At 51.0% G+C, this 57,671-nt stretch carries 55 protein-coding genes, 1 other RNA gene and 1 pseudogene (1 of these 57 running past the window's edge); 44 read left to right on the top strand and 13 right to left on the bottom strand.

Features of this window, described 5'->3' with window-relative positions:
- The 3 genes from ATY27_RS05845 to ATY27_RS05835 all read right to left on the bottom strand — a co-directional run.
- On the bottom strand, positions 1-129 hold the 5' end (the start) of the coding sequence (locus ATY27_RS05845; RefSeq protein WP_244151277.1) for a 5-formyltetrahydrofolate cyclo-ligase. 513 nt of this gene lie to the left of the window's left edge; only the first 129 of its 642 coding nucleotides appear in the window; its start codon is at positions 127-129; the stop codon falls past the left edge of the window.
- Position 130: 1 nt separating this feature from the next.
- Positions 131-313, bottom strand: a non-coding RNA gene (gene ssrS / locus ATY27_RS05840) — 6S RNA.
- Between the two features lie 36 nt (positions 314-349).
- A complete protein-coding gene (locus ATY27_RS05835; protein ID WP_208930743.1) occupies positions 350-607 on the bottom strand; it encodes a cell division protein ZapA in 258 nt (85 codons plus the stop codon).
- A 138-nt stretch (positions 608-745) separates the two neighbouring features.
- On the opposite strand from ATY27_RS05835, the gene ATY27_RS05830 reads away from it, so the two are divergent.
- From ATY27_RS05830 to gcvP, 7 genes are all read left to right on the top strand, one after another.
- Positions 746-1,327, top strand: coding sequence for a UPF0149 family protein (locus ATY27_RS05830; protein WP_208930744.1), 582 nt, complete (start codon positions 746-748; stop codon positions 1,325-1,327).
- A gap of 68 nt (positions 1,328-1,395) precedes the next feature.
- The gene (pepP, locus tag ATY27_RS05825) at positions 1,396-2,730 is read left to right on the top strand and encodes a Xaa-Pro aminopeptidase (RefSeq protein WP_244151278.1); all 1,335 of its coding nucleotides are present in this window, start codon (positions 1,396-1,398) and stop codon (positions 2,728-2,730) included.
- Positions 2,731-2,788: 58 nt separating this feature from the next.
- Positions 2,789-4,135 (top strand): 2-octaprenyl-6-methoxyphenyl hydroxylase, encoded by a 1,347-nt coding sequence (gene ubiH, locus ATY27_RS05820; RefSeq protein ID WP_244151279.1) that lies wholly within the window; start codon positions 2,789-2,791, stop codon positions 4,133-4,135.
- Complete coding sequence (locus ATY27_RS05815) at positions 4,129-5,373, top strand: FAD-dependent monooxygenase (RefSeq protein WP_208930745.1); 1,245 nt, start codon at positions 4,129-4,131, stop codon at positions 5,371-5,373. Before ubiH ends, ATY27_RS05815 begins: the two co-directional genes overlap by 7 nt.
- Positions 5,374-5,591: 218 nt before the next feature.
- Positions 5,592-6,671: a glycine cleavage system aminomethyltransferase GcvT gene (gene gcvT / locus ATY27_RS05810; protein WP_208930746.1), complete on the top strand. Its 1,080-nt coding sequence runs from the start codon at positions 5,592-5,594 to the stop codon at positions 6,669-6,671.
- Positions 6,672-6,742: 71 nt separating this feature from the next.
- Positions 6,743-7,132, top strand: a complete 390-nt coding sequence (gcvH, locus tag ATY27_RS05805; RefSeq protein WP_208930747.1) for a glycine cleavage system protein GcvH — start codon at positions 6,743-6,745, stop codon at positions 7,130-7,132.
- 171 nt (positions 7,133-7,303) lie between these two features.
- Positions 7,304-10,192, top strand: a complete 2,889-nt coding sequence (gene gcvP / locus ATY27_RS05800) for an aminomethyl-transferring glycine dehydrogenase (RefSeq protein ID WP_208930748.1) — start codon at positions 7,304-7,306, stop codon at positions 10,190-10,192.
- 210 nt (positions 10,193-10,402) lie between these two features.
- Here gcvP and ATY27_RS05795 read toward each other — a convergent pair whose 3' ends face one another.
- From ATY27_RS05795 to ATY27_RS05780, 4 genes are all read right to left on the bottom strand, one after another.
- Complete coding sequence (locus ATY27_RS05795) at positions 10,403-12,136, bottom strand: ATP-binding protein (RefSeq protein ID WP_208930749.1); 1,734 nt, start codon at positions 12,134-12,136, stop codon at positions 10,403-10,405.
- 9 nt (positions 12,137-12,145) lie between these two features.
- On the bottom strand, positions 12,146-13,159 hold the full coding sequence (locus ATY27_RS05790; protein WP_208930750.1) for an SIR2 family protein: 1,014 nt from the start codon (positions 13,157-13,159) through the stop codon (positions 12,146-12,148).
- Positions 13,160-13,282: 123 nt separating this feature from the next.
- A complete protein-coding gene (locus ATY27_RS05785; protein ID WP_208930751.1) occupies positions 13,283-13,750 on the bottom strand; it encodes a hypothetical protein in 468 nt (155 codons plus the stop codon).
- Between the two features lie 72 nt (positions 13,751-13,822).
- Positions 13,823-18,565 (bottom strand): DUF3320 domain-containing protein, encoded by a 4,743-nt coding sequence (locus ATY27_RS05780; protein WP_208930752.1) that lies wholly within the window; start codon positions 18,563-18,565, stop codon positions 13,823-13,825.
- Between the two features lie 305 nt (positions 18,566-18,870).
- On the opposite strand from ATY27_RS05780, the gene ATY27_RS05775 reads away from it, so the two are divergent.
- On the top strand, positions 18,871-19,719 hold the full coding sequence (locus tag ATY27_RS05775) for a transporter substrate-binding domain-containing protein (protein WP_208930753.1): 849 nt from the start codon (positions 18,871-18,873) through the stop codon (positions 19,717-19,719).
- Positions 19,720-19,860: 141 nt separating this feature from the next.
- Here ATY27_RS05775 and ATY27_RS05770 read toward each other — a convergent pair whose 3' ends face one another.
- Genes ATY27_RS05770 through ATY27_RS05755 form a run of 4 tightly spaced genes read right to left on the bottom strand, consistent with a single transcriptional unit; the run spans position 19,861 to position 22,998 of the window.
- The gene (locus ATY27_RS05770; protein WP_208930754.1) at positions 19,861-21,081 is read right to left on the bottom strand and encodes a HAMP domain-containing sensor histidine kinase; all 1,221 of its coding nucleotides are present in this window, start codon (positions 21,079-21,081) and stop codon (positions 19,861-19,863) included.
- On the bottom strand, positions 21,078-21,812 hold the full coding sequence (locus tag ATY27_RS05765) for a response regulator transcription factor (RefSeq protein ID WP_208930755.1): 735 nt from the start codon (positions 21,810-21,812) through the stop codon (positions 21,078-21,080). The genes ATY27_RS05770 and ATY27_RS05765 overlap by 4 nt, the downstream gene beginning before the upstream one ends.
- On the bottom strand, positions 21,812-22,171 hold the full coding sequence (locus tag ATY27_RS05760; protein WP_208930756.1) for a DUF3019 domain-containing protein: 360 nt from the start codon (positions 22,169-22,171) through the stop codon (positions 21,812-21,814). Before ATY27_RS05760 ends, ATY27_RS05765 begins: the two co-directional genes overlap by 1 nt.
- 38 nt (positions 22,172-22,209) lie before the next feature.
- On the bottom strand, positions 22,210-22,998 hold the full coding sequence (locus tag ATY27_RS05755; RefSeq protein WP_208930757.1) for a MipA/OmpV family protein: 789 nt from the start codon (positions 22,996-22,998) through the stop codon (positions 22,210-22,212).
- A 261-nt stretch (positions 22,999-23,259) separates the two neighbouring features.
- On the opposite strand from ATY27_RS05755, the gene ATY27_RS05750 reads away from it, so the two are divergent.
- The 19 genes from ATY27_RS05750 (at position 23,260) to ATY27_RS05660 (ending at position 40,615) form a co-directional block, all read left to right on the top strand.
- Positions 23,260-28,524 carry a S8 family serine peptidase gene (locus tag ATY27_RS05750; RefSeq protein ID WP_208930758.1) on the top strand — a complete coding sequence of 1,755 codons (5,265 nt, stop codon included), beginning with the start codon at positions 23,260-23,262 and terminating at the stop codon, positions 28,522-28,524.
- A gap of 51 nt (positions 28,525-28,575) precedes the next feature.
- A complete protein-coding gene (locus ATY27_RS05745) occupies positions 28,576-28,953 on the top strand; it encodes a hypothetical protein (RefSeq protein ID WP_208930759.1) in 378 nt (125 codons plus the stop codon).
- 56 nt (positions 28,954-29,009) lie between these two features.
- A complete protein-coding gene (locus tag ATY27_RS05740) occupies positions 29,010-29,462 on the top strand; it encodes an antitoxin Xre/MbcA/ParS toxin-binding domain-containing protein (protein ID WP_208930760.1) in 453 nt (150 codons plus the stop codon).
- Entirely contained in the window at positions 29,462-29,938 is a 477-nt protein-coding gene (locus tag ATY27_RS05735; protein WP_208930761.1) for an RES family NAD+ phosphorylase, read from the top strand. The genes ATY27_RS05740 and ATY27_RS05735 overlap by 1 nt, the downstream gene beginning before the upstream one ends.
- A gap of 658 nt (positions 29,939-30,596) precedes the next feature.
- Positions 30,597-31,034 carry a hypothetical protein gene (locus tag ATY27_RS05730; RefSeq protein ID WP_208930762.1) on the top strand — a complete coding sequence of 146 codons (438 nt, stop codon included), beginning with the start codon at positions 30,597-30,599 and terminating at the stop codon, positions 31,032-31,034.
- A gap of 62 nt (positions 31,035-31,096) precedes the next feature.
- A complete protein-coding gene (locus tag ATY27_RS05725) occupies positions 31,097-31,402 on the top strand; it encodes a hypothetical protein (RefSeq protein WP_208930763.1) in 306 nt (101 codons plus the stop codon).
- Between the two features lie 96 nt (positions 31,403-31,498).
- Positions 31,499-31,786 (top strand): hypothetical protein, encoded by a 288-nt coding sequence (locus ATY27_RS05720; protein WP_208930764.1) that lies wholly within the window; start codon positions 31,499-31,501, stop codon positions 31,784-31,786.
- A gap of 610 nt (positions 31,787-32,396) precedes the next feature.
- On the top strand, positions 32,397-32,645 hold the full coding sequence (locus tag ATY27_RS05715) for a hypothetical protein (RefSeq protein WP_208930766.1): 249 nt from the start codon (positions 32,397-32,399) through the stop codon (positions 32,643-32,645).
- Positions 32,638-33,048, top strand: coding sequence for a hypothetical protein (locus ATY27_RS05710; RefSeq protein ID WP_208930767.1), 411 nt, complete (start codon positions 32,638-32,640; stop codon positions 33,046-33,048). Before ATY27_RS05715 ends, ATY27_RS05710 begins: the two co-directional genes overlap by 8 nt.
- 199 nt (positions 33,049-33,247) lie before the next feature.
- Positions 33,248-33,703 (top strand): hypothetical protein, encoded by a 456-nt coding sequence (locus tag ATY27_RS05705; protein ID WP_208930768.1) that lies wholly within the window; start codon positions 33,248-33,250, stop codon positions 33,701-33,703.
- A gap of 70 nt (positions 33,704-33,773) precedes the next feature.
- A complete protein-coding gene (locus tag ATY27_RS05700) occupies positions 33,774-34,412 on the top strand; it encodes an ASCH domain-containing protein (RefSeq protein WP_208930769.1) in 639 nt (212 codons plus the stop codon).
- Between the two features lie 65 nt (positions 34,413-34,477).
- Positions 34,478-34,939 (top strand): hypothetical protein, encoded by a 462-nt coding sequence (locus ATY27_RS05695; protein WP_208930770.1) that lies wholly within the window; start codon positions 34,478-34,480, stop codon positions 34,937-34,939.
- Positions 34,940-35,217: 278 nt separating this feature from the next.
- Positions 35,218-35,715, top strand: a complete 498-nt coding sequence (locus ATY27_RS05690; RefSeq protein WP_208930771.1) for a GNAT family N-acetyltransferase — start codon at positions 35,218-35,220, stop codon at positions 35,713-35,715.
- 132 nt (positions 35,716-35,847) lie between these two features.
- Entirely contained in the window at positions 35,848-36,237 is a 390-nt protein-coding gene (locus ATY27_RS05685) for a DUF1801 domain-containing protein (RefSeq protein ID WP_208930772.1), read from the top strand.
- A gap of 115 nt (positions 36,238-36,352) precedes the next feature.
- The gene (locus ATY27_RS05680) at positions 36,353-36,619 is read left to right on the top strand and encodes a hypothetical protein (protein WP_208930773.1); all 267 of its coding nucleotides are present in this window, start codon (positions 36,353-36,355) and stop codon (positions 36,617-36,619) included.
- 240 nt (positions 36,620-36,859) lie between these two features.
- Complete coding sequence (locus ATY27_RS05675; RefSeq protein WP_208930774.1) at positions 36,860-37,384, top strand: hypothetical protein; 525 nt, start codon at positions 36,860-36,862, stop codon at positions 37,382-37,384.
- Positions 37,385-37,503: 119 nt separating this feature from the next.
- Positions 37,504-38,649, top strand: a complete 1,146-nt coding sequence (locus tag ATY27_RS05670) for an alpha/beta hydrolase-fold protein (RefSeq protein WP_208930775.1) — start codon at positions 37,504-37,506, stop codon at positions 38,647-38,649.
- Positions 38,650-38,765: 116 nt separating this feature from the next.
- Positions 38,766-39,935 (top strand): serine hydrolase domain-containing protein, encoded by a 1,170-nt coding sequence (locus tag ATY27_RS05665; protein WP_208930776.1) that lies wholly within the window; start codon positions 38,766-38,768, stop codon positions 39,933-39,935.
- 140 nt (positions 39,936-40,075) lie between these two features.
- The gene (locus tag ATY27_RS05660) at positions 40,076-40,615 is read left to right on the top strand and encodes a GNAT family protein (protein ID WP_208930777.1); all 540 of its coding nucleotides are present in this window, start codon (positions 40,076-40,078) and stop codon (positions 40,613-40,615) included.
- Positions 40,616-40,702: 87 nt separating this feature from the next.
- Here ATY27_RS05660 and ATY27_RS05655 read toward each other — a convergent pair whose 3' ends face one another.
- Positions 40,703-41,035, bottom strand: coding sequence for a nuclear transport factor 2 family protein (locus ATY27_RS05655; protein WP_208930778.1), 333 nt, complete (start codon positions 41,033-41,035; stop codon positions 40,703-40,705).
- Positions 41,036-41,128: 93 nt separating this feature from the next.
- Between ATY27_RS05655 and ATY27_RS05650 the strand changes: the two genes are divergently transcribed.
- The 17 genes from ATY27_RS05650 (at position 41,129) to ATY27_RS05570 (ending at position 57,407) form a co-directional block, all read left to right on the top strand.
- Entirely contained in the window at positions 41,129-41,470 is a 342-nt protein-coding gene (locus ATY27_RS05650) for a helix-turn-helix domain-containing protein (protein ID WP_208930779.1), read from the top strand.
- A gap of 148 nt (positions 41,471-41,618) precedes the next feature.
- Positions 41,619-43,058 carry a S41 family peptidase gene (locus tag ATY27_RS05645; RefSeq protein ID WP_208930780.1) on the top strand — a complete coding sequence of 480 codons (1,440 nt, stop codon included), beginning with the start codon at positions 41,619-41,621 and terminating at the stop codon, positions 43,056-43,058.
- A 27-nt stretch (positions 43,059-43,085) separates the two neighbouring features.
- Positions 43,086-43,778 carry a response regulator transcription factor gene (locus tag ATY27_RS05640; protein WP_244151280.1) on the top strand — a complete coding sequence of 231 codons (693 nt, stop codon included), beginning with the start codon at positions 43,086-43,088 and terminating at the stop codon, positions 43,776-43,778.
- Positions 43,765-45,063: a HAMP domain-containing histidine kinase gene (locus ATY27_RS05635; protein WP_208930782.1), complete on the top strand. Its 1,299-nt coding sequence runs from the start codon at positions 43,765-43,767 to the stop codon at positions 45,061-45,063. The genes ATY27_RS05640 and ATY27_RS05635 overlap by 14 nt, the downstream gene beginning before the upstream one ends.
- A gap of 127 nt (positions 45,064-45,190) precedes the next feature.
- Positions 45,191-46,360: a type 1 glutamine amidotransferase domain-containing protein gene (locus ATY27_RS05630; protein WP_208930783.1), complete on the top strand. Its 1,170-nt coding sequence runs from the start codon at positions 45,191-45,193 to the stop codon at positions 46,358-46,360.
- A gap of 125 nt (positions 46,361-46,485) precedes the next feature.
- Entirely contained in the window at positions 46,486-46,761 is a 276-nt protein-coding gene (locus ATY27_RS05625) for a hypothetical protein (protein WP_208930784.1), read from the top strand.
- A gap of 91 nt (positions 46,762-46,852) precedes the next feature.
- Positions 46,853-47,155: a YciI family protein gene (locus ATY27_RS05620; RefSeq protein WP_208930785.1), complete on the top strand. Its 303-nt coding sequence runs from the start codon at positions 46,853-46,855 to the stop codon at positions 47,153-47,155.
- A gap of 152 nt (positions 47,156-47,307) precedes the next feature.
- The gene (locus ATY27_RS05615) at positions 47,308-47,637 is read left to right on the top strand and encodes a hypothetical protein (protein WP_208930786.1); all 330 of its coding nucleotides are present in this window, start codon (positions 47,308-47,310) and stop codon (positions 47,635-47,637) included.
- Positions 47,638-47,759: 122 nt separating this feature from the next.
- Positions 47,760-48,776, top strand: a complete 1,017-nt coding sequence (locus tag ATY27_RS05610) for a hypothetical protein (protein ID WP_208930787.1) — start codon at positions 47,760-47,762, stop codon at positions 48,774-48,776.
- Positions 48,777-48,954: 178 nt separating this feature from the next.
- A complete protein-coding gene (locus ATY27_RS05605) occupies positions 48,955-50,466 on the top strand; it encodes a M20/M25/M40 family metallo-hydrolase (RefSeq protein ID WP_208930788.1) in 1,512 nt (503 codons plus the stop codon).
- A 110-nt stretch (positions 50,467-50,576) separates the two neighbouring features.
- Positions 50,577-51,020, top strand: coding sequence for a hypothetical protein (locus ATY27_RS05600; protein ID WP_208930789.1), 444 nt, complete (start codon positions 50,577-50,579; stop codon positions 51,018-51,020).
- 28 nt (positions 51,021-51,048) lie between these two features.
- Complete coding sequence (locus ATY27_RS05595) at positions 51,049-51,516, top strand: GFA family protein (protein ID WP_244151281.1); 468 nt, start codon at positions 51,049-51,051, stop codon at positions 51,514-51,516.
- A gap of 88 nt (positions 51,517-51,604) precedes the next feature.
- Entirely contained in the window at positions 51,605-52,681 is a 1,077-nt protein-coding gene (locus ATY27_RS05590) for a DUF5694 domain-containing protein (protein WP_208930790.1), read from the top strand.
- 281 nt (positions 52,682-52,962) lie between these two features.
- Positions 52,963-55,149, top strand: a complete 2,187-nt coding sequence (gene katG, locus ATY27_RS05585; protein WP_208930791.1) for a catalase/peroxidase HPI — start codon at positions 52,963-52,965, stop codon at positions 55,147-55,149.
- Between the two features lie 250 nt (positions 55,150-55,399).
- Positions 55,400-55,555, top strand: a complete 156-nt coding sequence (locus tag ATY27_RS05580) for a hypothetical protein (RefSeq protein ID WP_208930792.1) — start codon at positions 55,400-55,402, stop codon at positions 55,553-55,555.
- A gap of 35 nt (positions 55,556-55,590) precedes the next feature.
- Positions 55,591-57,078: an RHS repeat-associated core domain-containing protein gene (locus tag ATY27_RS05575; RefSeq protein WP_208930793.1), complete on the top strand. Its 1,488-nt coding sequence runs from the start codon at positions 55,591-55,593 to the stop codon at positions 57,076-57,078.
- Positions 57,075-57,407, top strand: a complete 333-nt coding sequence (locus ATY27_RS05570; RefSeq protein ID WP_208930794.1) for a hypothetical protein — start codon at positions 57,075-57,077, stop codon at positions 57,405-57,407. The genes ATY27_RS05575 and ATY27_RS05570 overlap by 4 nt, the downstream gene beginning before the upstream one ends.
- A 50-nt stretch (positions 57,408-57,457) precedes the next feature.
- Here ATY27_RS05570 and ATY27_RS05565 read toward each other — a convergent pair.
- Positions 57,458-57,671: pseudogene (locus ATY27_RS05565) on the bottom strand (IS4 family transposase); the annotation flags it as partial.

The raw sequence follows: 57,671 nt of genomic DNA, 5'->3' as shown, positions 1-57,671 counted from the left end.
TTGTTGCTGCACGGGGGAAAGGGCTTGGCGGGCCTGACGTACTTGCCGGCGGATCGCGGTGCGAAGAGCTTGGCGCGGTGCCAGTTTGTCATTATCCGCATCAATAAAATCGGGATTAACAGCGGGCAAAGTGTTCTCCGAATTGCCGTGACCGGCGTAAGCCCTTGAACCAGAGGTTCAAGGCGGGAAACTAATCAGCACCGCAGGCTTCCCGATACGGGCCGGGCTTGCACAATAGCGCTGGAGAAGAAACCCTGATGTAAAGAATTATCGGCTCAGGGACATCAGCCAGTCACAAACAACTCAGAGAACGGCTGAAGTATACCACCGGAATCCAGCGAAATAAGCCTTATTCGTCGCTCTTTTTCGCTTCCAGCAACTCATTGCACAAATTTAACGCAATCATCAGCAACACGTCTTCGGCGCCATGCACACCCGGTTGATACTTGGTATTGCTGACCCGGCTTTCCAGTTCGCTGAGGGCCGCCTGCAGTTTTTCTTCCTGACCGGCCGGGCAGGAAATTTTCATATGCCGGCCTAATACAGCGATGGTCAGTTGTTTTGGTTTGTTCGGATTGGCTGCTGGTTTTTGCGCTTTTGGATACATAAATTGTCTGCTTTTATTGAAACTACAGTGGCAATTGCCGCTGTCTGGTTAATAGGTTCGGGGTGGTGCGCCCTTGGCGCTCAGGAAGCCCGGTGTTAGCATAGTGGCATTCAGCTTCACCTACAGGGTGCTCTACCGATGCCTGCACATCCTTTAATGAATTACGACCTTTGGACCAGCACTTTAGATCAAAATGCACTGATGGCCTCGGCAGCTGAGCTGCACGGTCTGGTTGCCGGAATGTTAAGTGCCGGCGTCCCCGCAGATGCGAATCAGATTCTACCAGTTTTACACGACTTCTTAAACGACGGGCAAGCGGTCAATGCAGCTTTAAAAAGCCAGATCAGTGAACTGATCACGGAAACAGCGCGGCAACTGGCCGACGAAGAACTGGGCTTCAGTCCTTTGCTGCCGGGCGACGATGATGCACTGCCCGAGCGGCTGGAAGCCTTAGTCGAATGGTCACAGGCGTTTTTGGTCGGTTTTGCCATTCAGCAAACTGATTTATCCATTGTCGCCGAAGAAGTGCGCGACGCTGTTGAACAGTTAACCGAAGTGACGCGTATTGATATCTACACGCCGGACGATACCAGCGAAGCTGACAACGAAGAGTCGTATTTCCTGGTGCTGGAGCACGTGCGCATCATGGTGCTGACCTGCTTCAGTGAAGTCGGCCAAAAGTTTGCCGCCGCCGAAGTGTCCAGCCAGACATTGCACTGACAGGCAGTAAACTCCGCCTGTGCTGAAACTGTGATCCAAGCCCGTTTAGAATGGAATAAGAGGCCTTGATGACGCCCGAACAAGTTACTGCTGTGATCCCTGTTGCTGTATATGCCAAGCGCCGCGCCGCGTTGCTGGCAACTTTAACCCCGGGATCGGTGCTGGTGCACTGCGCAGCGCCGGAAGTGATCCGCAGCCGCGACACCGATTATCCGTACCGTCAGGACAGTGACCTGCTGTATCTGACCGGTTTTCCTGAGCCGGAAGCCTGGCTGATTTTAAGCAAAGACAGCGACGGCAGTTGCCATGAGTTGTTGTTATGCCGGCCAAAAGACGAGCTGGCCGAAGTCTGGCAAGGCCGGCGCTTTGGCCCGGCAGCGGCCGCGTTGCAGTTTGGTTTACCAGCGTTATGCCATGACGTATTGGAGCAGGAGCTGCTGCAGGCGCTCAATGGCAAACAGACGCTGGTATTTGCGCAGGGCGCTTATCCTCAGCTTGACAACAAACTTTTCCAGACGCTTAGCACGCTGCGTACTTATCCCAAACGCGGATACAGCGCGCCGGTGCATATCCAGGACTTGCGTCCACTGACGGCAGAACTGCGGCTATTTAAAGACGAACACGAAATAACGCTGATGCATCAGGCCGGCCGCATCAGCGCCGGTGCACATAAACGTGCGATGCAAATTGCGTCACCCGGTGTGTTTGAATACCAGCTCGAAGCCGAAATTCGCCATTATTGCGCCATGCACGGTGCGCGGCAGCAAGCCTACAACACTATTGTCGGCGGCGGCGAAAACGGCTGTATCCTGCATTACACCGATAACAACGATGCCCTCAAAGACGGCGATTTAGTGCTGATTGACGCCGGCGGCGAACTCTTTGGTTATGCCGCCGATATCACCCGCACTTTTCCGGTCAATGGCAAATTCAGCCCCGATCAGGCCGCTTTGTATCAGGTGGTGCTGGACGCGCAATATGCCGCTTGTGCTGCGGTAAAACCTGGCAACAGCAGCCGTGATACGGTGGCGGCGGCTATTGCCGAACTAACGCGTGGCTTACGTGATCTAGGCATTTTGCATGGCGATCTGCCGACCTTGATCGCCGAACAAACCTGTAAAAAGTATTTTATTCATGGCCTTGGCCATTGGCTTGGCCTTGATGTACACGATGTCGGCGCTTATAAAGTCGGCGAGATTGAACGGCCGTTTGAGCCTGGCATGGTGCTGACGATTGAGCCTGGCCTGTATATTCCGTCCGGTTCGGATTGCGACCCACGCTGGTGGGGTATGGCGGTACGAATTGAAGATGATTTGTTGGTGATCAAAGATGGCCACCTGAATCTGACCGATACTGCGCCCAAAGAAATTGCTGACATTGAAGCTTTGATGGCACGCCGTTGATTGTTTTACGACAGTTGTTGTTAGCGGCATTTGTAGCAGCCCAAGCACAGGAGCAGATGTGAGTTCAGCCCAAAGCACGGCAAAGAACAGTGACAAGCCATTTGACCTGGTGATCGCCGGCGGCGGCATGACCGGCGCCATGCTGGCGCTGCAAATCACCCGCCAGTTGCCACACCTTCGCATTGCTATCATTGAGCAACAAAGTGTTGAACAGCAAGGCGGTGAACAACACACCACCAGCTTCGATAGCCGTAGCATTGCGCTCTCTGCCGGCAGTGTGGCGCTATTAGCCCGCTGGGGCCTGTGGCCTGAGTTAAAACCGCATGCCTGTGCCATCGAGCATATTCAGGTGTCGGACCGCGGCCATTTTGGCAAAAGCCGGTTAACCGCGACCGAGTTTGGCCGCAGCGCTTTAGGTTATGTCATTGAAATTGAATGGATTGGCCGGCTGTTATATCAACAGTTACAGCAAGTACCGGCGAGCCAGCTGACCTGGTTCAGGCCGGATCAAATCAGCGCTATCCGCACCGAGCGCGACTTGCGGCATTTGCAGCTAAAAAGTGGTACTGAGCTTTCGTGTCGCTTATTAGTGCTGTGCGAAGGCGGTGATTCGCCAAGCCGCGCGCTTGCCGGCATCGATGGCGTGCAACATGATTATCAGCAAAGCGCGCTGATTGCGAATGTAGCAGTCGCTGCGCCGCATCAGGGCAAAGCTTTTGAACGTTTTACCATTGATGGCCCGCTGGCGTTATTGCCATTAACCCAGCAGCGTTATTCGCTGGTTTGGACTTGCCAGCCAGAGCAGGCCGTTGCGCTGAAGGCACTGCCGGATGCGGAGTTTATTGCTGCGTTACAGCAGGCGCTTGGTTACAGCGCCGGAGTTTTTAGCGGCGTCGGCAACCGCGTGTTATATCCGCTGAAGTTAAAAACTGCAGCCAAAGCGGCCGACCACCGGCTGGTACTCTGTGGCAACAGCCTGCACAACTTACATCCCATTGCCGGACAAGGTTTTAATCTGGCGCTGCGGGATTTAGATGCGCTGTTGCAGCTGCTGGCTATTCACAGCCCGGACGCTGGATCTTATGGGCTGACCCGGCAATATCAGCTGCTGCGAAGCGCCGATATGGCGCAGGTGGTGGGTTTTACCGACAGCCTGGTGCGATTATTTTCTAACGACAGCAAACTGCTGGCGCTCGGCCGAAGCCTGGGTCTTACTGTGCTGAACCAGTGCAGCGTGCTGAAACAGCCGTTCGCAGCGCTGACGATGGGGCTATCACCGCTCGCCAGCCAACAGCAACAAATCGCGTTGTACCAGCAAACAGCCTCTCAAGTGACAACTCAAACAGCCACTCATGCGGCCACTTATGAAGCAAAAGGCGCCGCCACCGGACATTCATCATGTTAGATACCGATATTCTGATCACCGGCGCCGGCAGTGCTGGTCTGACTTTGGCGTTATTGCTGGCGAAAAATAGCCCGGATTTGCAAATCACCGTGCTCGAACAAGGGCCGGCACCGCAAGCCGGTGCGGCCAGCTTAAACCGCGTCAGTGCACTCAATCTGGCCTCCATGCGCGTGCTGGACAGCCTTGGCGTCTGGCAATTGTTAAACGCCAAACCGGCTTATCAGCAGATGCAGGTGTGGGAGGCGGATAGTTTTGCCCGCATCGAATTTGCCACCAGTGATTTAGGCGCGCTTGATGCGCAAAACGGTAGCTCTTCACCCGCGCTCGGTTGGATTGTCGATAACGAAGAACTGCGTTGTTGTTTATATCAACGTGCCCAACAGTATCCGAATATCCAATGGAAGTTTGATGCCCGCATCCAGCAAATCAGTGCCAGCGAGCGACAGAATCTGCTGACGCTGGCTGACGGCAGCGCCTATATCAGCAAATTGCTGGTCGGGGCGGACGGTGCGAACTCGATGGTGCGCGAGCAGTTAAAAATGCCGTTGGCGTTCTGGGATTACGATCATCATGGTTTAGTCGCTGTGGTGCGCACCAGCGAGCCGCATCAGGCGACTGCCCGCCAGGTGTTTTTGCCGACCGGGCCATTGGCGTTATTGCCACTGGCCGATCCTCACTTAGTTTCAATCGTCTGGAGTGTGGCGCCGGAGCGTGCGGCAGAGCTGATAACTCTGCCTGCCGAACAATTTAATCAGGCGCTGACGGCGGCCAGTCAGTCGGTGCTGGGCGTGCTTGCTGTACAAAGTGAGCGGCGCAGTTATCCACTGAAAATGCGTTATGCCAGCCAATGGGTGAAGCATAACGCCGTGCTGGTGGCAGATGCGGCGCACACCATACATCCGCTGGCCGGGCAGGGCATGAACCTCGGGCTGATGGATGTTTGTGCATTAGCAGAACTAATAGTACAAAATATCTCCACTGGTCGAACCTGTAACGAGCAACGCATGCTGCGGCAGTACGAACGCTGGCGAAAAGCCGAGGCGCAACAGATGATTGCGTTGATGGAAGCCTTCAAACGCGGCTTTATGTTGCAGCATCCGCTGGCCAAGCTGGTACGAGCTGTTGGCATGGCGGCCACTAATCAGCTGGCGCCGGTGAAGCGGCAGCTGCTGGCGGCAGCGCTCGGCAATCATGGCGATTTGCCAGCTGTGGCGCGGCCTGGCGTCATCTCTTTGTAATGTTGTTCGGCTAAAGCGGTCATAGCGCCTGTTTTCGGATTATTAAATCTAATCGAAAAGGGGCTATTTGACGTGGAGTCCATCGGTTATAATCCGGGCCATCTTTTGGTGGCCAGTCGGTTATAACGGCATCCGCCCGACCTACTGTGTCACTTTCTGCCCTTACAGGTTTAATACCTAGACAGCCGGCTATGTACCGGCACCAGAGGAAAGTACTGATGGCTCAACAAACTGTGTTATACGCAAAACATCTGGAAGCTGGCGCAAAAGTGGTTGATTTCCACGGCTGGGACATGCCACTGCACTACGGTTCACAGATTGAAGAGCACCACGCTGTGCGCCAAGACGCCGGCATGTTCGACGTGTCACACATGACCATCGTTGACCTCAAAGGCTCTCGTACCCGCGAATTCCTGCGTTTCTTATTGGCCAATGACGTGGCCAAACTCACAGTCCCTGGCAAAGCCTTATACAGCGGCATGCTGAATGAAGCTGGTGGCGTCATCGACGATTTGATCGTCTATTTCCTGACTGAAGATTTCTTCCGCTTAGTGGTGAACTCCGCCACCCGCGAAAAAGACTTAGCCTGGATCAACGCACAAGCCAAAGCCTTTGACGTCAGCGTCACTGAGCGTCCTGAATTTGCGATGATCGCGGTACAAGGCCCGAACGCCAAAGCCAAAGTCGCTACTATCCTCTCCGCTGAACAACAAGCTGCTGTAGCTGGCATGAAACCATTCTTTGGTGTGCAAGCCGGTGATTTGTTTATCGCCACCACTGGTTACACCGGTGAAGACGGTTACGAAATTTCTGTCCCAGAAGCCCAAGCGGCTGATTTCTGGCAACAACTGTTAGATGCGGGCGTTAAACCTGCCGGTTTAGGCGCACGCGACACACTGCGTTTAGAAGCAGGCATGAACCTGTATGGCCAGGATATGGACGAAACCGTATCGCCACTGGCCGCCAACATGGGCTGGACTATCGCCTGGGAACCAAGCGATCGTAACTTCATCGGCCGCGCGGCGCTCGAGCAGCAAAAAGCAGCGGGTACTGACAAGCTGGTTGGTCTGGTGATGGAACAAAAAGGTGTGTTACGCCACGGCCAGCGCGTCGTCGTAGAAGGTGGCGAAGGTGAAATTACTTCAGGGACTTTCTCGCCAACCTTAGGTTATTCTATTGCGATGGCCCGTGTACCGGCTTCGACCGGCGACAGCGCTGAAGTGGACATCCGTGGTAAATTAGTACCGGTTAAAGTCGTCAAGCCGTCTTTTGTCCGCATGGGCAAAAAAGTCGTCTAAACTGGCTTTTGCAGAATTTTTTATACAAACACTCAATAAAAAACGTCGAGTTAGGTCCGAGGAATAAATAAATGAGCAATATCCCTACCGAATTAAAGTATGCATCTTCTCACGAGTGGCTGCGCAGTGAAGGCAACGGTGTGTACACCGTAGGTATTACTGAGCACGCTCAGGACCTGCTGGGTGACATGGTATTTGTTGAGCTGCCAGAAGTGGGTGACTCTGTCGCTCAGGGCGACGACGTTGCAGTGGCTGAATCTGTGAAAGCTGCCTCTGACATCTACGCACCAATCGCCGGTGAGATCCTCGAAGTGAATGAAGCACTGACCGATTCACCAGAGCTGGTTAACAGCGCGCCATACACTGACGGCTGGATGTTCAAAATCAAAGCGTCCGACGAGAGCGAAGTTGCTGGTCTGTTAGACGCCGCTGGTTACAAAAACGCCATCGACGAAGAATAAGCAAGGCTAAGAGCCAGCGCCGCAAAGCCCCGTTTTACGGGGCTTTGATTTAGCGGCGGGCACAGCCTTGTCGCCAGCTTGCTGGCCAAAACTGAATTTCGGCAACCGGTGGCCCAATCGCCGCCGGCAGCGTACAAACAGCTTTTAAGTTCACTATCAGGAATCTCAGGCATGACCACTTCAGTCAAAACCCTGTCGCAACTTGCGAATCATCAAGAATTTATCGCCCGCCACATTGGTCCGGACGCTGAGCAGACCCAGGCCATGCTGGCCGAATTAGGTGTCAGCAGCGTTGAAGAGCTGATCGCTCAGACAGTGCCGGCCGGTATCCGTCTGACCACGCCACTGGCGACAGGCGAAGCAGTTAACGAAGTGGAAGCGCTGTCCTACTTAAAAGCAGTCGCCAGCAAAAACAAAATCTTCAAATCATACATCGGTATGGGTTACCACCCAACGCACACGCCAAACGTGATCCTGCGTAACGTGTTAGAAAACCCGGGCTGGTACACCGCGTACACGCCATACCAGCCAGAAATTGCCCAGGGCCGTTTAGAAGCACTGCTGAATTTCCAGCAGGTTTCATTAGATTTAACCGGCATGGAACTGGCTTCAGCGTCACTGCTGGACGAGGCCACAGCTGCCGCCGAAGCGATGGCACTGGCTAAACGCGTCACCAAAAACAAATCCAACACTTACTTCATCGCCGATGACGTGCATCCGCAAACGATTGACGTGGTACGCACCCGTGCCGAGATGTTTGGTTTTGACACCATCGTAGGCAAAGCCGCTGACGCCGTGAACCACGATGTATTCGGCGCATTAATCCAATACCCGTCAACGACTGGTGAAGTGCGTAACGACGCGCAGTTAATCGCTGATTTAAAAGCGAAAAAAGCCGTAGTTGCGGTCGCAACTGACCCAATGGCGCTGCTGCTGTTAAAAGCACCGGGCGAATTGGGCGCAGACGTCGTATTAGGCTCTGCCCAGCGTTTTGGTGTGCCAATGGCCTTCGGTGGCCCACACTCAGCATTCTTCGCTACGCGCGACGATTACAAACGTTCTATGCCAGGCCGCATCATCGGTGTGTCAAAAGACCGCCGTGGCAATCAGGCGCTGCGCATGGCAATGCAAACGCGGGAACAACATATCCGCCGTGAAAAAGCCAACTCGAACATCTGTACTGCACAGGTGTTACTGGCCAACATGGCGTCGTTCTACTGTGTGTACCACGGCCCGCAAGGCCTTAAAAACATCGCTGAGCGCATTCACCGCTCTGCCGACGTGTTCGCTGCCGGCTTAATCGCCAAAGGCGTTGCACTGAAACACAACACCTGGTTCGACACTGTGACGTTCAGCCTGGCTAACCGTGCTGAAGTCATCGCGCGCGCAGAAGCCGCTGGCGTGAACTTCCGGACTGATCTGGCTGACTCTTTAGGCGTCAGTTTCAGCGAAGCCACCACTGCTGCTGATATCGCTGAACTCTTTGACATCGTATTCGGCACAGGCCACGGCCTGGACGTTGCAGCGCTTGACGCCGCTATCGTTGCTAAAGGCTCTGACTCAATTCCGGCTGATTTAGTACGTACTTCCAAGTACTTAACGCACCCGGTCTTTAACCAGTATCACAGCGAAACTGAGATGCTGCGTTATATCAAAAAGCTGGAAAACAAAGACTTAGCACTGAACCACTCGATGATTTCTTTAGGTTCGTGCACGATGAAGTTAAACGCCACCGCCGAGATGATCCCGGTGACCTGGCCAGAATTTGGCGCACTGCACCCGTTCGTGCCAAAAAATCAGGCGGAAGGTTATTACCAGATGATTGGCGAACTGGCCGACTGGCTGGTGAACATCACCGGTTACGACCAAATGTCGATGCAGCCGAACTCAGGCGCACAAGGCGAATACGCCGGTATGATTGCCATTCGCAAATACCACGAAAGCCGTGGCGAAGGTCACCGCAACATCTGTTTAATTCCGGTCTCTGCGCACGGCACCAACCCGGCAACTGCGGCAATGGCGAGCTTCGAAGTAGTACTGGTGGACTGTGACAAGTCAGGCAACATCGACATGGCCGATTTAAAAGCCAAAGCTGAAGCTGTGTCTGACCGTTTAGCGGCCATCATGGTGACTTACCCGTCGACACACGGTGTATTTGAAGAATCTATCCGCGAGCTGTGTGACATCATCCACGCCCATGGCGGCCAGGTCTACATGGACGGCGCCAACATGAACGCGCAGGTCGGTGTGACAGCGCCAGGCTTTATCGGTGCTGACGTATCGCACTTAAACCTGCACAAAACCTTCTGTATTCCACACGGCGGTGGCGGCCCGGGCATGGGTCCAATCGGTGTGAAGAAACAGCTGGCCCCGTTCCTGCCAAACCACGCGGTGGTGAAAATCGAAGACACCGGCGCCAACAACGGCGCAGTATCGGCCGCGCCATTTGGCAGCGCCGGCATTCTGCCAATCAGCTGGATGTACATCAAAATGATGGGCGGCGAGGGCTTACGTCAGGCAACTGAATACGCCATCCTGAACGCCAACTACATGGCGGCCAAACTCGACCCGATGTTCCCGGTACTGTACAAAGGCACCAACGGCCGCGTCGCGCACGAATGTATTATCGACATGCGTCCGCTGAAAGAAGCCACTGGCGTCACCGAAATGGACATCGCCAAACGCCTGATGGACTACGGCTTCCACGCACCGACGATGTCATTCCCGGTGGCTGGCACGCTGATGATTGAACCAACTGAATCAGAATCCAAAGTGGAACTGGACAAGTTTATCGAAGCCATGACTTCTATCCGCGCAGAAATTGCCAAAGTAGAAGCCGGCGAATGGACAGCAGACAACAGCCCGCTGCACTTCGCGCCGCACACTATGGCCGACATTTTCGACGCCAACTGGGACCGCGCCTACGACCGTCAATACGCAGCGTTCCCAACGCAGTACGTTGCCGACAACAAGTTCTGGCCAACAGTAACACGCATCGATGACGTCTACGGCGACCGGAATCTGATGTGTGCATGCCCAAGCCCGGAAGATTACCGGTAATAAAATTTTTGGGTTGTCAGCGTGTAATTAAGTTTGTGACTCACCGAAACACATAACCAAAAGGGCCGAAAGGCCCTTTTGTTTTAAATTCTTACTTCACAAGATATTTGGAGTGGTCTGGCGTAAAAGAATATTCGAGTTGTGCTAACGTGTTTTATGCATGCTAAGAAACGATTAATCGGACGAAAATTTGGTTAGTACTTACTTCCACTATTGAATATTCTGCTTACGCCAGTTATCAACAGCAATTGACAAGCGCTTACCTTTGACTGGTTTCTGCCATTCATCCCAGAAATTGACGGTCCCACTATTTGGCTTGTTTCTAGGTTCATCGATCCTAATTCTACTTGGCAGCAAACTCGCATCCCCAACTACTAACGCCTCGCCTGTATCAAGGGTCGGCAGGATGTCACTGAAACCGCCAAGACTATCGGGGAGAAGTCTCTTGATAACGCCCTGATCTTCAGCATTGGTCAGCCTCATGGACACGAAGTTGCTGCATTGGCTAAGCATCGTTTTATTAACCTCGGAAGGACGTTGGCTTATCACCACAAGGCTGACACCATACTTGCGTCCTTCTTTGGCAATGCGTTCGAAAATATCAAGGGAGATATCGTCAGCGGACTCCGCCATGTTTCGCTGGGGCATGTAAAGATGAGCCTCATCACACAGAAGTGCTATCGGATGGCGTAGTTCTGATGGTGTCCACTGCTGGATTGAGAATGTAACCCGCGCGACAAGGGAAACGATCAGCGGAAGAACGTCTGAAGGTACTTCGGAAAAATTGATGATCTTAATCCCTGCTTTGCCATTCTCCCCTGAGCAACCGAGCACTGCCGTGGTGAATTTTTCAAGCCAGGTAAAATCCAGAACATCTCCGCCGCCACTGAACATGAAACCAAGACGTCTATCAGAGATTTTGTTCTCAAGGCGTGAAATCATTCGTGCTAACTTTCCGAAGAAGTCTCCCTGCTTTTCTTTACCGGCCGATGCGCCTGGCACCATCTCCACGTTGATCTCGTTCAGCCTGCCCATCAGAACTTCCAGATCGAATGGAACCGGGCTATCTACTGTGAAGTGCTTCAGAATGTCCTCTTGGCCGTCGTCATCTAAGTACTTTCTTTTGGCCTGGTTGATCTCACGGGACATGATCATTGCCTGGTTAGGCGCATTCTGATCACTTCGGTCAACAAACATTGAGACGAGCGCTTCATACGAAAGCAGCCAATACGGCAGGTAAAGCACGCCCTCGTCAATGGTGCGTTTTGCCTCCACATCTGCAGGTCCGGCTACCTTGAAGTGCTGAATACTCTTTCCCACCAATGGTGAGTATTCACCATGAAGGTCAAAAACAATGGCGTTAGCCGTAGAGAGCCCTGCCATCTGTTCAATAATCTTGGCTGTCGTCCAGGACTTACCTGACCCTGTGCTGCCGCCGATGAAAGCGTGGCGCTGGAAAAATTTGTTACCGTTAAGATAGGCAATAGCGTGTTCGTCAAGTGTGTATTTGCCCAGTGTTAGGGCATTGCCATCTGCTGAGACGCTAGAGAGCGTACGCATAAATCCGGTAAGGTTTTCGCCCTCTAGCGAAAAGCAATTTGCGTCAATTTCTGGAACACTTTCCAGAGTGCGGCGAAATACATTTTCTCTATCTCCATCACGATCCAGCATCGTGCCGATCAGTGCGATTTTGCACAGATTCAGTTCTGATGTCCGCTCGCTGATGCCATCATTGACTACGTCCTCGATACCACGCTTACGTGTCACCTGGGTTATGAGCCCGATGAGATGCTGTCCAGGTCTACTGCTTTGGAGCACGGCCAGATGGTTGACTTGTAATCTTTTGAGTTGGTCTATATTTTCTACGTCCACGATAACGTTTGTCGTATCGACGGAAGCAACCTTTCCAAGGGCATCTTCATCCCTAAAATTGAAAATCGGCATATCTTCTTCCTACATGATAAGTGACAGGTAACCCTCAAGACTCCACAAGTTTCTTTCAACGGTCACTGAAGTCTTATCCAATGAGGAGTAAACGATTGACTGGTCGTCGCTGGCTCCCCGCTCTATTGCAAGGCAATTTTTCGCTTTACCGTCCTTGATTAGGTTTCTGGCAGCGTCTGAAAGGCCATAGGTAATAATCGTTATTGGGATATTCTGCCGCTGACATCTCGCCATGAGTTTTGGCTGTATGTGCTCGTCATTGAAACCGTAGCCAATACACAGGTATGAGTTCGCCATAGTAATCGCTTGGTCGGCATTGTTGATAATTGATCGGTATGGTTCTAAATGCGTCGTTTGGTATTTCTGAGTGCCGGGAGTTACTATCTCCGGCTTGTAGTTGACAGGGATTCCTTGAATATTTGATAGCGCTACAATGTCGTCGAGCGGCGATTTAAACCAGTCCAGCGAACCGTGCACCTTCCAGATATTGACTCTGCGGGCAGAGTTTATCTCATTCGGTGCAGCCAGTTGTCGGAAAAATCCGTGTGTGAAGCCCGTGTAATGATGAATTCGCGCCTGATCGCAGGCGTATTCAGCGAGTCGATCGTAATTCGTAGTAACAATATTTAATCTGGTAAGGCTGCTTTCAAACATGTGGCTCAGTAGCCGGCTTAGTGGAAACATAGCCTGATTCTGCAGGCTTTTATGGTAAATGTTGATATCTTCAGTGTTGAGGAGTGACCAGGTAGTACTAATAATTCTGGAGGTTAGCAGTTCTGTTACAGCTACCTGATGTAGCGCAGATTCTAGGTCAACTCCTGCAGTCAGTTTGTCACAGAAATTCTGCCAAACGGTTACCTCACCAGTGGATAATCCGGAAATATTGATATTTTCAGTCAGATACTTTGCGAGCGCAGCCATGCCGGACATTCCATGGGCGGCCGATGCGCCACTGCCTAAGATTATAAGGGGAGCCTTGTTGTAGTAGTCCTGAGCTTGTTTTTTGTAGTTCACATCAGACATGTCAATTGCACCATTATATTTCTCTGAATCATTTTTGTGAGCTCTGATGAACAGACACTTTTTTCTAAACGTATAATTTTCAGAAACCAAGGAATGTACTTTCTGAATATCAGTGTGAACAAATTAAGTCGTTTTTTCTATCTTTCTCGTGATGCGATGATCATTGCTTACCTTTTTTGAAAGATCTTTCAATCTTTTGATTGGGAACGATAGCAAATTTTTACCAAAACCCTTTCGGTGGATGTATTCCTCAGCAATAACGTATCCTGGGCCATTAAAAATTTCTTCGTATTGACCGTTTTCATAAATTTTGATGCCAATGTAGTAGTCGGATATTTTTCTAAATGTAAGTGAATCTTTGAAAGTGGCCTTTATTTGAACTTTCTTCCCGCAAGGAGTTTCACCGTCATAGTCTTTTGTTAGTCCTTCATAAAGTTTTATGTTGTAGTCACGTTGAACGATAGCTTCTCCGATATCTCCTACAAGCCTTCCATCGATTGTGAATTCCTTGCTTGGTAGAGCTTCTTTTAATAGCGCTATCCCAGTAAAAATATTCTTTAGGGCATCTTCTATTACTTTATGTGTAGGCATCACTCTGTACTCTGGTTTATAAAGACAAATTGCAATTAGAAATTAGATAGCAGCGTTATCAATCATAATTGTTCAAGCAATTTTCAACCGCTCATTCTCACAAACCAAAACTCCCTTATCACACTGAACTTGCGCCAACTGACTCATCCGTTCCACGGCAGGTGCTGTTGCACGCTGAAAGCCGAGCAGGCCCAAGGCAGCTGAAGCGGCGTCGCTGATGCTGATGGCGTGGGCGTCTTGTACTGTCAGTAATAAGGCGTTGGTTAGTTCTGCGTCGCAGACGTTTTCCAGTTTGCGGGTATTGGCGTCGGCGCTGTTCCAGTTGCGCAGTTTTACTGTGTTGCGGCCTTGGGGCCATAGCACTTCGTCTTGGTCCTGGCGGATCAAATCTCTGTTTGCGGCGCTCTCAATTGCCTGGTCTACGGTTCGGCGGATTTTGGCACCAACCCGAGTGAGGCCGGCGGCGTTGGCAAGGCGTGTGGCCACTAATGAGGCATAGATTGGGTATTCGGTTTCGACAATCCGCTCTACGGCATGCACCAGTACGCTCAGTGGAATGGCGCTGAAGTCATCTACCTGCGGGATATTGAGTTTAGATACATCGGTCTTTTTATAAGGCGTGGTACAGGCGGCAAATTCTTCGGGTTCCGCTTCGACCCGCAAAATAGGTGCAGCTTGTGCAGCTGCCGTACTCAGCGTTATTTTTGTTTTATGTTCAGTGTCGGCAGTCTGCGCTTGCAGCCGGCTGTCGTGCTGGGCAATGGCCTGTTCGATTAATGTGTTTAACCGCTGCAGTTCTGCTTCCGGGTCGCGGTACCAGTCGGTGGACCAGAGGCGGGCGAATGTCCAGCCTAATCCTTCCAGCACGGACTGACGCAGGCGTTCACGATCCCGTGCTGATGCGGCACTGTAATAACCGGCGCCATCGTATTCGAGCGCCAGCACAAATTTATCCGGCTCAGCCGGGTGACACACGGCAAGGTCGATGTAATAACCCTGACTCCCCACGCGGGTAGCCACCTGATAGCCCAGCCGCTGGATTGCCTGATGGAGCAGGGCACCAAAGGCAAAGTTTTGTTCCTGCTGTTCGTGGTGAGTTTTATCGAGTTTGCCCGAGGCAGCAAACTGCAAAAAGATTTGCAGCGCCCGCACGCCAAAAGGACTGTCAGTCTCGACTTTGAGCTCTTCACCTTTAAAATTGGCAAATACTTCCATGGCCAGCCGGGCGCGTGATATCAGCACGTTTAAGCGCCGTTCGCCGCCAGGTTTATTCAGCAAACCAAAGTTCTGGCTTAACTGGCCATTGTTGGTTTTGCCATAACAAATACTAATCAGAATAACGTCGCGTTCGTCGCCCTGAACGTTCTCCAGGTTCTTCACAAAGAACTCGTCGCCGCCGGCGTGCCGGGCAAAGAAGTCATCCGTTTCCGGGTGCAACCGGCGCTGTTTTTCCAGCTCCAGTAATATGGCGTCCCGCTGCGACAAGCTGAACGCCACCACACCCAATGACAAATGCGGTTTACTCAGCGCATGTTCCAGCACTGCGGTCACCACGGCTTTCACTTCGCCGGCATTGGTCCGGCTGCCGCCTTTGTCATAGTGGGTTTCGGGCAAATAGTGAAACTGTAAGCCGGTCGCGTCCGGGTGAAAGCCTGGGCTTGGAAAAGCGACCAACTTGTTTTGGTAGAACTGATCGTTGGATACGGCAATCAGCGAATCATGCCGCGAGCGATAGTGCCAGCGCAGCATTTTTGACGCAGCGCCACGCGCTTCCATCAGCGCCAGAATACTTTCCATTTCGGCCGTGGCACTGTTTTCCAGCTCTTCTTCTTCCAGCTCAACCGCTTTACCAAACAAACTGTTTGGCGGCATTTGTTTGCTGTCGCCAACCACAATCACCTGCCGGCCGCGCAGCATGGCACCTAACGCATCCGGGGCAGGGATTTGGCTGGCTTCGTCAAATATCACCAGGTCAAAGTCCAGGGCACCTTGTTTCAGATAAGTGGCAATCGACATCGGGCTCATCATAAAAATCGGTTTGATCTGCTGTATCACATTGCCGGCCTCTGCCAGCAGTTTACGGATGGGGATATGACGCTTTTTCTTCCCCAGCTCACGCAGCACCAGCTCCATTTCACCGATGGCGGTTTTTCTCGGCAAACGCTCATACAGTCGACTGACCAGCAACTCTTGTGCGTAGAACAAACTGGCACCATCAATCCGTTTAAAGTCTTGCAAAGACTGCTGGTGTTTATTGCGATCAAAACGTTTGATGGGCTCGCTATTGCCATACGCATGCTCCACGAGGCCGCGATAATAGCTGAGCTCAAACACAGTCATTAACAATTCCGGGGAACGTTGCCAGCTGTGCGCAAGTTCGGTGACAGGCTGAACCTGATAAGGCGAAAACGCTTCAATGATCTGGTTGTAGCGGGCGTAGTCATATAACTGAGCAGCGTTTTGCCAGCCAGCTAACATGGAAGTCAGTTGCGGCAGTGGCATGGTCAGAACATTAAAAACAGGTTCCGCCGCTGCGATTTGCAGTATTTCTTTTATAGTTGTCAGCTGGATCAGCAGTTTGTTTTGCAATGCAGTCAGCATGTCGGCCTGATTGCGTAATAAGGCTTTATCAGCGCCTTGGTCAATCAGTTCAGCTAAAGAGGGTGGTAACTCCTGGCGATTGGTTTTGGCATAAAAATCATCGATCCACTGCCAGATTGTTGTCAGCGCAGCATGGTCCGACAGCTCGCCTTGCCACTGCATGCCAAATACATGGCCAAGTAAAATCTGATAATCAGCTAGTTCTTGTTTAGCCGCCTGATATTGCAGTGCAGTGTCCAGCGCGCGTAACCAGTCAGCGTTGTTATCTGGCAACTGATTACGCCAGAGTCCAGCTAATCTGGCTTTGGCCTTACGGTAGTCTGATGACAAAAAACGCCACCATTTATCAGTTTTGCCAATCAGTCCCTGTCTGATACTGAGCAAGTCAGCGTCCAGCGCCTGTGCAATAAAATGCTGTTCGCAATCAGCTTTCAGGTTGATAAAGGTTTGCAGGCAATGCAGGCCGCCCTGAATTTTTTTCTGCTCGGTCTGCCAAAGCGGATTGTTCACTTTGACGTTTTTCAGATCTGGCACGTTCGCCAGCCAGTCGGCGCTTTTTGCCAGAGACTGCAGCTTCAGTAAACTCTCTGGCGCATTTAGCTGCAGATAATGACAAAGCGCATCACTGGAAATGGCCAGTTGCTCAAGCATTGAAGCTGAGGCTGTCAGCGTTGTTGTCAGAGTTTGTTGCAGTGCGGGAGAGAAATCAGTGCGGCCAGACATGGCAAATGGATGTTGATTTGGTATGCCAATCTTAACCAGCTGTTGTACCAACTCCGCCAGCAATTTCTTCGCATTGCTATATCGCTCTTTGTCCCAATTGGCAAAATAGTTAAATGGGATCAAAGGCAAACTGGTATCCAGATCAAGCTGTTGCAGCTGTAACAAAGTACCTAACGCATCGATGTAGTTTATGCCGCTGTTGAGTATTGGCTGACGAATAGCCTGTACGTATGCATCCAGCTGCGCTTTCGCTGTGATTAAATCAGCAAGTTCAGCGTCACGGTTTTGAGTTTGTGGTTTTCCCTGATCCAGTGACTCCGCAATAGAGCTGAGTACCGCTTTCTTCGTGCTCTTATGGCTGTGCAATTCCAATACGGCAAAACCCAGATGAGTTTCATCCAGCCGTTTTTTCACCACTTCCAGTGCAGCCATCTTTTGCGCGACAAACAGCACCTTTTTACCCAATGCGACTGCTTCAGCAATGATGTTGGTGATGGTTTGCGACTTGCCGGTGCCGGGCGGCCCCTGGATAATCAAATCAGTGCCGGCTTTCATCGCCAGAATCGCCTCAATCTGCGTAGAGTCGGCGTCTTTGACCAGATGCAGTTTTTCCGGCTGGTTCAGATCTTCTGCTTTGACTTCTGTGCTGTCGGCAAAACCATCGCGAAATAACCTGCCAATCAGCGGTAAGGCGGAAGGTTTTTTCTGTTCCGGCCAGCTGGCCGGGTCCAGATCTGTGTACATCTGAAACTTGCCAAAAGAGAACAGTCCTAAACCAATTTTATCCGGATGCACCCGCCATGACGGTTGCGCTGCGATAGCATCTGTGACGGCCCGGTAATAGTCAGCAACAGTGCTTTCGTCTGAGTAGGCCGGCAGTATTAATTTAAATTCGGTTCTGAGTTTGGCTGCCAGCGTTAAATTAGATCCGAGGTCTTCGCCGGTATAACGAATTTTGAAACTGTCGCGGGCGGAAGAACGCACTAATTCGACCGGTACCAGGATCAGTGGCGCATATCGCGCCACTGCGGCGTTGGCGGGCTCACTCCATTGCAGAAATCCCAGCGCCAGATACAGCACTTCAATGCCTTGTTCCTGCAGCATGGTGTGCGCTTCGGCTTCAAGCTTCAGCAGCGATTTATCAAGTTTGGCCGGAACCAGACCCGTTTGCAGGTACTTGTCGCTGAAGCGGGAGCTGCCTTTTTTCTCTTCGAGGTATAAATCCAACGGTGGTAATTCAGTGCCGTCGTCGGACTGAAAGAAGGTGCCTTCGTCTTCATCGTCGGCAATTTTTTGCTGGTAAGCTTCGGGCAGAGGTAAAAAGCTGAGGGTTTGTTCCTGCTCCACCAAAAGGTCAAAAATCTTGGCAGATTGCTCATCAATGATATCCAGCGATTTAGCATTGCTGCGGTAATTGAGCTGTGGATTGGCGCGAAGCCCCATATCCAATAATTCAAGGCGCGCCCGTTCCAGCTGCTGCTCAACAACCATAAAATCCCTCTTTGAATTGTTATCTGTGACTACGCTGCTGCATATACGCACAGTTTTGGCGAGATAAAAGAAACATAACAACCCTTATTTGCAAATGCAATCCAGTTGGATTGTAACAAGCCGGTTTACCTTGTTTGGATGAGCAGATCCATTGCACGATAAAACCCCTGCAGCTATTTCTGCTGACCAGGCTGCCGATCCCGGTTGCGCTTGAACTGTGCTCTAAACCCGGCCTATAGTGTGGGGAAATGACCGATGCTTGTATTCGCCGTTCGTCCGGTGAGTGATTTCATAGTTGAGAATTCATGCAAATAACGTCCTTGTGTGTACGTGCACAAAAAATGCTGACAACGCCGCTGCACCTGAAGTGTGCCGGCGTTGTTGCGCTGCTGATCACTTTATTAGCCGGCACGCCGGCCCATGCTGCAGCGACTTTTAAAACCAATATGATCCAGTTTGATCCCTGGACGCGATTAGTTGCCGGCAGTGACGGTTCGCAAACTGAGGGGATCATCGTTGATTTGCTGAATGAGTTCGAACGGCGCAGCGGTTATAAAACCGAACGCACTATGGTGCCGTATGCCCGGGTTGAACAAAATCTGCAGCAGGGCAGTACCGATTTTTCTTTGATGGCCTGGGGGGAAGCCCGCGCGAAGTATGCGGAGCGGGGCAGTTGTCTGGTGCCGTTGTCTTTTGGTGTACGCGCCCGTAAAACTTTCGACATTCCCGATTATGATGCGTTGTATAAGATCCGCATTGGCACGCCACGCGGGCTGAAAATTGATCCGCGTTATGATGCTGATACGGTGATGAATAAACAGCTGGTGCTGGACTACACCACCGGCGTGATGATGGCGGGCCTCGGCCGTGATGTGGATGCTGTGGCCGGATCTTTGTCGACGATTAACTATCTAATCGAACAAAACCAGATGCAGGATAAATTCGACCAGACGCTGGTGTTAAATACCACCCATCTGGCGGTGGCGTTTTCGCGTAAATCGCCGCTGTTTGCTAAGCGCCATCTGGTGAATGCGGTGTTTGATGCGATGGCGCAGGATGGCACCGCCAGGGCTATCTACGAAAAATGGCTGGGTTTGCAAAGCCACCAACTGACGGCGGAAGCTGCGGCTCCCAGTTGCCAGCCGGCGAAATAGCCAGCCGGCAAAATAGCGAACCGCCGCGACGCAGGTTTACCGCTTGTTGCCCGCAGACAACCAGCGTAGTTGGGAGGGCGTTATCCGGCAGCGCCTGACTTGATCATGCAGCACGCAGCCTGAATCGTTGACCGCTTAGCTTTATTCATCAGCCGCAATGGCTGAGCCATCGTGCGGACAAGGCCAGCGCAAACTGACTGCCGTGCCCTGACCTGCCGCGGAATGGATACAGACTTCCCCTTGATGCCAGCTGGCTACTTTACTGACGATATACAGCCCCAAGCCAAAACCAGAACTGTTATCACCGCGGCGAAACAACCGTTGCAACACATCTGGATGTTCTGCCATGCCCGGGCCATCGTCCGAGACGGTTAACTGATAAAACAGCTCATTTTTGACCCGCTGTTGGCTGAATTCGACCCGGATCTGTTGTTTGGCATAACGCAGGGCATTGGCCAGCAAGTTTTGGCCGGCCAGCAACAAGGCCGGATAATTAAACTGCGCATGTTGCAGCTGTGTCTGAAAAGTCAGCTCAAATGAGTGCTGGTAAATATCAAACTTCCCGGCCAGATCATTGAGCAAATCGGCCGGTTTTTGCAGAGGAAGTTGCGACAGGTGATGAAAATAATCCAGTCGTGAGAAATCCAGATAATTGCTGACCAGGGCGTCAATTTCCGCAATATCATCGAGTAAACGTTGGGAAAAACGCGGTTCAAGCTGGCTGCCGGCCAGGCTGAGGGTAAACTTCATCCGCGCCAGCGGGGTGCGGGTTTCATGGGCGATAGTGCGCGACATGTCCTGATTCATGCTGATGAGCTGGCTGATCTGAGCAGACATTTTTTCCAGGCTTTGCGCCAGTGGGTACAGACTGGAGCCTGATTTGAGTTTTGTTTGCAGTGGTCCTGGTGTGTTGGCAAATTGCCGGGTCAGATCCGTCAGTGCCCGGATATCCCGGAATACCGGCCACAATAAAGCCAGGAATAACAAGGCCAAAGCGCCATATAACAAGAAGGGTAAACTGTCGTCGGCGCTGGACAAGGTCGGCATTGGGCCCAGTTGATCCAACATACCTGGTTGCAGACTTTGCCGGTAATACAAACTCTGACCGTTTGGCAAATCCACCGCAACCACCTGTTTTTCAGCGATCAGCTGATGGATTTCAGGAGGGAAATATAAACTGGCGGCTGGCAGTTGTTGAAACAACGACAATTGCTGCTGTTGTAAATCGAACAATTGCGTGGCGTTGATTTGATAATGCCATTGCTCCTGTTGTAGCAACTGAAAAATACTGCCTAAGGCCCACAACAGTCCGGCGCAGGATAACAACAGTAACAAATAAAACCGGACAAATTGTTTTTTCATCGCTGCAGTTCCCTTGCAATGGATGCGTCGTCAGGCCGCGGCAATTCGGGCAGATAATTAAACAGATAACCCTGGCCGCGCACTGTGACAATGGCTAGGCCGGTGACAGCCAGCTGTTCCAGATGTTTACGCAACCTGCTGATCCGTACATCGATGGCCCGGTCCAGCCCATCGTAAGCCCGGCCGACTAAATGCTGAAATAACACTTCGCGGCTGACGATTTGACCGGGTCTGGTCATAAAAAAGCATAAAATATCAAATTCAAGACTGGTCAGTTGCAGTGGGCGGCCAGCCAGTAAGGCCCGGTTCAGGCTGAAATCAATCACCAAATCATGCAGTGCCAGGGTACGGCGGTTTTGCTGCCGGCGTTGGCTCGCGCGCAGACTGCTGCGGATTTTTGCCAGCAGCAGGCTGGGGTCAATCGGCTTACATAAATAGTCGGCAGCACCGGCTTCCAGGCCACAAATTTGGTCGTCAGCACTGCTGAGCGCAGTCAGAAACAACACCGGACAAGTCCAGCGTTGTTGCAGGGCAGCGAGCAGATGCAGTCCATTGCTGTCAGGCAGCATAATGTCACACAGGATCAAATCAAAATCGCCATGCACCGCTAAAGCACCTTGTGCTGTGGCCGCGTGGACAATGTCGATTTGCTGGATCTGCAGGTACTCCATGATACCGCGTGCCAGTCCGGCATCATCTTCAATCAGCAGGATTTTAGAATGCTGGTGCATCAGAGCATATTCCACAAATAACCGCGTTTATGCCGTTTGTGCACGCTCTGGTACTGCACCAGCATTAACTCCGCACTGGCTAACAATTCTCCTTGCTGACCTTTCAGATAGATGTGTTGGTTTTTATCTGTGTGAATGCTCACTTCAAACCAGCTGCTCTGTTGCGGGGAATGGCGCTGACAGCTATGCCGTACCGTACCGTGGAATAAACACAATTGCTGCGGGATGGCGCCGCCGGAGACTTTTACTTTCAGCTGGATATTACATTGCGGTTGTTGTTCAGTGATCACACAGGTTTGCGGCAGTAATTGCAGTTGCAGGGTCGCTGACGCAGCTTGTGCATCAGCGAAAATTCCCATGATTATCAGCCCGAAAGCCAGGCTGCAGCGTTGGCTCATCAAAAACTGTATCTCACACCGATAAAACGACTGTAGTAGTGGTCCTGGGCTAATAACGGGCTTTTCAGTAGGTCCTTGTCCAGTTGGTTTTTTTGCCAGAAGGCCTGAATGGCCCAGTGTGGATCAAACTGATAACTGAGGGTCAGTGCATAAAAATACTGCCAGCTGTCTGATAACCTGAACCAGGTTTCGGCGTTGTATAACTCGTAAGGCCGCAGATTATAGTAGTAGTTATTAATCTGCTGGTCTTTATGCAAAGCACCCAGTTGCCAGCGGAATTGCCATTGTTGATAACTATAACTTTTGCGGATACTGAGGTGTTGTTCCTGACCATGGTGCACGCCGCTGACGTCGGTAAGTACCGTCAGCCGCAGCTCGGCGAGGTCGGTGAGCCAGGTAACACTGGCGCCAGCCATATAAGACATATTGCGTTCGATGTCTTCAAAAGTACCAGGTGGATCAGCTGGTGCTTCACCTTCGAATTCAACACCGTGGCTACGCTCGATCCCCAGCGCGTCCCACCAGCCAAACTGATTGACACCATCGAGTTCGAAGAAAAAGCCGTCATCGTTCAGGCTGCCGACCAGATCCAGATACCAGTGGTCCCGCTCGACCAGGCTGTAGCCAACAAAACTGTTTTCAATAAAAAAACGCTCACCGTAATAACTGATGACAGGCAACACAGATCCTTGCAAATCATCCCGGTTGGACAGCGGCGTGGTGACTTTGCCGGTACCCAGTGACAAGGCAAATTCCCAGCGCCCGGCTTCAGTTTGTGCAGCAGGCAAACTTGTTTCAGCAAAAAGATTACCGCTGGCACCTAAGCAGGTAACAAGTAATCCAAGTTCGAAAAGTCTCATCAACAACCAATGGGTTCAAACAGGTTCTGACCTCACTTTAGCAATTCGTATTGTTGAAAGCAGCAGTTTTAGTGCATTGATACAAACTGATACATGAAAGGTTTCGCGGCCCGGACAACATGAATGATTAGATAAATTCAGCGACGGAAAAATAACCAGTCGCCTTAATAATCAAAAGTGGAGAGTCCAGTGAAACTAAAATCAATCGCTTATGCAGTTGCTGCCGCTTTGGGCAGTATTGCTTTGGCACATGCGGCAACAGGGCATTTGCCTGAGTCAGCTCATGTGCAAAATTCCGCCAATCACCTGAAGCCGGTCGCCATTAACGCCGATCAGCTGAAAAAGCGCCAACATCGGCGCAGTATGCAAAATAACCGGCTGGAAAATGACGGTTTAAACGTCAGCCTGCAACCAACCAAGGTCAAATTTGTCCGTGAAGCTGACATCAGCGGTGAGCAGGTTTACATAGTGCGGTTACGGCAAAATCCGGTCAGTCAGTACAACGGTGGTATTGCCGGACTTGCAGCAACCAAGCTGCAAAAAGCTGATGCGCAGCAGCGCTTGTTTGTGCAGGGCAAGCCGGTGAATTCCGCGGTTAAAAATTATCAGGAGTTTCTGCTGGAACAACAGCAGGCGGTACTCAGTGACATCAGCCAATTGCTGGGCAACAAGAAAGCCCGCCAGCAGTTTGTTAATGCTATCAATGGGTTCAGTTTAACTCTGACGCAGGACGAAGCTGAGCAAGTGGCTGGTTTGGCGGATGTTATCAGCGTACAGCGTTCAAAGATGTACCAGTTACACACGGATGAAGGCCCAAAGCGGATCAGTGCAGATAAAGTGTGGACCGGCAAAACCAGCACCAATTTACCTTTTAAAGGGGAAGGCACAGTAGTCGGGATCATCGATACCGGTGTCAACAGTGATCATCCTTCGTTTGCAGATGTTGGCAGTGACGGCTATGACCATGTCAACCCGCTCGGCAGCGGTAATTATGTTGGCGACTGTGCTGTGGACGAATTTAAGGACCGCTGCAACGACAAGCTGATCGGGATCCGCAGTTACGACGTCATTACCGACACTTATGAAGGTTTATACCCGGCTGTCGGTGAGGATGTGGCAGGCCACGGTTCTCATACGGCATCTACAGCTGCGGGTAATGTGCTGAAAAATGTAGATTATGTGGTGCCACAGTTAAGTTCTGCCGGCGATGGTACCGTGGTCAAGGCCGGTTTATTTCCGGAGATTTCCGGGGTGGCACCGCACGCCAATATTATTTCTTACCAGGTCTGTTACCCATTAGAAGGTTGTCCTGGGGAGGCGTTGGTCGCGGCGATTGAAGATGCGGTGACGGACGGCGTGGATGCTGTCAACTTCTCGATTGGTAATGTGATGAATATCACGTCGCCATGGGAAGATGCGATTGAGCTGGCATTTTTAGGCGCTCATCAGGCCGGGATTGCGGTGGCCGCTTCGGCCGGTAATGCCGGTACTGACGGTTCGCAAGAGCTGGGCACCTATATTGATCACGTATCACCCTGGTTACTGAATGTGGCGGCTTCGACCACAGGCCGGACTATCGATATTGATACCAAAGCAGAAAACTTTGCCGGTGGCGACAGTGTGCCGACAGAGCCGATTAAAGGCGGTGGTATTAACGCCGAGGCAGTGACCGGTGTCGTGGTGCAAGCGGTCAATTTTGGCAATGAGCAGTGTACCGAACCTTTTGCTGAGGGCACTTTTGATAACCTGAAGAACAGCGAAGGCCAGCCTTATCTGGACGCTGAGGGCAATCCAGCCGATGTCATCGTGGTGTGTCAGCGTGGCACCAATGGCCGAGTGGAAAAATCTGCCAACGTCGCCGTAGGTGGTGCCGAAGGTTTTATTTTATATAACGCCACCGACTATGGTGATGAAGGCAAGGTTGTCCACACGGATAGTTATGCGGTGCCGGGCATTCATTTATCGAATGCACAGTGGTGGGGCGGTTTATCCAGCTGGCTGAATACAGAAAGCAGCACTGGTCATCAATTGACCATTTCAGCAACGACGATTGACCGCAAAATTGATGCCAGTGAAGCCGATAAATTAGCCGATTTTTCCTCGCGCGGCCCCGGCATTGCCAACCCTGAACATATAGTCCCTTCGGTCACTGCGCCTGGTGTCGACATTTATGCCGCAACTAATGACGAAAGCCCGTTTGCACAGCGCTTAGGTCAAAACCCGGTCACTGCAGACTTTGGAGTGTACAGCGGAACTTCGATGGCTGCGCCGCATGTGGCCGGTGCTTTAGCGCTGCTCACGCAGGCGCGTCCTGCCTGGACAGTGGCGCAAAAACAAGCTGCGTTACAGTTAACAGCTGAGCCTGCAGTGACTTATGCCGTACATCCGGGCACCGCTTGGGAAGCGGATAAAAAGGCTGAAATCTACCGTGCCGGTACTGGCCGCATCAACGTGGCTGCCGCCATTGATGCCGGTTTAATCATGGACGAAAGCTACGACAATATGCTGGCCGCGAACCCGGCCAATGGTGGTCTGGTGCACAAACTGAACTTGCCGGAAATGGTCAATTTCAGCTGTAAGCCAACCTGTAGCTGGGTGCGTACTTTTACTGCCACTAAAGATGGCAGCTGGACCGTTTCGGCTGATGAAATTACCAACTGGTCACCTTCATATCAGGACAGATATGTGCAACAAGGCGCCAAGCTGGAAATTATCCCGAATAAATTTAGCTTAAAAGCCGGTGAAACTCAGACCGTGATGGTGCGGGCTTCGATTATGAATTCTCAGGATGTGTTGGGGAATTCAGAAGTCGAACTGCAGTCGCATCTGATGTTTAAAGAAGACCACAACAAAGCGCCGGATATGCGACTGCCGGTCGTGTTTAAGTATGACAATGGCGATTTGCCGGAGCGGGTGACTGTCAACGCACATCGCAATCACAGCAGCTATACCGTGAAAGATGTGCCAATGCCGGTGATGAGTCAGGCGGTGACCCGTGCCTATGCACCGGTTAAAGCTGAACGTCACCAGATCACATTGCCAAAAGATGATGATTTCACCTTCCCATGGCCGCGGCAGGAAGGTGATGTTGACCAGAACCGGTTGGACGAAGCTTCCCATAGTTTCTGGATTGATGTGCCGGCCAACAGTAAACGTTTAATCGTCGAGAACCTGCAAAGAACACACTCCAGTAATAAAGAAGCTTATAACTTCGGCAACGTCATTGTTTATCTGGGCAAAGACTTTAATAACAACGGTGTGATGGATTTAGATACCGAAATGCTTTGTGTATCCTGGCATGTCGTATCCAATAACTTCTGTAATATCAACGAGCCGGAAGCGGGTAAATACTTCGCTGTTTTATACAATGCCAATGATTACATGACGCCTGGCACCGATAGTTTTGAATACACTTATGCCGTGGTCAAAGGTGATCCGGCAACGGATGTTTCTGTGGCAATGCCAGCGCAAACCGATGGCAAGACGCCGGTTGATTTACAAATCAACTGGAACAAAGCTGAGATGAAAACCGGTGATCTGTATTACACCGGTTTTGATATCGGCTCGTCGCCAGCCAATGCCGGCAATATTGGGTTTGTACCAGTGAAACTCAGCCGTGGTGATGATGATGTCACATTAAAAGCAGATAAAACGGCCGCCCGCGCTGGTCAGCCCGTCACATTGCAGTTTAATACCCTGCCAAATAACTCAGGCGCCGATCGGGATTTCACCATCACTGCCAAAATTCCGGCGGGTTTAAACCTCGCAGCCGATGATATTCAGGCCAGCGACGACAGCATTGTTAAGGAAGCGACGCTGAAAAACGGTGTGCTGACGATCAAAGGCTTGCAGCCTGATACCTCAACAGTCACGCCAGAGTACAAGATCAGCACCAGCGATGAAGACGCGAAGTGTCGGGTGCCTGATTTTGGTCAAAACAATGATCGATATGTCGATTTGCGTAGTTTTGGTTTTACACCGGGATTTGGTGACGACCCGAATATGCTCAGAGAAGGCACATTAATTCCTTACAACACGATGTTTGGAGATGGTCAGGGTTTCGGTTTATACAACAATGAACACGCCAGATCACAATATATGGCGGTGCGCGGTAACGGCAATATTGCCTTCTCCGGCGACCCGTATTTCTGGCCACAACATATGCCATTCCCGTACAACAGCTTCCCGCATCAGGCCATCGGTACGTTGTGGCGTGGCTGGGGCGGTTACCCGAACTTTGTGTTGGAAACTGCCGCCACGCCGCTGAGCTGGGAGTCAGGTATGACCATCGCCAGCACACAAACGGGCTGGGGCATTATTGAATGGGATGGAATGCGCACCATGCCTTACCTCGGCATGGATGAAAACTGGCAGGCAATTTTCGGTGAAGGTGATGATCGCTTTGAGTTCGAACTGATCTTTAACAACAATGTCCGTTTTGGCAAAGGCGAGTACGAGCTTTACATGGCATACAACCAACTGGAGTTCGCCGGTAATAACCGTGGTTCTGTTGGTCTGCAGGGGTATCGTGGTCAAACATCGACATACGGTCCACTGGAAGGGCATTTAGGGACTGAATACGCCCTGGATGATCTGGACAGTAAACTGAGTGTCGGCAAAGTGCTGTGTTACAACTATGTTGGCCCGGAGTCATCGCAATTTCAGGTCAGGTTCACTGCTGAAGTTGCGCATTCTGCGGTTGGCAGCTTGTTGAAAGTGGAAGCCACCAGTCAGGTGAAAGGGATGGCTGATATCAGCATGACCCATGAGATTTCAGTGCCCGGCAACATCGCGATCGGCGCTATCCGCAACGCGACAGTTGCTGAAGACAGCGAACTGAAGAATGTGCAGGTGTTGTACGCCGATGAAAATAACAGTGCCAACACTATCAGCGTCAGCGGTGCCAATATCACAGCAACGGTGGATGGCCATAGTTCAGGCTCAACTATCAACATCAAACCGGCGGCTAACTTTGTCGGCACGACTAAAGTCACTGTCACTGTGGCGGATGTTGAACAACCGAACGATAAAATCAGCACCAGCTTTGACCTGACGGTCACACCGGTGAACGATGCGCCGGTGGCAAAAGTGGTGAGCAGCAATGTCGAAAGTGTCAGCGGCAGTAGTATCACGCTGGATGCTTCAGCCAGTACTGATGTCGACGGTGATGCGCTGAGCTACAGCTGGGTGCAGAAATCAGGCACTACGCTGAATACCACCGCCAACGGTGCCAGACTGACGCTGAATAATGCCGCTTCTGGCAGCTACAGCTTTGAAGTGACAGTATCGGATCAGGCGCTGAGTAGTGTGGCCATTGTCAATGTCACGGTCAAAGAGCAACAAGTTGCAGTTGAGGTGAAGCCAAAATCTTCTGGTGGTTCATCCGGCAACTGGATGTTGCTGCTGTTAACCATCGTTGGCGGACGTTTCTGGCGCCGGCGTTTGCACAGTTAAGCTGAGTGACTGGTCTGTCCGAAATAGCGGACAGGCGATTGGGGAAGGGCTGTGGTGATTCACCACGGCCCTTTTTATATCCAGGGATGGATGGTATGGCGAAAATGCAGGAGCAATTTTCGGCGAATATCCAGGGATGGATGGTATGGCGAAAATGCAGGAGCAATTTTCGGCGAATATCCAGGGATGGATGGTATGGCGAAAATGCAGGAGCAATTTTCGGCGAATATCCAGGGATGGTATGCTGAGACCGGGATTTCGAAAGGCCAACAATTTGGCCTGTTGCCGGTTGAACGTCATTTGCTCTGCAACAGACTGGGGAAAATGCAGCTACGTGGTACCCAGAGCTTTTCGGCGATTGTGCACGAAAAGCGGGCAGATGCGCCCAGCAGGCGACAGTGGAATAAATCTGCAGTTCAATCAACTTGATTTGATGGGTAACTCATTTTGATGTAATGTCAGAAGATGCAAACCGGAGGTGACCCATGGCTACGACATATCAAACTATTCCTTGCCAGACAATGTCCGTCAAAACCGTATCCGACGCCTGCGCTGTATCTACCGCAGTTTTTGCAAATAAACGCAGTTATCTGCAGCTGGTACGTGACGGCGTTTCCGGCGATAAAGTCAAAACCCTGCTGCAATGGCTGCCCGAATTAAAACCGGTATTGGTGATTGCGTTGTCGATCAGCGCCGCCAATATCAGCCGCCTGTATAAAGGCACTTTACCCAGTCATCAGGCCGAGCCGGTGCTGGATATGCTGCAATTGATTTGCCGCGCTGAACAGCTGTTTGGCACAGAGATGGCGCGGCAGTGGCTTAACAGCCCGATGCCGGCGTTATCCGGCGACAAACCTATCGCGTTATTTGACAGTTTCGTTGGCCGCAAAATGGTCGCCGATGTGCTGCAAGCTATTGAATTTGGTGACTTCAGCTGATGCAGCTGTACCGCATTTGTCCGGAAGCCTTTCTGGAGAATTACAGCGGCGAAGGCGCCAGTTTCAAAAGTGGCGGCCGCTGGAATCCACCAGGTCAGCGCGTGCTGTATTTCGCCAGTTCGGCGGCAGTGGCGATGCTGGAAGTAGCCAATTATCTGCCGTCACCGCGCTTTGTGCCCAAGAGCTACCGGCTCGGGCAATATCAGTTACCAGATGCGCTGGTCAGCCGCTTTCAGGGAGCTATGCCCACCGACTGGGACAGTTTTCCGTATCCGGTCAGCACGCAACAACTCGGCAGCGACTGGCTGCACAGCCAACAAAACGTGCTGCTGGAATTACCCAGCGTAACAGTGCCGCCAGGCCTTGGCAGCATCCTGCTATTTAACGCCAGCCACCCGGACGCCACACAGCTGCGGCTGCAGCAGGTATTCCACGATATCTATAACCCACGGCTGTTTGCCGGTATGGGCATCTAACCGGGTGTAATGCCTGCAAGTTTCACTGGTACGACTGGCATCACGCCGAGAAAGTATGCCGACCGCCACTTATGATTCAAAAAACGCGGCCAAAGCAGTTCGCTCAGCTATGCAATTCGCACCTGCAAAATGTAAATTAAATGTATATCGCCAGATCAACGGCGCCACGCCCGCTTTCGTTTGTTACAAAGCGGGCAGCAGCGGCAAAGGGTTGAGATCTGTAGGTTTTTTCGGTAGTGTTAACTGATGTTAAAAAATATCAAAGGCACAACGTAGGGTTAAAAGCGTGCGTTTTGCATTTGATTAATATGTTCTGTCTTGCCGGCGATTTTTCTAATAGATCTGAGATTCATAAAGTCCGGATTCTAGGAGCAAAGTAAGCTTGAAGAGTTTGTGTTTTTCTGCAACGCTCGAAGCGTTCGCGACACCGCTGATGCGTGCATGCAGACGGATGGCGCGGACTAGCTTCGAGTGAGGCCACAAACCCCGGGGCCGGCAAGTTGTAGCGTCGAGAATTGTTTTACCGCACAAGTGCTTAGGAACTCATGGATTGATGGTCCGACCCAACTTACACACAGAACAAGTCACTGCAACGGACGCTACACAGCGCGCCGTTGAGTTCAATCGTTATGTATAGGGGGATTAATTGAAGAACCTAATGGAGCTTTATAAAGGATTTTTGTGGGGAGTAGGTTTTGCTCTTGCGACAGGGCTTATATATTCAGTGCTAATATCCACGTTAGGTGCATCTGTAGAATATGGTTACAAAAATCGCTTAAATGAGGTCTCTTCAAAGCAGTTAGGCTTGCTCGCAGATTCTTTAGGTTTAGAAATTGCGAAAACTTCAATTGGAACTGAAAGAGTTATCTTTGCAGTAAAGCACATGAACTTGAATGATTCTGCCTTTGTACATGATACGTACAAAATTTCATTGAGCATTTTTAATAAATCTGGAGATTTCATTTCAAAGTGTGAGTCTGATTTCCCTAATGAAAAATCGACTGATGAATACATTTATACAGTGGTTGAATGTCCAATGATATTTGGGGTGCCGGGTGATTTTGGTCATGCAAAGATTGCTATCAAACGAGTATAAGAACATAACAAGTAAATATTATTCGCCCTTGGCGCTAAATTTGGTAGTTATGAGTTTTGAAAATGCGAACCCCAACGACCATTGAAACACGAATCCTAAATGAGCTATTTATACGTGCAGAACTAGCGTATGACGCAAAATCGTTATTAGTGGAATCAATGGATGATGGCAGGATGGGCAGTTTAATGATTGGAATCAATCATTCTGAGCGTAGTTTTGGTTCAGCTTGCGCAGAGTTTGAACTAATCGATGATGATGGCAAATCAGTGCTATTTTCGTTGTACCTTGATAAAGCAGGCGCGCCTTATGAATTGGATGCATTCAAGAGTGATTTCAGTGAAACAATCCTGCTGCAAAATAACTCATAGCAATCGCCAGCATAGCGCGCCTGCGGCGCTGGACGACTCGCAACAAGTTGCTCGCCGTTTAGGCGATAGTTATGTGTACATGGAAGTGACCCGAATATGGCGCTAGATGCAGTTGGTGATTTACTGGAAGTGGTTGGTCGGTTTTTATTCAGAACCTTAAATGAAGTTTTGATAGAGTTTCTTTGCAAAGGAACAGGTTATTTAATTTGCAAACCGTTCAAATCAAATGTTGACCCAGATGGATTTTCGGTTTTTTCGGTGGGGTTTTTATTCTGGCTCTGTGCTGTAATTCTGGGTTTTCATGTCTATGAATTTATTCAAATTGATAAATGTTTAGATGCTGGCGGCAGCTTCGATTATTCGAACAATAGATGTATAGAATAACCGTTGTAGTAAAGGCCTGACGGATCCCCAGAAATAACCTAACCATATCATCCGCTCACTTTCCTGACATTGGTCCAATCAAAAAGACCCGCCCATTCAAGCAGTTGCCTGACTGCCGCCTGGATTTCCTCACCGCTGATACCGACTCTGGCTAATCGGCACAACCGTTTACCCAGATAATTGAACGACAACACTCTGCGATGTTTCAGCGAATTCGCCTGGAACGACCGATGCTTGCCGGCGAGTTCTGCTGCCAACCCAAGCATGNACTGGCCGTTGGTGAGTAAACTCTGCAGCGATGCCGTCAGCGAGTTTAAAAGATGTTTATGGAAATTTTTTGGGGTGACAAGGTCGAGAAAATCGGCGAGCATAGCTTGAGCTTTCATGGCGGTTATTCATGGTTTGTGATTTTTGGCGAAGGATCAGATCAGGGACTGCCATGAATGTTCCCTCCCGCGCCTGAATTATTGTTTTACCTACACAACTTCTGGGGATACTTCAGAGTAAAGGCACATAACAAGCAAATGTTAATCGTCTACGCTGCGCATGGACTGCGACGCAAAACACATGCGCGTTTTCCCGCGCTAAATTTGGTAGTTAGCAGGTAACTATGAACAGAGCTGAGTATCGGCAACTAAATGAAGCGTTCTTAAATGGTGAGCTGATTCTTGGAATTAAGTATCGACATAATTCTCAGGTTAGTATCATCGATGAGGATGGTGAAAGAGTTACAGGCTGGATCGTTGGAGTCGATACGCATGACTCGGAGCCTATTTATACGATTGAAATTTCTGGTGGCGATCCAAACTACGAGGTGAAACAGTCAGAGATAGTCTTACTACATGATCCTCATGTTTAAATTTTCTGCTAACAAGGAGCGTGGCACATTGCGGCCTGAGGCCGCAGCGACGCTCACCAAGGACCGGGTTCGTGCGCTAAACGTTAGCGGAGGAATCATGAGATTATTTCTAATCTTATTGAGCTTTTTTACCTTTCAGGTCATTGCTGACGAGCGCGCAGATTTTGAGAGATTGATAAATTTGACTGATAAAACAGAATTTTTGCAGTTCAAAGAAAACATAGTGTGGATCAAAAAGTCTCCAACGGTAACTTATATAGAAAAAGATGATCGCGATATATTCGGAAACGGTCGTCTGGCTACAGTTAAAGGATATGACTGTGATCATGATGGCAAAATAGATGAGCCGCCAAAGTGCGCAATTCTTTATAAAGAATTGAAAAAGTATTTTGAAACTCACTAATGCTGAAATTATTCGTATTTTTGCCAAACATAACAATGCTACAGCGTGATTGTTATCTTGCTGTTGTCAGTGTTTAAATTACACGGGTGGTGCTGTTTGTTGCAAGTTTGTCTAACAAAACGGGGTAAGCGCGTCCGTTGCCTCTGGGGCGTCAGACCTCAATCGGTTTGTCGCACGTGCGTTTGGCGTTAGAACCAACATGGAGCTGAAACTAAGCACGGATGCAATCATCACAACAGCAGCAATTGCGCTGCTGGCAGCAATTACACTAACGAAAGGTGATGTTCTTTTCATCGGACATTGGTACTACGCATCGGTCTTCTTATTAGTTTTCATCGCATGCGCTGTTATTAAAACAAAGCCTCTGTTTATCTCGGGCGCAGTTCTTGCTGTAGGGTTAACCTTCGGAGTCTACATTCGGGCCAACTGGGGGCCATCAGCAATAAACGACCTGCTGGGTCTAGGTCATATATTTTCATTGCCAGGCGCATTTGTCGGCCTGTTTATAACCGGAGTGATCAGCAGATCCTCAAAGTGTCACAAGCCAATTCTCGTTTTTATTATGGGCTTCCTGGGTTTCGGCACAGGCTTCATCATTAATCAAACAGTGTTGTGCAGCACTGTCATGGCCTGCAGTGCACTTTCAGGCTCCTGATGGCTGACAACTGGTTCAAGTTGTGCACTTCGTCACTGCGGGATCGACTAAAAGCCGTGCATAACCAAAGGTGAAGTTACAAAAACAGAATCTGTGCAATTGTGCTTTATTGGCTCATTCGGCGTGTCAGTTCGTTGGTTGTGGCAGCGCCTGTGTTAATCGCTCATCCAGCTTTAACTGGCAGTACCATGTAATTCAAGCCACTCGCGGCTCCAGGGAAGGAACACTTTATATGCACCGAACAGTCACGCAGCTGTGGGCCGACTACCTTGCTGGTCAGTCTCCACCATCACCAGCTCCTATTGATGCGCCACCAGCCTGGTATTTCTGCGACAACGAGGCTGATGCGAATGAGTGTGCCCGGCTGGTTTTGACTGGTCGCAAGCGTGCGACCTCACCGTCTTTGTGGTTTTTTGACAACAGTGGCGAGAGCCTGCCGGTTGTTGGCGATCTGAACATAGTGACGGACTGGAGCGGGCAGGCCATCTGTATTATTCGCACAACCCATGTGCAGATCCTGCCGTTTAACCAGATCACGGCAAGCCATGCAAAAATTGAAGGTGAGGGCGACGGCTCACTGGATTGGTGGCGCAAGGCGCATTGGGACTATTATCATTGGGAACTCCGGGGGACTGGCTATCAGCCTCAGCCTGATATGCCTGTTGTCTTTCAGCAGTTCGAGTGCATATTTCCGTCAGGCGCGGCCTGACCAAGCATTCAGGTCAACGCCGCTTCGCGGCTTAACTTCAGCGTCAGACAGCAAAGGAAGCCAGCATGCTTACGATAGAGGATCTCAGACAAGTCGCCGAGGAACGCCGCTCGGAGAACATGGCGCTTTCGCTGGCCTACGCAACAACACTGGCGCGATTAATCCCGGCCAATTTTATTCTGGTCATTGGTGCGGCGTTACTGGCGCTGGTGGCTGGCGGCGGGTTCCTGATCGATAACCAAATCTTAAGTCCAACCACAGCCGGAGTGTTGTCGCTGATTAGTGGCGCGCTCACCATAGTGCACTCCAAGCTTGGATGCGAAAGCTATCAGGCTGAGTGCAAAAAGCTGGCAAGCATTCACCGGGGCATTGCGGTCGACTATGGTCACACGCTGATCGTTGAGGACCTGCAAGAACTCAGGCAGCGATTGATGTCGCTGGATGAACAGATGGCAGCAACAATAAAGTCCGCCGGAGCTTTGCCCTTTGAATCGGCGCTTCAGCGGGCAAAAGCTGCCACAAATTGAGGCCGGGCACACTTTGACTATGCTGAAAATGACGCGATGACTACATTCCATACTGCGTACCATGCAAATATGGTTAATTTTATCGGCGATACAATCTGCTGCTATGCGCAGCAAAGGTTGCAACAGGCATAGCAGTAAGGCAGCAGCAAGATCTCTGCAGTGATACCTGGCTGCTGTGATCTTTGTGTCGGCTTTTGGCTGACAAGACGCGGATCTAATAGCGCAGCGACACTGCGCAAGGTTCAGCCGCGTACAGTTATCATTTGACGGTATGACTGATGATTAAGATTATTCCCTTTACAGCTGAACACGCCGCAGGCGTAGTTTCAGTCATCCTGCCCATTCAGCAATCGGAGTTTGGTGTACCGATCACGCTGGACGCCCAGCCTGATCTGCTGGACATCCCCGGTTTTTATCAGCGCAATTGCGGTAACTTTTGGGTCGCTATCCACGGCGAGCATGTAGTTGGGACTATTGGCCTGCTCGATATCGGTAATCAACAGGCTGCACTTCGCAAGATGTTTGTCGCGGCCGCGTACCGGGGTGCTGAACAGGGCGTCGCCAAGCAGCTGCTCGACGAACTGCTGGTATGGTCGGCAAAGCAGGGCATTGCAGACATTTTACTGGGAACCACCGACAAGTTTGTGGCCGCACACCGGTTTTACGAAAAAAATGGCTTTGCTGAGGTTCAAAAATCTAGTCTGCCGCAGACGTTTCCGGTGATGGCGGTCGATTCGAAGTTCTATCGGCTCGCCTTAACCCCGCATGCAGTCTGAGCTGTGGCAGGGCGGCGCAGGGATCCTGTGCGATAACTGTGGCTGCAGTGGGGTTGGTCTTTTTTAAGGTTCACGGCGGATATGGCAGTCGCAATATGGGCTTTAGCTATTAATACCGGAGGAGTCTTTGGCATGCATGAAGACACATTGTGGTACAACAATGCGCAATCTCTGGCGGATCTGCAGATATGCGCACTGCTTGCGCAAGAGATAGACAACGCCTTGCCTGACGCCCAAAACAAGGTCTGGCATGCACATCCGGTATGGTTTCTCGACGGCAATCCAATTGTTGGCTATAGCAAGCTGAAAGGATGTATCCGTTTGCTGTTCTGGAGTGGTCAGTCCTTTGCGTCGCCTGGCCTGACGGCTGAGGGCAAATTTAAAGCTGCAGAAGCACGTTTTGTGGCGGTGGATCAAATCGACGTTGTAGCCTTGCGCGCATGGCTTGCCGAGAGCCGCGATATACAGTGGGACTACAAAAACATCGTGCGCCGCAAAGGCCGGCTGGAACGCCTGAAGTAGCCGCGATCTCTGCAGAATATTGTCACAGCTAATCGCGCCGTCGAGCCGGTTCATATGATTAGCTATATGTAACGAACACAAAGTTTGCTTGATGAAAAATGCCAGGAGAGATGAAATGCGTACAGTGCTTATTTTGCTGGTCGGCCTGTTCCTGCTTGCTGCGATATCTATTTTTAGTAAGCTCTTTGCGGAACAATACCCTGCTGCAACAACATGGGGTATTTCAGCTTTTGTTCTGCTCTGGTTGTGTGCGACCGGGTTTAATATGTGGGTTGGCGTGAGCCGTGCGGGCTATTCAATCGCCGAAGAGTTACCGATCTTTCTGTTGTTGTTTGCTGTGCCCACCATTATTGCCCTTGTTGTTAAGTGGAAGTTTCTATGAGTGATATCCCGACTATTTGTTGATGCAGCGGCTGACCCCGCCATTAGCCAGCGTTGATTTTTTAAGTTTTTAGCGATAGCAGCCAGCACCAGCCAGGTTGCTTGTCGCGCTGTCTGGTAATAAACAGCAGTTGTGTTCTTTCTATCCCTTCTGGTAGTGTATTTTTCACTGTCTGTTTACAAATCCCGCTTTGCGCAACGTGGTTTGTTTATTTGCGCCTGCGAACGGCCTGGATTAAAAATGACTGCAATGACCTTGCTCAAAATTATCCTGAGCATCCCGATTGGGATTGGCCTGATCTATCCGTTGCTGCAACCTGATGCCAGTGGCGGCATCCTGGCGGAGCTGCAGATATTCGGTCCGGTTGGGTCCTTGGTCGCCATTGCAGTGTTTTTGCTGTTGGTGTTTTTCTATGCCCGCGATCTGGTTAAGACACTACAACTGGTTGCGCCGGCGTCAAGAACAGCCAGGCCCAATAGCGTTTGGTGGATGTTTGTGTTGCCGTACAATTTTATCGAAGATTTTTTCATAATCGCCAATGTCGCCAAATCACTGGAGGCCGAGGCGGTCAGCAACCCTGCACTCGGCGGATTTCGCTCCTTTGGCAGGATGTCGGGGCTTGGCTGGTGTAGCGCACAAGTCCTTTCCTTAATTCCCAATCTGCTTGGTTCAATCGCCGGCCTGGTCGCTATTTTTTGCTGGGTCTGGCATTGGCGGTTCATCCGCCAGGTTAATCGCGCGCTGTTGTTATCTCAAACAAGCTAAGCAGGCATTTATGCCTAAAAATGCCCGCTACTTTGATTTTTACAGACAGTTGCGGCGTCCGACGGTTTATCGATATTGATGATTTAACTTAATAAACAACAAGCAAACGAAGGGAAACGATGAAAAATAGAACTGTGAAATTGATGCTGGCAGTGATGTGTTTTGTGCATCTGCATGTGTTTGCCGCGATGCCGTTAGGCCAAACCGAACAATTCACGCTTAAAAGCCAACTATTGCTGCAGCCACGCGAGTTAATCGTCTATTTGCCGGCTGATTATGCGCAGTCAAAACAACAATATCCTGTGCTGTACATCACAGATGGTGATATTCAGGGCGCGCATACTGCCGGCACAGTTGATTATCTGTCAAAGTTTGATCTGATCCCCGCGATGATAGTGGTTGGGATTGTCACGCCGCGCCAGCAACGCGTGGAAGAACTGACCTTAGCGCAAAACAGTGCGGCCCAGTCTGATAAATTGGCCGGTGCTGACCTTATGCTGGCCCATCTGGCACAAGAAATCATCCCAGCTATCAAAAGCCGGTATCGCACTTCAGATTATCAGGCGTTGGCGGGCACGTCGCATGGTGGTCAGTTTGCCGTCAATGCCGCGATAAAACGACCAGGGTTGTTCAATGGTGTCATCGCAATAAGCCCTTCATTGTATTGGAATAACAATCAAATGATTGATTTGGCTGCGGCGGCGTTAAAAACACAGCGCATTTCAGGGCGGGTGTTTCTGTCCATTGCAAACGAAGAGCCTGTGATGACTAACGCTTTTCAACAGCTGGTGGATTTAACCAATCAATATCCGGGTCCGAAACTTCAGGTAAAAACCCAAACTTTTAGCGACGAAAGTCATGACTCGACAACTTTGGTTGGGCAATACCAAGGCTTAAAACACCTGTTTACCAATTGGGCTATCCCCAATGTCCCGCAAAACTTAGCTGATCTGCAGGCGGTGTTTAATGCCAGATCGCAGTTGCTGGGTCAAAAGCTGCAGATCCCGGAGGACAAAGCCAATGGTTATGCCCAGTGGCTGCAGTATTTAAACCGCCAGGATGAGGTATTGGAACTGCTGGTATGGAACAGAAAAAACTATCCGCAGTCGTTTAACACGCATATCAGTGTCATCCAGGCTTATTTGCATTTTAAGTTAACAGATAAAGCAAAAGCCGCTTATAAAGAAACCCTGCAGTCGCTAACAGGTATCACGGCGGCGCAACAAGCTGAGCTGGACGCATTGTTTAATGTAAAAGCCGGTTAATCTGGCCGTGAAGTTTCTGGCTGTGTCAGAATTGGCTGACACAGCCTGTCGTTTGGCATCCGTTGTCTTGCCGACTGGTATCGTCAGTATCCCCATCATCAAGGACATTTTCAGTGATGACCAAAATTTATATGTTGTTACCGCTATTTTGCGCTTTTCTGGTGTCTGCAGCGCCGGCAACGCTGCCACCAGGTGATGCAGCGCCATTGATCACGCGGATTGAAGCCGCGCAAACTGCCGGAAAAACGGAGTTCGATAAACTTGCACTGCCCGCATTGATGCAGCAGTTGCAGGTGCCGGGTCTCAGCATTGCGGTGGTCAAAGATTTCAACATTCATTGGGCCAAGGCTTACGGCGTTGCCGATGCCAACACTGGCCGTTTGCTGGATACCAATAGTCGTTTTCAGGCGGCTTCGATCGCAAAGCCGGTGACGGCAATGGCGGCGATGCGGATGGTCGAGGCGGGGCAGCTTGACCTGGATAAGGACATCAATACCTTTCTCACTTCATGGCAAGTACCGTCTTCGAAGCTAAACCAACAACAGCCGGTGACGGCCCGGTCATTGTTCAGTCACACGTCCGGTGCCGATGACGGGTTCGGTTTTCCCGGTTACGCCCCGCAGGCAGCGCTGCCGACCGTCGTGCAGATCCTCAATGGTCAGGCGCCCTCTAATGTGGGCAAAGTGTTGTTTGCGCGGCCGCCTTATAGCGAATTTAAGTACTCCGGCGGCGGTATCCTGATCATGCAACAGGCGATGATGGATTTGTGTCGCTGCGCTTTTGATAAGCTGATGCAAACCTCAGTGCTGACGCCGCTACAGATGACCCACAGTGCCTTTGAGTCCATGCCGGCAGCACAAACCGCGGCGTTGGCACATGATGAACATGGCAAGCGGATGCAGGCGCCATGGCATGTTTACCCGGAACAAGCCGCCTCGGCACTGTGGACCACACCGACTGATTTGGCCAAATTTATCATTGAAATTCAGACCGCGCTGCGTGCTGAAAAAGGCCAGCTGCTGAGCCGGCAGGCCGCCACAGAGATGACGACACCGGTGCGGGTCGGGCAGTTCGCGGTCGGCTTTAAAATCGAGCAGCTTGGCAAGGAACAGTATTTTTCGCACAGTGGTGCCAATTGGGGCTATCGGGCCTGGATGACGGGTCATCTCAGCAAAGGCTATGGCATGATCATCATGACCAATGGCGACAATGGCATGGCCCTGATGAATCAGGTGGCAGACCGTATTACCAACGCCTACGGCTGGAATGCTGAGTCTTCGAAGTAAAGCGGTTGCTGCGGGCCGGGTCTATAGTCCGGCCGGATAGCGGCAGCTCTGGTTTTTGATGTCGAGTCGCTGAGCAGGCTCCTGACGTCATGTGCGGTAATCGCTTTCAACGCGGATCATCAGCCTAAAGGTTTATTTTGATGTTTTTTATTGAGACTGAACATTTGATTTTACGTGATATGCGCATCGACGATGAGCAAGCATTTGTGGCCTTGAGCCGGGACAGCAAATATCAACGATTTTATGCGGAAGAAGATTGTACGGTGGAGAAATATCAGGCACTCACTCAGTTGTTTATTCAGCAAGCATGTGCCATCCCAAGAACTGCATTTCAATTGGCAGTTGAGTTAAAAGCCACTGGCAATCTGATTGGTACTGTTTGTTTAAGGCTGGAGTCAGATCATCAGGCCGCGATGGGCTGTGGTTTGGCCAGACAATATCAATGCAGGGCTCTGATGCAGGAAGCCGCTGTTGCGTTAGCAAATTTCGCGTTCACGAAATTGAATGTGCATAGAATTTATGCCGAGACTATCAGCGCTAACCGAGCGGCGGTAAAGTTATGCGAGCAACTGGGTATGCGTAAAGAAGCCGTATTCAGAGAAAACCGCTACTTTAAAGGACGCTGGTGGGACACTGTCGTTTTAGCGATATTGTGTACTGAGTGGCACAAACAGGCCTGACAAATCAGCGGCGCACTGGTGAAGTGTTTATCTGGTGTCTGTACTCACCAGTACGCTGTGTTTTATGTCCTGAAAGGTCTAAATTCCTCAGCTTGATGAGATCTGCAGCGATTGAATTTTGTCGTCATGCAGCAAAAACGCATACTGCAATTGGATTGGGCTGCCGGGGAAATTGCCGCTGACGCTGGCAAGCACGAGTTGGTGTTGATCTTTTGTGGTGATACTGAGCGGGGTGGCGCTGAACTGATACTTCTGCCGGGCCTCTGAAAACCATGCTGCAATCGCTGCCAGTCCGCGAAACGCGCCACCTTCATCAAACACCACTGCGTCTTTGGTAAAACAATCTTGTAGCCCCTGCAGGTCGGCGATGTTGCCGGCTGAAAAGTACTGTTTGATCGATTCCGGTAGTTCAATTGTCATGGCTTGTGCGCCTGCTGCTGTGTTGTTGAGCGGGCAGTTTCTGCTTAGACTGAACCGATTTCAAGAACGCACCAAAAGGTAAGTGACAGACCGATGAGAAAGATTTATACGCCATCTACCGCTGCGGCCGATGTGCAGGATGTGATTAAATTATTGGAAGGGCGCTGGAAGCTTCTGCTGTTGTTTCATCTGTTTGACGGCAAAGTGCAGCGTTATTCTGATTTTGAAAAATTGATCCCGCAGATCTCGCAAAAGATGCTGTCGCAGCAACTGAAACAATTGGAAGCCGACGGCATTGTGCACCGCACTGTGTACCCGCAGGTGCCACCAAAGGTTGAGTACCGGCTGACGGAATGGGGGCAGGCGCTCTGTCCCGCGCTCGACGCGCTGTTACACTGGGCAGAGCAAAAAAATAGCGGCGGGCAGGTGGTCTAGCTGCTTTGCGCACTGGATATCACTGAACCAGCTACGACGTATCGCCTGTTGATTCATTGCATTTAATTGACCACCTTAAGCCAGAGCAAAACCACGACAAAACCACGACAAGCTTTGCATTAACTTCAGGTTTTTGAAGGAAACTTTTATGCAAAAGCTGACACAAATATTCGCCAAATACTTCATCGCCCTCTGTGCTTTATGTCTGGGGGCTTGTACTCAATCTCATCTGCAAATATTCCCGGAGCTGGAGAATCCGGCCATGTCGCAGCAACAGCTAAGCGTTACACAGATGCACGCTGACATCGATCATTTAATTGAAGTGGTCGTCGCCTGGCATCCGGAGCTTAGCGAATACGCCGATCTGGCAAAGATCCAACAACAAGCAAAACTATTAAAGCAGCAGATTAATAAACCACTGCTGCGTACTGAGTTTTACACCGTGATTGCGCGGTTAAATCAGATGTTTAATGATGGCCATACCCTGTTATTGTGGCCCTATCCTGAGTACCAGCAATTGCAGTCGCAAGGCCATTTATTTTTCCCCTGGCAGCTCAAACTGGCCGAAAATGGCAGTTTGCTGCTGCAGCATAGCTACCAGTTAGCCGATGGTTTGCAGGTCGCCGCAGGCAGCGAAATTCTGAGCATCAACCAAGTGCCGGTTACTCAGTTACTCGATTCACTGCAAGCCTATGGCAATGGTGAAACTGCAGCTTTGCGCCAGGAAATGCTGGTGTCACGTTTTGGCCTGAGTTTGTGGGCGTCGCTTGGCTGGAAGGATCAGTTTGAAGTGACACTCAAACCCATGCAGCAGCCCGTGCAGACCCTGCAATTAGAACGGGGACAAGATTGGCAAATGGTTGACGCAGAGCGCCAGGATTATGCTTACAAGCAAATCCGGCCTGGGGTAGGTTTATTGCAACTCAACACTTTTGACCTGGATGAAGCCGAATTTGCTGATTTTCTTGATCAAAGTTTTGCCACTATACAACAACAGCAGGTGCATTCCTTATTAATCGACCTGCGGCAAAATACCGGCGGCAATACCGATACCGTCAGTTATTTAAGCCGTTATCTCAGTCATAAACCCTTTCGGTTGGTCTCGCAACTGCGGGAAAAACTCAACCCATATAACAGCGGTTGGTTTGGTTATAAAGGCCAATCCGGTACGCTGCTGCAGCAAGACTGGACTGAATGGGAACAGCCTTTTGCGGTCGATAAGCGTTTTGGGGGCAAAAGTTACCTGTTGATTGGCCCACGGACTTATTCTGCCGCCATCGTGTTTGCCACTGCCGCTCAGGATCAACAATTTGCCACGCTGCTCGGCAGCCCGACTGAAGGTTTTGCCAATCAGACGGCGCAAGGGAATTTATTTAATCTGCCACATTCACAATTGCGGGCTTATGTCGCAACACGTATCTTGGTCAGGCCTGATGGCAAACCGCATCGTCACAGTGTTGAGCCGGATGTCCGTTTTGACGTCCGTAATGACGACACAGCGTTGGCCATTCCGGGCGGCGCTGAAGCCGACCCTCAATTGCAACAGAGCCTGCAACTGATTGAACAGCGACAGCAAACCGCTCAGTGATCTATCAATCTCAAATAAAGAATGGCGATGAACGAAAAACTGCATATTTTAGTGGTGGAAGACAATGCCGTGCTGGCGACGCAGCTGCTGGACTTTTTGCAGGCGAAGGGTTTGGTCACCGATTACGCTGCCACCGGTCAGCTGGCGCAGTTGCTGATGCAACAGCAGCAGTTTGACTTGGTGATCCTCGACTTAACCTTGCCGGATGTCGATGGTTTAGTGCTGTGTCAGCAATTCAAACAAAGCGCTTATAACCCGCCGGTGTTGATGCTGACGGCCCGCGATAGCCTGCAGGATAAAATCAGCGGTTTTGAAGTAGGCGCCGATGATTACCTGACCAAACCTTTTGCGCTGGAAGAAGTGTATTTCCGCGTGCTGGCTTTGTGCCGTCGCCATCGGTTGCATCAAAGCTCTGCGCTGTTGTTGGGCGATTTAACCATCGACCGCGCAACGCGGCAGGCCAGTCGCGGCGGGGTGCCGCTCAACTTATCAGCCACTGACTTTAGCTTGTTGCAACTGCTGGCCGAAGCTTATCCGCATGCGGTCAGTAAACGTCAATTGAATGCCAAACTCTGGGGCGATGACGCACCGGAAAGTGACGCCGTGCGCAGTCATATTTACACCTTGCGTAACGCGCTGGATAAACCTTTTGCCAGCGCTTTACTCAAAACTGTGCATGGTATTGGCTTTCGGCTGGAGTTGCCCGATGCCGGACATTAGGCCAATCCGCACGGCTCATTCTATTCGTGTGGCGGTGTTAAAGCTCGTTACCGGCCTGGTGTTGCTGTTGACGCTGGGCTACAGCCTGTTGGTGCTGGTGTATGCCTGGGTCGTGGAAGACAATATTTTCAACCGGCTGGTCAGCGAAGAAGCCGCGTATCTGCAACAACATTATCAGCAATCCGGCATGGTAAACCCGCCAAGACCGGCTTTTATGCAGTTGTATCAGGGTTGGCAAGCACTCCCCGACACTTTGTATCAAAGTTACCTGCGTGAACCTATGCGGGTAGAATTTCGGTTGGAGGATGGCAAAACAGTACATTTGCAAGTGCTGCAGTTGGGTGGACAACCTTATGTGTTACTGGCGGATGTCGGCGCTTTTGAAGTGAGCCGCGAGTTATCGCCACTGTTGGCCAGTGCTTTGCTGTTACTGTTGTTGTTATGTTTGCTGGTCGTGCTGCCGGTCGCGCTGCTGTTAGCCAGACAGATCACCGATCCGGTGCTGCGTTTGGCCGCAGCGGTGCAGGATCCAGCCTTACCGGTGCTGGCGCCCGGATTTGCCAGCCTGTTTCCAAACAATGAAATCGGTACTCTGGCGCAGGCGATTGCCGACAACCAAAAATTTTTGCAGCAGGCCTTGGCGCGGGAAAGCCACTTTACCAAAGATATCAGCCATGAGATCCGCACACCGCTCAGCGTGCTGAAAAATCTGCTGCCTGATGTCACTCATGGTGCCACTCTCGGTACTGCGCTATCTGTACCAGAGCGGCAGGCTTTTGCGCAAGCAGTGTTGACGCTGGAACAAACCACTGAAACTTTATTGGCGTTGGCACGGGCGGAATCGGTACCGCAGCAGCAGTTCAATCTGACGGCGCTGTTGGAGCAAACTCTGCTTCAGCATTACGCTTTAAATCACAGTGCTGCCGGCCAGCGCTTACAGCTGGATATACAGTTGGCCGAAACGGTCTGGGTTGTCGCGAATCCCAGCCTGTGCCAGATGTTGCTGCAAAACCTGCTGACCAATTTGCTGCAGTATGCGTCAGAACCCGAAGTCGGCATTAAACTCTGCGCTGCGCAGTTAGTGATCAGCAACAGCTTTCGCTTGCCGTTACCAAGCGATCCACTCCGAAGTGGCCAACGCAGTGCGGCAAGCACAGGGATAGGCCAGGGACTGAGCCTGATCCAGCGCATTTGTCAGGTACAACATTGGCAATTGCAGCTTGCTAACGATGCGCATAAATTCGAAATCACCATCCGGTTTGATGCAATTTCAACCCTTGCCTGAGCGATTGTCGAAAAACACCGCTAACCGTTTTTCACCAACTCTCTGCCCCCCTGCAAAAATAGCCCTTCACAAAAGCACGACAAGCACCAGGGTAACTTCAGCCTGAATCAACACTAAGGAGTAAAAGATGAAGTTACCATTGATGATATTCGGCCTGATAGTTGGGCTCGCCATGGCGCCAGCTAAAGCAACACAACTGCCAGCCAAAGCAATACAACCGCCTGCGGCGCAACCTGCCAGCAACTCTAAGGTGGCCTTGCTGATTTCCGGTTATGGCAAGCAAGGTGATCCAGCCATCAGTTATGATTTGGAAGAGCTGGCCCAGGCGTATCTGGTGCTGCAACAAAACGGTTTGAGTCTGGATATCTTGTCGCCCAAAGGTGGTGCAGTACCGGTGCACAACCGCAAAGACGATTTGCCCTACATGCAGCAATTTAAGCAGCAGACGCCAGCCCTCATGCAGCTGAAACAGACCTTAGCGCCAACCGCTGAACTTGCCACTCAGTATGCAGCGGTATTTATTATTGGCGGTGATGGCGCCATGTTTGATTTGCCGGTGGATGCTGGCACACAGCAGTTCCTGCAGGCGATGGTGCAGCAAAAAAAAACGATTGCGGCGGTTTGTCATGGGCCAGCTGCGTTGGTTAATCTGAAAAATCCGGATGGCAGTTATTGGGTTGCAGGCAAAGAAATGAACAGCTTTACGCTGCGCGAAGAGCAGGCTTTTAGCGCTGAGTTGCTGGATAAGTTCCCGTTCATCCTCGAAACCCGTTTACGCGAACTTGGTGCCTTGTTTGTCGCCAACCAGCCGATGTTACCCTTTGTGGCGCACGACAAACTGTTGATCACGGCGCAAAACCCAATGTCGGTGCCTGCCGCTGCTGATTTATTAGCGCTGCAACTGGGCCAAACACCCCGCACCCGTACGCCTTTTCCGGAAGAAGCTACTATGGCGTTGCTGGCAACCGCCCGCAGCAACGGAGTCGCTCATCTTGATATCGCGCTGGCGCAACAGCCCGGTCTTTATGATCTGAACTACCTGGCTTTGTATGGCATGTACAGTTATCGCCTGGCGCAATCGCCCGCCGACAAAAGTACCGAACTGCGGCTGATGGCAAAAATCGCCGAACATTTTCAGCATCCACAATATCAGCTGGCGTTATTGCAGGCCTACCTGGCGGAGCAACAGCTGACACCTGCGCGGGCTTTGTATCTGCAGTTGCAAGAGCAAGCACCGAAATTATTGGAACAGGCAGGCGTCAGCAGCTTATCCTACTGGAGCGCCGTGAAACAGTAACGGTCGCCATTCCTTTACCAATTCATTCACCGTGCGCAGAGCCTGAGATTTGCATCAGGCTCTGCCTTGAGTTCTGTTCCTGCACGCCCAATACCTCCAATACCGATGTCACATGAGGCCATCAGATGGATTTGTTGCAAACTGTCATGTCCCCGGCAGTCTTATTTCTTTATGCCGCACTGGTCGCAGGGATTGTGTTGTTGTTCTGTACCATGGCAAAGTTAATCCGCTGGGCGAAGCGCAGGCCGGCTGGTGCCTATTTTTTGCTGGCATTGCTGCCGCTAATCTCGTTGTTGCCAATCCCGCCGGCAGAAGTCAAAAAGCTACAGCACATCAAACAGGAACAGGTCAAACGCAAGCAGGAAGCGGGCGAGCCGCCGCCAGATGAACCGACCGTTTGAGACGGGATGCCTGCAGAATGTTCCAGCTGGTTTGAGTTCGATACACTGCCGCTGTGCCAGACCACGCGGGCCCACCGAGGAGAATGCAGTGATGCAGGACTATCTGTTCTTGATGTACAACGATGCAACCGATCAAGCCGCGGCCGCCGACGATACCGCCTGGCAACAGTATTTTGCTTTTTTACACCAAAGTGGCTGCTTTGATGGCGGCAGTTCCATTGGTGCAGGACAGTCGTTTCGTAAAAGCGGCACCGCAGCAGGCAGCGCGAACCAACTGTCCGGATTTATCCGCGTTCGCGCCGAAGACTTGCTGGCGGCGCAGCAGTTTCTGTCCGGCAACCCGATTTACGAGGCGGGCGGAACTGTCGAAATTCGTGAGTTACTAAGGGATTAGTTTCATCGGCGACCTTTTCCAGCGTTCTATTTTGGATAGATTTGACCAAATCCGAGCCGGTGGGAATGATAACGCCAAGGTAAAGCATCTTTGACGGATTGGCGCTGCCCAAACAGACATGAATAGCTAACCTGCATCTGGATTTGAAAAACATGAACTTACTTTTTGTTTGTAGTGAAAATCGTCTGCGCAGCCCAACAGGGGAAGAAGTATTTTCGGCTTATGACGGCATTCATGCGATCGGCGCCGGCACAAACGCCGATGCTGAAACCGTGGTTAGTGGTGACTTGATAAGTTGGGCTGATGTGATTTTCGTAATGGAAAAATCGCATAAAAATAAGGTTGCCAAAAAATTTAGGGATCAGCTGAAAGGCAAAAAACTGGTGTGTTTGGATATTCCGGATAATTACGATCGGATGGATCCTGTGTTGGTGCGTCTGCTACGCAATAAAGTGGCCAAACATATCCGGCTTTTTGCCTGATAAAGACTCAATCCCAGATACTTTTCTGATTGAATTCATCAGCCCTCTTTGGTTTGTTATAAATATGTGGCATAAAAGAGTTGAAACTAAAAAGGCATGACGAACTGAAGGGACAAGTGGATATGGAACAACAGAATACTCAGACGGATCGCAAAATAAAACAACCGCCGGTCTTGTTTAGCAAAACTCAGGCTGTGATCTCACAACTCAGCAAACTGCTTGGTGGACCGCTGCTCACTTATTGGAATAACCCTCGGGGTTCTGTCTGCGCCAATGATGTGGTGGCACTGAATGAAATTCTTGAGCGGGTAGGTACCCATGAAACGCTCTATTTATTTTTGAAGTCTGACGGCGGCAGTGGCCGGGTTTCTCTTCGATTTGTCAATCTGTTACGTCAATATTGCCAGAAGCTGGTGGTGTTGGTGCCACTTGAATGCGCATCTGCCGCAACCATGATCACCCTGGGGGCTGATGAAATCAGAATGGGGCCAACCGCATATCTTACTGCTGTGGATACATCGCTGAATCATTCTTTATCGCCGGTTGATCGGGATAATGAGCGTGTCAGTGTCAGTTTGGATGAGCTGAACCGGGTGATTAACCGTTGGCGTTCTGAGCAGCATGATTCGACTGACAATCCCTATAAAACGCTGTTTTCATATGTGCACCCCCTGGTGATTGGGGCTGTCGACCGTGCCGAGTCATTGTCTGTGATGTTGTGCCGGGAATTGCTGTCTTACCATATCGCTGACGAAAACAAAGCGCATGAAATTGCGGCCGTGCTGAACTCAAAATATCCGTCTCATAATTATCCAATCCTGCTGAATGAAGCAGTGAAAATTGGCTTAAAAGCCGTGCCATTAAGTCGGGAAGTTAACTCCTTGTTGCTTGAACTGAATCGTTTCTATAGTGAAATGGGGCAAAAGGCGACCACGGATTTTGACGAGTTCCGCGCTCATGGCAACGAAATTCTGAATATCCTCGAAGGCGAAAACCTGCAGGTGTTTTATCAGCACGACAAGGACTGGTTCTATCGCAGCGAAGAACGGCGCTGGATCACGATGAATGACGAAAGCAGCTGGCGCCGGATAGAAAAAATTCGCGGCAAACTACACCGCAGTGTTATGCACGTGGCATAACGCCTAAAGCACCAGATCAGCAGCAATGTGCGACTGATACACAGGAGCGAACGATGATGTTATATCTTGTGTTTTACCGGCAGTTTTTTCAGTCTGGAGCTAACCAGTGAGTGCATTCACAATCAAAGGTCGCCTGAATCGGACAGTGTTGTCGAGTCTATTGTTATGCAGTAGTTGCATGGTACCTGCCCAAACACCGCTTTCTCCGCAAGCCAGCCTGCCCCAGGTTTTCACGACAACTGTCCCGTCACAGGCGCAAGTGCTGGCGGCGGCGCAAGCCAGTTTTACCGAGTATTTTCAGTTACTGGCGTTGCCAAATGACGCCGTGGTCGCCGCCGATATTCAGAAAAATACTGATTTCCTGCAGCAGGCGTTTAACCGCCGTGGTTTTACCACGCAACAGCTGGCCAATAACGGCAAACCGCTGCTGTACGCTGAATATCGCAGCCAGTCGCCTGACGCAAAAACGCTGTTGTTTTATATGCATCTGGACGGCCAGCCGGTGTTGCCCGAGCAGTGGGCGCAGACCAGTCCGTGGCAGGCGGTGGTGAAAAAACGCAACCAGCAAGGCCAGTGGCAGGTGGTTGACCCTAAAGTACTCCAGCACCAACCGCTGGACCCTGAACTTCGGGTGTTTGCCCGCGCATCGGCAGATGATAAAGGCCCGATCATGATGTTGCTGGCGGCCTTTGATGCACTCAAAGCGGCAGGGCAGGCGCCGGCGTTTCACGTCAAAGTGTTGCTCGACAGTGAAGAAGAAAAAGGTTCACCGACGATTAAGGCCATCGCCAAGGCTAACGCAGCTTTGTTAAAAGCAGATGGTTTATTGATTTTGGATGGTCCGCAGCACGCCAGTAATCAACCCACGCTGGTGTTTGGCAACAGAGGCGCCACCAGCCTGGCGCTGACGGTCTATGGGCCGAAAGCGCCGCTGCACAGCGGCCATTATGGCAACTATGTGCCGAATCCGGCGCAGCGTCTGGCTACGTTATTGGCCAGTATGAAAGACGATGCTGGCCGCGTAACTGTGCCTGGCTATTACGACACAGTGCAACTGTCGGCCACTGAGCGTGAGGCGTTAGCCACAGTGCCGGATGATGCTGCGGCGCTGTTAAAGCGGACCGGCATCGCCCGTCCTGATGCGGTGGGCGTAAATTATCAGGAAGCGCTGCAATATCCGTCGTTGAATATTCGCGGCATGCAATCCGCAGCTATCGGAGACAAAGCCGCCAATATTATCCCGCATCTGGCGGTGGCAGAGCTGGACCTTCGCACCACGCCAGAGGCTGATTCTGCCTATCTGACTGGATTGCTGCAGCGCCATATCAAAGCGCAGGGCTGGTATTTAACCAAAGGTGAGCCAACTGACGCTGAGCGCGCCATGCACAACAAAATCGCGTCATTGATCCCTGGTGCCGGCGGCGATGCAGCGCGCACACCGCTGGATTCTCAACTTGGTAACTGGGTATATGCCGTGCTGCTGCAAGACAGCAACTCAGTGGTGCGGATACGGATGATGGGCGGCAGTCTGCCAACTGAACAACTGGTCAGCGCGCTGCAGATGCCTTTTGTCATTCTGCCGCTGGTCAACGCCGACAACAATCAGCACAGTTTTGACGAAAACCTGCGCATCGGGCATTACGTCGCTGGCATGCAAACCTTGTTGCGCGTGCTGCGCACACCTTATTAAGCGGGTAAAAGCGTGTGGCAGGCGCTGAATGATCCTGCAATACCTGGGCTGCTGTCAGCGATGCTGCAGTAGCTAAAAATTTTACGTCAGAGCACATTTAAGGATCGGCAATGGCACTGGAACAAAATAATTACTTGATTGCAGCTGCAGTCTGTTGCGTACTGGCGGCGCTTGCGCATGCCGGTTGTATCCTGTTTGGCGCTGACTGGTACCGGTTTTTTGGGGCCGGTGAGGCGATGGCGCAAATGGCGGAAAAAAAGCTGTGGTATCCGACTGTGGTCACCGCCGGGATCACCGCGGTGCTGCTGATCTGGGCGGCTTATGCGCTGGCCGGCGCAGGTGTATTATCCGGATTGCCGCTGACCAGAATTGCATTGGTATTGATTAGCGCTGTGTTTTTATTGCGTGGATCCGCATTTGTTTGGCTGATGCCCAAGTTTCCGGAAAATTCTCTGACTTTCTGGTGGGTCAGTTCTTTAATTTGTCTGGTCATCGGTAGTTTGTTTGCTATTGGCACTGTGCAGCGCTGGCAGTTACTCGGCAGCAGCGCCTGAACTGCGGGTGGGTTGCCGCAGTCACGACATGAGCGGTAAGAACCAGTCTGCGGACCGGACATTGTTTTGTATTTATCAGGCGGAAGATTTTATGTATCAGGGTAGCTGTTTGTGTGGTGCTGTGATGCTGGAAGTGCATGGGCCCATTACTTCGATCATTCATTGTCATTGCTCGAAATGCCGCAAAAGCAGTGGCACTGCTTATGCGACCAATGGTTTCGTCGCCACCGCAGATTTACGCATCATCAGCGGCCAGGACCAGCTTGGTGCTTACGAGTCGGCGCTGGGAAAACGCCGGCACTTTTGCCGGATCTGCGCCTCGCCGATCTTCAGCAGCAATGCTGCAGTGCCGGAAAAATTGCGCTTACGGCTGGGTATTCTTGACACTGATATCGTGGAACGACCGATCTCGCACAACTTTGTGTCGTCAAAGGCCAACTGGGATGATTTGGATGCACAGTTACCGCGATCGGATAGTTACGAGCCTGGGCGATAGCCGTGCCCGGCGAATTATTCTGGCACGGATTACAACCATTGTGCGCTTGCTGCCGACTCTGCCTGAACCATATCTCAGGGAGACTCCGATGAAAGCATATCCATTTCATTTTTATTCTGCCATTTGTACCTTATTGACCGCTTGCTGCTTGCCACTGGCAACTGCCGCCACCATACCGGATCTGGCACAGCTGGATCGCGACATGACCGGCACGCGCACGCAAATTCTGGTGCTTGGCACTGTGCATCTGAGTGAACTGCCGGCCGGTTTTGATGAAACTAAACTGGATCCGCTGTTAGCCAGACTGGCTGCTTTTAAACCCGACATCATTACGATTGAAGCCTTATCCGGCGAAGAATGTGATTTGGCGCTGCGCCATGCGGCCAAATATGGTCAGGATTATTGCGCCAGTACCCAGGTGGCGCAGACTGCGACCGGCCTTGATGTACCATCTGCTATGGCGCGACTGACGTCACTGCTCAGCACCTTGCCGGCAACGCCGACTGCCGCACAGCGCCGGCAATTAGCGGCGACTATGCTGGCCGCCAATGATCGGGCGTCAGCCTATGTGCAGTGGTTGCAGTTGCCGAAGTCTGAACAACGCGCCGCAGATGGTCTGGATCAGACCTTAGTGGAGCTGCTGCAGACGATCAGCAAACGCAATAACGAAAATTACCAGTTGGCGGCGCGGCTGGCGGCCCGGCTTGGTCATCAGCGGGTGTATTCCACCGACAATCATACCGGCGACAACATCAGCTATACCGATCGCGACGCCTTTGGCCGTGAGGTGATGGCGGCCTGGGGCGCCGGTAAAGTAGCGCTGGATGCACGCGAAAAGCAGGTTGCGTCCTTACAACAGCAGGCCGATCTGTTGCCGCTGTATCGTTATATCAATCAGCCGGCGCATCTGCAGGTGCTGGCGGAGGTCAATGTCAGTGCCGCGCTCAGGGCAAAATCCAGCAGCGGTTACCCGCAAATCTGGGTCAGCGGCTGGGATATCCGTAATTTACGCATGGTTGCCAATATCGCCGAGACATTTCGCGAACAGCCCGGTGCACGGGTGCTGTCTGTGGTCGGTGTGTCACACAAACCTTGGTTTGATCAGTGGTTAGGGCAGTTGCAGGGCGTTGATGTGGTGGACACTCTGACCGTGATTGCGAAGTAACAACAATTACCGGTGTGTGGCCAGTGGGATTCTGCCTGGACCAGCCACACGCAGGTAAAATCAAGCGAATGGGCAGACCCAAGCGACTCGGCCCTGTGGCGACTATTTTTGCTAAAAATAACCCCAAATCTGCTTTCTAATCAAAAAATATGATGAAGGTGACTGATTTAAGTCAGTTTCCTAAATCGCATTTCAGGTCTACCTTTAATCCAACTCAGATGGAGCAGTGCGCTGCTGCTGAATTTAACCCGCGAATTGAACCAGGAAAAAGGAACCCTCAGATGGATACAAACAAATCAACCGGTGGCAAATGCCCTGTGATGCACGGCGCCAATACCAATGCTGCCAATGCGACGATGAACTGGTGGCCAAACGCGCTGAACCTCGACATCCTGCACCAACACGACAGCAAAACCAATCCGATGGCCCCCGGTTTTAACTATGCCGAAGCCTTTAAAACGCTGGATCTGGAAGCCGTCAAAACCGATTTAAAAACATTGATGACCGACTCACAGGACTGGTGGCCGGCCGACTGGGGCCATTATGGTGGCCTGATGATCCGGCTGGCCTGGCACTCGGCCGGGACTTACCGTATCGCTGACGGCCGTGGCGGCGGTGGCACTGGCAGTCAGCGGTTTGCGCCGCTGAACAGCTGGCCGGACAACGGCAATCTCGACAAAGCGCGGCGTTTGTTGTGGCCGGTTAAACGCAAATACGGCAATAAATTATCCTGGGCCGATTTAATGATCCTGGCCGGTAATATGGCTTATGAATCGATGGGCCTGAAAACTTTTGGTTTTGCTGGCGGCCGCGAAGATATCTGGCATCCGGAAAAAGACATTTATTGGGGTTCAGAAAAACAATGGCTGCAGGCGTCCGGTGGCGAAGGTAGTCGCTATAGCGGTGAGCGTGATTTAGAAAACCCATTGGCCGCGGTAATGATGGGGCTGATTTATGTCAACCCGGAAGGCGTGGACGGTAACCCGGATCCATTAAAAACGGCGCAGGATATGCGCGTCACTTTTGCCCGGATGGCGATGGATGATGAAGAAACCGCTGCATTAACGGCCGGTGGTCACACCGTCGGTAAAGCGCATGGCAATGGCAAAGCTGAACATTTAGGCGCGGCGCCGGAAGGCGAAGATCTGGAAGCGCAGGGCTTTGGCTGGCTGAACAAATCCGGCCGTGGCATTGGTCGCGACACGGTCACCAGCGGCATTGAAGGGGCCTGGACTACCAATCCAACGCAGTGGGACAACGGCTATTTTTATCTGCTGTTTACTTACGACTGGGCTCTGACCAAAAGCCCGGCCGGCGCCTGGCAGTGGGAGCCGGTCAATATCAAAGAAGAAGATAAACCGGTCGATGTGGAAGACCCGACTATTCGGCGTAATCCGATCATGACCGACGCTGACATGGCGCTGAAAATGGACCCGGTCTATCGCCAAATTGCCGAGAAGTTTTATGCAGATCCTGCTTATTTTGCCGACGTGTTTGCCCGCGCCTGGTTTAAATTAACGCACCGCGACCTGGGGCCAAAAAGCCGCTATTTAGGCCCGGATGTGCCAGCAGAAGACTTGATTTGGCAAGACCCGATCCCAACGGTCGATTATCGCCTGACCGATGCGGAGATCGCCCAGCTCAAAGCCAGAATTCTGACTTGTGGTTTAAGTCCGGCGGAACTGATCAGTACGGCATGGGACAGTGCCCGCACTTTCCGTGGCTCGGATTATCGCGGTGGTGCCAACGGTGCACGCATTCGGCTGGCGCCGCAAAAAGACTGGGAAGGTAATGAGCCGGCGCGGTTAGAAAAAGTACTGGCCGCGCTGAGTTCGTTACAGCAAAGCCTGACGCAAAAAATCAGTCTGGCTGATCTGATTGTGTTAGGCGGCACTGCCGCGGTTGAACAGGCGGCCAAAGCGGCTGGCGTTGATATCGTTGTGCCTTTTGCACCAGGTCGCGGTGATGCAACGCAGGCGCAAACTGATGTTGAATCTTTTGCTGTACTGGAGCCGCTGCATGATGCTTTCCGAAATTTCCTGAAAAAAGATTATGCGGCCGCGCCGGAAGAATTGATGCTGGACCGCGCCCAGCTGATGGGCTTAACCGCCCACGAAATGACGGTTTTAGTCGGCGGTATGCGCGTGCTGGGCACTAACTTTGGCGGCAGCACGCACGGCGTGTTCACTGATCGGGTTGGTGTTTTGAGCAACGATTTCTTCGTCAATCTGACTGACATGGCGTACAGCTGGAAACCGGTGGGCAAAAACAAATATGAAATCGTCAGCAGAAAAGATGGTCAGGTGAAATGGACCGCAACCCGGGTGGACCTGGTGTTTGGTTCTAACTCAGTACTGCGCGCTTACGCCGAAGTTTATGCGCAGGACGACGGTCAGCAGAAGTTCGTACACGACTTCGTCAAAGCCTGGGTCAAAGTGATGAATGCAGATCGGTATGATTTGAAGTAATTCGTTGTTTAAACGATAAAAAACGCCGGCAACTGCCGGCGTTTTGCTGTTTATTGTTGGGGGGATTAGATATTCACGGCGTTGCTTTAAGGCCACTTTGTGCCAGTTGTAGTTATTCGATTTTGGCGGTGTTTGTAGACCGCTAAAAGCATGAAGCAGATGTATCGTGGCAAATCCACCATCGCCACCACTGCGTTCGCCCGTTCGCGCCTCCCGCGCTCACTCTTAACCGCTCACTCCGCGGTTGCCGATGATGGATTTGTTGGCGTTTGGCAACAGCCGCTTTGAGTTAGTAGCGGAATATAACGCCGCAGGCACGATGCTTGAGCGCTACGTGCATGGCATTGGTAGCGACAACCCGTTAGTTATGACGGCAGTGGTACCACCAGGCCAACTTATCTGCTGACTGACGAACGCGGCGGCAATACGACGACCACGCTGATGCTGGACGGTATCTACGAGCAGGTGACGCTGCCAACCGGTATCACCGAACATAAATATTATGTCGGCGACGCCGTGGTGACCAAAAGGTCGAACAGTACCACCGATACCTTTTATCTGCACAAAGACCAGCAAGGCAGCACCACAGCTATCACCAATGCGGCTGGCACCACAGTGCAGCAGCTGATGTATGACCCCTGGGGCAAGCAATTCCTGGTCAATAACAGCATCCTGAGTTACAGCAGCCCGGCGCAAAGCAAAGGCTATACCGGCCATGAAATGGTCAACGACTTTGAAGTTATTCACATGGGCGGCAGAACCTACAACCCGACCTTAGGCCGGTTTATGCAGGCAGATCCGTTTATTCAGGAGCCGGGCAATTTGCAGAGTTATAACCGGTATGCTTATGTACAGAATAATCCGATGAGTTATACGGATCCGAGTGGGTATTTTATTGCAGGTTTGTTAAAGAGTGCTGTTCGTTCTGTTCTCAAACTGATCCCACAGAATGTTGGGAATTTTATGATTAGTTTAGGAGCCAAATTTTGTGGCCAATGGGCGGGCGCTTGTGCTGCAGCTGCAACTTATGAATTCAGCCGTGCTCATGGTATGAGCAGAACAGGTGCACTCAGAGCTGCAGCTGCTGCAGGTGCTGCTGCCTATGCATTTGGAAAAATTGGCGAGTATTATGGTGATGTCGGAGACCAAAATTTCTTAGATGCGTTAGAGAATGGTGCTGACTTTAGCCAATTGACATCCTTCGGTGGCAATCTTTTAACCGGAGGGCAAATCGCGGGTCAGATCGCGGCTCATGCGGTGACTGGCGGCATTGTGTCGAGTATTGGCGGTGGCAAATTTGGCCATGGCTTCTTTAGTGCAGGTGTGACTAAAGGGCTGGGGACGCCTATCTCTGCTCACTTTGATCAAGGCGTGATTTCTGGCACCATCACACAAATGGTGATTGGCGGCACAGCTTCGGTTATTGCGGGTGGTAAGTTTGCTAATGGTGCTAGGACTGCGGCTTATCAGTACTTATTCAATCAGATGAGTAAAGTTAACTATAAGCAAATATTGAAAGATGTGAAGCGGACGTGGCGTGAATATTGGCTGGATGAAATGGCTAGCAATACTCACGGATGTAATGTGATAGCCGGCATGGATTGTATTCCTCTAGCCCTAAATACGGGGATTACATTGACAGGTGCTGGTGCCTTAGTTACTGGCTCATTCAGACTTAGTGCATATTCTTTTTCTCTATCGGCTACGAAGTGGTCTGTATACGATCGAAATTCTGAAGGTGTTGGTTGGCTAGTTGTGGATGCAGTTAGTATGAGGGCAACATCTTTCTTTCACAACGATATATTCCTACATGGCGCGGACCATGTAATGAGTGCCTATAGCTATCTGTTTCAGACGGGTGATATGGTACATCAGATGGAAGTTAACCAAAATAAATACTGCAGTATCCCTATTAGGTGTGGACAATGAAATTTCATGTAAAAGATTTTATGTATTTTTGCTCGATTATGATGATCCCAACAATGATATTATTTAGTGGTGTGATCGGTTATGCATTCTTGGCTTACATGATCTCTTTCTTGCTGTTCAGGTATGATACCTTAATGCAGAAAATTCGGAATAATATTGATAAAACTGATTTCTTTTATTTTTCCTGTACGGCACTAGGTTTGTTATTAGGCACTACTTCAATATTGATTGATGGAGGGGCTATTTGGCCCCTTATCTGGGTTGCGTATTTTTTTGTTTATTCACATCCATATAGTGATCGATTTAAAAAATTTAATGAAAAAAATTGAATACCATAGAGAGCAAAACCTGACGGATCCCCAGAAATAACCTAACCATATCATCCGCTCACTTTCCTGACATTGGTCCAATCAAAAAGACCCGCCCATTCAAGCAGTTGCCTGACTGCCGCCTGGATTTCCTCACCGCTGATACCGACTCTGGCTAATCGGCACAACCGTTTACCCAGATAATTGAACGACAACACTCTGCGATGTTTCAGCGAATTCGCCTGGAACGACCGATGCTTGCCGGCGAGTTCTGCTGCCAACCCA

The organism is Rheinheimera sp. F8 (assembly GCF_001518915.1).
This window is presented reverse-complemented; position numbering and strand designations above follow the sequence as displayed.

Excerpts from the sequence above, each read along its gene's own strand:
- ATY27_RS05835 (WP_208930743.1), bottom strand. The coding sequence starts at position 607 with ATGTATCCAAAAGCGCAAAAACCAGCAGCCAATCCGAACAAACCAAAA.
- ATY27_RS05830 (WP_208930744.1), top strand. The coding sequence starts at position 746 with ATGCCTGCACATCCTTTAATGAATTACGACCTTTGGACCAGCACTTTA.
- pepP (WP_244151278.1), top strand. The coding sequence starts at position 1,396 with ATGACGCCCGAACAAGTTACTGCTGTGATCCCTGTTGCTGTATATGCC.
- ATY27_RS05815 (WP_208930745.1), top strand. The coding sequence starts at position 4,129 with ATGTTAGATACCGATATTCTGATCACCGGCGCCGGCAGTGCTGGTCTG.
- gcvT (WP_208930746.1), top strand. The coding sequence starts at position 5,592 with ATGGCTCAACAAACTGTGTTATACGCAAAACATCTGGAAGCTGGCGCA.
- gcvH (WP_208930747.1), top strand. The coding sequence starts at position 6,743 with ATGAGCAATATCCCTACCGAATTAAAGTATGCATCTTCTCACGAGTGG.
- gcvP (WP_208930748.1), top strand. The coding sequence starts at position 7,304 with ATGACCACTTCAGTCAAAACCCTGTCGCAACTTGCGAATCATCAAGAA.
- ATY27_RS05795 (WP_208930749.1), bottom strand. The coding sequence starts at position 12,136 with ATGCCGATTTTCAATTTTAGGGATGAAGATGCCCTTGGAAAGGTTGCT.
- ATY27_RS05790 (WP_208930750.1), bottom strand. The coding sequence starts at position 13,159 with ATGTCTGATGTGAACTACAAAAAACAAGCTCAGGACTACTACAACAAG.
- ATY27_RS05785 (WP_208930751.1), bottom strand. The coding sequence starts at position 13,750 with ATGCCTACACATAAAGTAATAGAAGATGCCCTAAAGAATATTTTTACT.
- ATY27_RS05780 (WP_208930752.1), bottom strand. The coding sequence starts at position 18,565 with ATGGTTGTTGAGCAGCAGCTGGAACGGGCGCGCCTTGAATTATTGGAT.
- ATY27_RS05775 (WP_208930753.1), top strand. The coding sequence starts at position 18,871 with ATGCAAATAACGTCCTTGTGTGTACGTGCACAAAAAATGCTGACAACG.
- ATY27_RS05770 (WP_208930754.1), bottom strand. The coding sequence starts at position 21,081 with ATGAAAAAACAATTTGTCCGGTTTTATTTGTTACTGTTGTTATCCTGC.
- ATY27_RS05765 (WP_208930755.1), bottom strand. The coding sequence starts at position 21,812 with ATGCACCAGCATTCTAAAATCCTGCTGATTGAAGATGATGCCGGACTG.
- ATY27_RS05760 (WP_208930756.1), bottom strand. The coding sequence starts at position 22,171 with ATGGGAATTTTCGCTGATGCACAAGCTGCGTCAGCGACCCTGCAACTG.
- ATY27_RS05740 (WP_208930760.1), top strand. The coding sequence starts at position 29,010 with ATGGCTACGACATATCAAACTATTCCTTGCCAGACAATGTCCGTCAAA.
- ATY27_RS05735 (WP_208930761.1), top strand. The coding sequence starts at position 29,462 with ATGCAGCTGTACCGCATTTGTCCGGAAGCCTTTCTGGAGAATTACAGC.
- ATY27_RS05730 (WP_208930762.1), top strand. The coding sequence starts at position 30,597 with ATGGAGCTTTATAAAGGATTTTTGTGGGGAGTAGGTTTTGCTCTTGCG.
- ATY27_RS05725 (WP_208930763.1), top strand. The coding sequence starts at position 31,097 with ATGCGAACCCCAACGACCATTGAAACACGAATCCTAAATGAGCTATTT.
- ATY27_RS05720 (WP_208930764.1), top strand. The coding sequence starts at position 31,499 with ATGGCGCTAGATGCAGTTGGTGATTTACTGGAAGTGGTTGGTCGGTTT.
- ATY27_RS05715 (WP_208930766.1), top strand. The coding sequence starts at position 32,397 with ATGAACAGAGCTGAGTATCGGCAACTAAATGAAGCGTTCTTAAATGGT.
- ATY27_RS05710 (WP_208930767.1), top strand. The coding sequence starts at position 32,638 with ATGTTTAAATTTTCTGCTAACAAGGAGCGTGGCACATTGCGGCCTGAG.
- ATY27_RS05705 (WP_208930768.1), top strand. The coding sequence starts at position 33,248 with ATGGAGCTGAAACTAAGCACGGATGCAATCATCACAACAGCAGCAATT.
- ATY27_RS05695 (WP_208930770.1), top strand. The coding sequence starts at position 34,478 with ATGCTTACGATAGAGGATCTCAGACAAGTCGCCGAGGAACGCCGCTCG.
- ATY27_RS05690 (WP_208930771.1), top strand. The coding sequence starts at position 35,218 with ATGATTAAGATTATTCCCTTTACAGCTGAACACGCCGCAGGCGTAGTT.
- ATY27_RS05685 (WP_208930772.1), top strand. The coding sequence starts at position 35,848 with ATGCATGAAGACACATTGTGGTACAACAATGCGCAATCTCTGGCGGAT.
- ATY27_RS05680 (WP_208930773.1), top strand. The coding sequence starts at position 36,353 with ATGCGTACAGTGCTTATTTTGCTGGTCGGCCTGTTCCTGCTTGCTGCG.
- ATY27_RS05675 (WP_208930774.1), top strand. The coding sequence starts at position 36,860 with ATGACTGCAATGACCTTGCTCAAAATTATCCTGAGCATCCCGATTGGG.
- ATY27_RS05670 (WP_208930775.1), top strand. The coding sequence starts at position 37,504 with ATGAAAAATAGAACTGTGAAATTGATGCTGGCAGTGATGTGTTTTGTG.
- ATY27_RS05665 (WP_208930776.1), top strand. The coding sequence starts at position 38,766 with ATGACCAAAATTTATATGTTGTTACCGCTATTTTGCGCTTTTCTGGTG.
- ATY27_RS05660 (WP_208930777.1), top strand. The coding sequence starts at position 40,076 with ATGTTTTTTATTGAGACTGAACATTTGATTTTACGTGATATGCGCATC.
- ATY27_RS05655 (WP_208930778.1), bottom strand. The coding sequence starts at position 41,035 with ATGACAATTGAACTACCGGAATCGATCAAACAGTACTTTTCAGCCGGC.
- ATY27_RS05650 (WP_208930779.1), top strand. The coding sequence starts at position 41,129 with ATGAGAAAGATTTATACGCCATCTACCGCTGCGGCCGATGTGCAGGAT.
- ATY27_RS05645 (WP_208930780.1), top strand. The coding sequence starts at position 41,619 with ATGCAAAAGCTGACACAAATATTCGCCAAATACTTCATCGCCCTCTGT.
- ATY27_RS05640 (WP_244151280.1), top strand. The coding sequence starts at position 43,086 with ATGAACGAAAAACTGCATATTTTAGTGGTGGAAGACAATGCCGTGCTG.
- ATY27_RS05635 (WP_208930782.1), top strand. The coding sequence starts at position 43,765 with ATGCCGGACATTAGGCCAATCCGCACGGCTCATTCTATTCGTGTGGCG.
- ATY27_RS05630 (WP_208930783.1), top strand. The coding sequence starts at position 45,191 with ATGAAGTTACCATTGATGATATTCGGCCTGATAGTTGGGCTCGCCATG.
- ATY27_RS05625 (WP_208930784.1), top strand. The coding sequence starts at position 46,486 with ATGGATTTGTTGCAAACTGTCATGTCCCCGGCAGTCTTATTTCTTTAT.
- ATY27_RS05620 (WP_208930785.1), top strand. The coding sequence starts at position 46,853 with ATGCAGGACTATCTGTTCTTGATGTACAACGATGCAACCGATCAAGCC.
- ATY27_RS05615 (WP_208930786.1), top strand. The coding sequence starts at position 47,308 with ATGAACTTACTTTTTGTTTGTAGTGAAAATCGTCTGCGCAGCCCAACA.
- ATY27_RS05610 (WP_208930787.1), top strand. The coding sequence starts at position 47,760 with ATGGAACAACAGAATACTCAGACGGATCGCAAAATAAAACAACCGCCG.
- ATY27_RS05605 (WP_208930788.1), top strand. The coding sequence starts at position 48,955 with ATGGTACCTGCCCAAACACCGCTTTCTCCGCAAGCCAGCCTGCCCCAG.
- ATY27_RS05600 (WP_208930789.1), top strand. The coding sequence starts at position 50,577 with ATGGCACTGGAACAAAATAATTACTTGATTGCAGCTGCAGTCTGTTGC.
- ATY27_RS05595 (WP_244151281.1), top strand. The coding sequence starts at position 51,049 with ATGAGCGGTAAGAACCAGTCTGCGGACCGGACATTGTTTTGTATTTAT.
- ATY27_RS05590 (WP_208930790.1), top strand. The coding sequence starts at position 51,605 with ATGAAAGCATATCCATTTCATTTTTATTCTGCCATTTGTACCTTATTG.
- katG (WP_208930791.1), top strand. The coding sequence starts at position 52,963 with ATGGATACAAACAAATCAACCGGTGGCAAATGCCCTGTGATGCACGGC.
- ATY27_RS05580 (WP_208930792.1), top strand. The coding sequence starts at position 55,400 with ATGATGGATTTGTTGGCGTTTGGCAACAGCCGCTTTGAGTTAGTAGCG.
- ATY27_RS05575 (WP_208930793.1), top strand. The coding sequence starts at position 55,591 with ATGCTGGACGGTATCTACGAGCAGGTGACGCTGCCAACCGGTATCACC.
- ATY27_RS05570 (WP_208930794.1), top strand. The coding sequence starts at position 57,075 with ATGAAATTTCATGTAAAAGATTTTATGTATTTTTGCTCGATTATGATG.